Source organism: Pseudomonas sp. SBT1-2, from assembly GCF_028640875.1.
GTDB lineage: Bacteria > Pseudomonadota > Gammaproteobacteria > Pseudomonadales > Pseudomonadaceae > Aquipseudomonas > Aquipseudomonas chlororaphis_I.
Map to the genome: position 1 here is coordinate 1 of NZ_JAQZAA010000076.1, position 55,646 is coordinate 55,646.

Below are 55,646 nucleotides of genomic sequence, written 5' to 3' on the forward strand. Positions count from 1 at the left end.
GAGCTTGCCCGCGATAGCGGTGTATCAGGTTAGACCGCTATCGCGGGCAAGCCTCGCTCCTACAGAACAGGGTCAAACGCCGAATTGCGCGCGGTAGGCTTCCACCGCCGGCAGATGCTGCTTGAGTGCCGGATCGTCCGCCAGGAACTGCAGGACCTGGGTCAGGGAAACGATGCTCACCACCGGAATGCCGAAATCGCGCTCGACTTCCTGGATCGCCGACAACTCACCGTTGCCACGCTCCTGACGGTTCAGGGCAATCAACACACCCGCCGCCTTGGCGCCTTCCTGGGACTCGATGATCTGCATCACTTCGCGAATCGCGGTGCCCGCGGTGATCACGTCGTCGATGATCAACACGTCGCCAGTCAATGGCGCGCCGACCAGGCTGCCGCCTTCGCCGTGAGCCTTGGCTTCCTTGCGGTTGAAGCACCATGGCAGATCGCGCTGATGATGCTCGGCCAGGGCCACGGCCGTCGCTGCCGCTAAAGGAATACCTTTGTACGCAGGACCGAAAAGCACATCGAAAGAAATGCCGCTGTCGACGATCGCCGCGGCATAAAAACGCCCCAGCTGTGCCAGGGCCGAACCGCTGTTGAACAGGCCGGCATTGAAGAAGTAAGGACTGGTACGCCCGGACTTCAGGGTGAACTCACCGAAGCGCAAAACCCCGCGATCGATGGCAAAACGAATGAAATCGCGCTGATACGCCTGCATGAAAAAGCCCCAAATACCACGGATTTAGCTAATTAGGTAGACCTCGGGTATCATACACGCACGTGATTTTTGGGGCCATTTATGCGGATCATCAGTGTGAACGTCAATGGTATTCAGGCTGCAGTGGAGCGAGGTTTGCTCAGTTGGCTGCAAGCACAGAATGCCGACGTCATCTGCCTGCAGGACACCCGCGCCTCCGCCTTTGAACTGGACGATCCAGCCTTCCAACTGGATGGCTACTTCCTTTATGCCTGCGATGCCGAAGTTCCCGCCCAAGGCGGTGTGGCTTTGTACTCGCGGTTGCAACCGAAGGCTGTCATCAGCGGTCTCGGCTTCGAGACGGCCGACCGCTACGGGCGCTACCTGCAAGCCGATTTCGACAAGGTCAGCATCGCGACCTTGCTGCTTCCTTCCGGGCAGAACGGCGATGAAGACTTGAACCAGAAGTTCAAGCTTATGGACGACTTCGCCCGTTACCTGGATAAACAGCGGCGCAAACGTCGCGAGTACATTTATTGTGGCTCGCTGTACGTGGCGCAACAGAAGCTGGATATCAAGAACTGGCGTGACAGCCAGCAATCTCCGGGTTTCCTGGCGCCTGAGCGTGCCTGGATGGACGAGATTGTCGGCAACATGGGTTATGTCGACGCCCTGCGCGAAGTCAGCCGCGAAGGCGATCAATACAGCTGGTGGCCAGATAACGAACAGGCCGAGATGCTCAACCTGGGCTGGCGCTTCGACTATCAGCTGCTGACCCCAGGCCTGCGTCGCTTCGTGCGCAGCGCACGCCTGCCACGCCAGCCGCGCTTCTCGCAGCACGCGCCGCTGATCGTGGACTACGACTGGACGCTGACCATCTAAGCGTCTTTTCGCAGCCACAAAAAAGCCGACATCACTGTCGGCTTTTTTGTGGGCGCTCGGCCTATTTGATCAATCGCCAGGTGAACGGGTAACGGTACGCCATCCCTTCATTGGCCTTGACCCCGGCGATGATGGTCAGCACCAGGGCGCCGATCGCCAGCAGACCGAAGAGCAGGAAACCCACCAGCACCACCATCAGCAGGAAACAGACCAGCGAGGCAAGAGCCACGGTGATCTGAAAGTTCAGCGCTTCCTTGCCCTGGGCATCGATGAACGGGTCCGTCTCGCGCTTCATCTGCCAGAGCACCAGCGGGCCGATCAGGGTGCCGAACGGAATCCAGATGCCCAGCAACGCCGACAGGTGACAGAACATCGCCCACTGACGCACCTCATGGCTCGGGACAGGTTGCGGAAGCTGGTCGTCGTTCATGCTGCTCTCCTTGCTGAAAGCTACCGGGCAATCAGTCAGCCAGGGCTGCCTGTTGCAATTCAAAGATCTCGCTCATGCCTTTCTTGGCCAAAGCCAGCATGGCGTTCAGTTCTTCCGGCTGGAACGGCGCGCCTTCGGCAGTGCCCTGGACTTCGATGAAACCGCCGGTGCTGGTCATGACCACGTTGAGGTCGGTCTCGGCCGCCGAGTCTTCCAGGTAATCCAGATCCAGCACCGGCTCACCCTGGTACATGCCCACGGAAACCGCCGCGATCATTTGCTTGATCGGGTCGCCGCCCTTCAGGCCGCCACGCTTCTTGATCACTTTCAAAGCGTCCACCAGGGCCACCATGGCACCGGTGATCGACGCGGTACGGGTACCGCCATCGGCCTGGATCACATCGCAGTCGACATACAGGGTGACGTCGCCCAGCCTGGTCATGTCCAGCGCAGCGCGCAGGGAACGACCGATCAGACGCTGGATCTCCAGGGTACGGCCGCCTTGCTTGCCGCGACTGGCTTCACGCTGGTTACGCTCGCCGGTGGCGCGCGGGAGCATGCCGTATTCGGCGGTCAACCAACCCTGGCCCTGACCCTTGAGGAAGCGGGGCACGCCGTTCTCGACGCTGACCGTGCAGATCACTTTGGTATCACCAAACTCGACCAGTACAGATCCCTCGGCGTGTTTGGTGTAGTTGCGGGTGATGCGGATCGAGCGAAGCTGATCGGCAGCGCGACCACTTGGACGTTTCATAGGGAATACCTGTACGGGGACGGAAAACTGCCGATCATTATAGAGCCCACGGCCTTGCCTGGGCAGTTCTAAAAACCCCGGCCCGTCGGCGACACCTCTGGAACGGCCCTCCGGTCGCTTCGCAGCGCTTTGTCACACCCGCGGTTTGGGAGCATCCACCGCACTGCGCTACAATCCTGCGCCTTCGCAGCCTGTCGGCTTCAATTCATTCATATCGGGCCCGTACAACCCTTTGCGGTTGGTGGCGGACCTGTATCGGAGGTACCTCCATGGTGCACAGCATGACCGCCTTCGCCCGGGTAGAACGGGCCGGCACTCAGGGCACCCTGAGCTGGGAACTGCGCTCGGTCAACAGCCGTTACCTGGAACCGCACCTGCGCTTGCCGGAATCCTTTCGCGATCTGGAAGGCGCGGTCCGCGAGGCGCTGCGCCAGGGACTGTCGCGCGGCAAGCTCGAATGCACCTTGCGCTTCACCGAAGAAACCACCGGCAAACCACTGCAGGTCGACCGGGAGCGCGCCGCGCAACTGGTGGCGGCAGCCGAGTCCGTTGCCAGCCTGATCAAGCAGCCGGCGGCGCTGAACCCACTGGAAGTGCTGGCCTGGCCCGGCGTCCTGGTGGCCGATGCCAGCGACCCGCAGGCGCTGAACAACGAAGCCCTGAGCCTGTTCAACCAGGGGCTGAAAGAGCTGAAGAGCGGCCGCGAGCGCGAAGGCGCGGAGCTGGCCCGGCTGATCAACGAACGCCTGACCTCCATCGAGGAAGATGTCGTGACCCTGCGCGAACTGGTCCCGCAGATGCTCGCGACCCAGCGCCAGAAGGTTCTCGATCGCTTCGCCGACATGCAGGCCGAACTGGACCCTACCCGCCTGGAACAGGAAATGGTGCTGCTCGCCCAGAAGAGCGACGTCGCCGAAGAACTGGACCGCCTGAGCACCCACATCATCGAAGTGCGCCGCGTACTCAAGTCCGGCGGCGCCGCTGGCCGGCGCCTGGACTTCCTGATGCAGGAACTCAACCGCGAAGCCAACACACTGGGTTCCAAGGCCTTCGACCCGCGCAGTACCCAGGCTGCGGTCAACCTCAAGGTGTTGATCGAGCAGATGCGCGAACAAGTACAGAATATTGAGTAAGGCTACCCAGACATGAACCACAGCACCGGCACCCTCTACATCATTTCCGCCCCCTCGGGCGCGGGCAAGACCAGCCTGGTCAAGGCCCTGATCGACGCCGACCCGTCGATCCGTGTTTCCGTTTCCCACACCACTCGCGCCATGCGCCCGGGCGAAGTGGACGGCGTGAACTACCACTTCGTCTCCCGCGAAGCGTTCGTGAAGATGGGCGAACACGGCGACTTCCTCGAGCGCGCCGAAGTCTTCGGCAATCTCTATGGCACCTCCCAAAGCCACTTGCAGCAGACCCTGGACGAAGGTCACGACCTGATCCTGGAGATCGACTGGCAAGGTGCCGAGCAAGTGCGCAAGCTGATGCCCCAGGCGCGTTCGATCTTCATCCTGCCGCCGTCCCAACAGGCCTTGCGCCAGCGCCTGACCAACCGCGGCCAGGACAGCGACGAGATCATCGAAGGCCGGATGCGCGAAGCCGTCAGCGAAATGAGCCACTACGTCGATTACGACTACCTGATCATCAACGACGATTTTGCCCATGCGCTGGACGACCTGAAGGCGATTTTCCGCACCAACCAGCTGCACCAAAAGCACCAGCAACAGCGTTTCGGCAAATTGCTCGCCGAATTGCTGGGCTGAATAGCACTTCCCAAAACCGCTGCAAGGGCTTTACATTGGCGCTTGTAGCGCGTCGGAAAGCTTGGTTAAAAAATCAGCGCTTCCCTAATCGCTGGTGATTTTTTAAACTGTTGAGTCCGCTCGCCCATCCGGGCAGCGCGCATATTGCATTTGCTACGAGGAAGACCATGGCCCGCGTAACCGTTGAAGACTGTCTAGAACACGTGGATAACCGCTTTGAGCTGGTCATGCTCTCTACCAAGCGTGCCCGTCAACTGGCAACCGGCGGCAAAGAGCCGAAAGTAGCATGGGAAAACGACAAGCCTACCGTCGTCGCCCTGCGTGAAATCGCTGAAGGCCTGATCGACTACGCAGCTATCGCCGAAGCCGAAATCGTTGAAGATGAACCGCTTTTTGCTGCTTTCGAGGACGAGTCCAACGAGGCCGTCTAAGCCTATGCCTGGTCGACGTAGCACGGCGCGGGATCACAGCCTACGGCAGGAGTCATCATGCCGAGCATAGACGCCCTCGCCGATCGCTTATCGACCTATCTCGGCACGGACCAGGTCAATCTGGTCCGCCGAGCGTATTTCTACGCCGAACAAGCCCATGACGGTCAGCGCCGTCGCAGCGGCGAGGCGTACGTCACGCACCCATTAGCGGTCGCAAACATTCTCGCCGACATGCATATGGACCATCAGAGCCTGATGGCGGCCATGCTGCATGACGTGATCGAAGACACCGGTATCGCCAAAGAAGCGCTGCAAGCGCAGTTCGGTGAAACCGTGGCCGAACTGGTCGACGGGGTCAGCAAACTGACCCAGATGAACTTCGAGACCAAGGCCGAAGCCCAAGCGGAAAACTTCCAGAAGATGGCCATGGCCATGGCGCGCGACATTCGCGTGATCCTGGTCAAGCTGGCCGACCGCCTGCACAACATGCGCACCCTGGAAGTGCTGTCCGGTGAAAAACGCCGGCGGATCGCCAAGGAAACCCTGGAGATCTATGCGCCCATCGCCAACCGCCTGGGCATGCACAGCATCCGCATCGAATTCGAAGACCTCGGGTTCAAGGCCATGCACCCGATGCGTTCCGCGCGGATCTACCAGGCGGTCAAGCGCGCCCGGGGCAACCGCAAGGAAATCGTCAACAAGATCGAAGAATCCCTGAGCCACTGCCTGGCCATCGACGGCATCCAGGGCGAGGTCAGCGGCCGCCAGAAGCACTTGTATGGCATCTATAAAAAGATGCGCGGCAAACGCCGGGCCTTCAACGAGATCATGGACGTCTACGCGTTCCGGATCATCGTCGACAAGGTCGACACCTGCTACCGCGTGCTCGGCGCCGTACACAACCTGTACAAGCCACTGCCGGGTCGCTTCAAGGATTACATCGCGATTCCCAAGGCCAACGGCTATCAGTCGCTGCACACCACGCTGTTCGGCATGCACGGCGTTCCGATCGAGATCCAGATCCGCACCCGCGAAATGGAAGAGATGGCCAACAACGGCATCGCCGCCCACTGGCTGTACAAATCCAGCGGCGACGAGCAGCCAAAGGGCACCCATGCCCGGGCTCGTCAGTGGGTCAAGGGCGTGCTGGAGATGCAGCAACGCGCCGGCAACTCCCTGGAATTCATCGAGAGCGTGAAGATCGACCTGTTCCCGGACGAGGTCTACGTGTTCACGCCGAAGGGCCGGATCATGGAGCTGCCCAAAGGCTCCACCGCAGTGGACTTCGCCTACGCGGTGCACACCGACGTCGGCAACAGCTGCATCGCCTGTCGTATCAATCGCCGCCTGGCGCCGCTGTCCGAACCGCTGCAAAGCGGCTCCACCGTGGAAATCGTCAGCGCCCCGGGCGCGCGCCCCAACCCGGCCTGGCTCAACTTCGTAGTCACCGGCAAGGCTCGCACCCACATTCGCCACGCCCTGAAACTGCAACGCCGCTCCGAGTCCATCAGCCTGGGCGAACGCCTGCTGAACAAGGTGCTCAACGGTTTCGACAGCGCGCTGGAAAAGATCCCCGCCGAACGCGTGCAAGCGATGCTCACCGAGTATCGCCTGGAACTGATCGAAGACCTGCTGGAAGACATCGGCCTGGGCAACCGCATGGCCTATGTGGTCGCCCGCCGCCTGCTCGGCGAAGGCGAACAGCTGCCAAGCCCGGAAGGTCCGCTGGCCATTCGCGGTACCGAAGGCCTGGTCCTGAGCTACGCCAAGTGCTGCACGCCGATCCCGGGCGACCCGATTGTCGGCCACCTGTCCGCGGGCAAGGGGATGGTGGTGCACCTGGACAACTGCCGCAATATCAGCGAAATCCGCCACAACCCGGAAAAATGCATCCAGCTTTCGTGGGCCAAGGATGTCACCGGCGAATTCAACGTCGAGCTGCGCGTCGAGCTGGAACACCAGCGCGGCCTGATCGCCCTGCTGGCCAGCAGCGTCAACGCGGCCGACGGCAATATCGAGAAAATCAGCATGGACGAACGGGATGGTCGCATCAGCGTGGTCCAACTGGTGGTCAGTGTGCACGACCGTGTGCACCTGGCCCGCGTGATCAAGAAACTGCGCGCCCTGACCGGGGTCATTCGCATCACTCGCATGCGTGCATAGCTCGCTATACAGCCCGCCCATTACAAGGAGTCATTCATGACCAAGACCGTTATCACCAGCGACAAGGCACCCGCCGCGATCGGCACCTATTCCCAGGCGATCAAGGCAGGCAACACCGTCTACATGTCCGGCCAGATCCCGCTCGATCCAAAGACCATGGAACTGGTGGAAGGCTTCGAAGCCCAGACCGTCCAGGTATTCGAGAACCTCAAGTCCGTGGCCGAGGCCGCCGGTGGTTCGTTCAAGGACATCGTCAAGCTCAACATCTTCCTCACCGACCTGAGCCACTTCGCCAAGGTCAACGAGATCATGGGCAAGTACTTCCAGCAGCCTTACCCTGCCCGCGCCGCCATCGGCGTTGCCGCCCTGCCAAAAGGCGCGCAGGTTGAAATGGATGCCATCCTGGTCATCGAGTAACACGTCCGGCGCGGCTACCCAGGCCGCGCCGTCTTCGTTCTGAAAGGATTTCCTCATGCGCAAAGCGCTAGCCCTCTCGTTGTGCGCCCTGTTCCTCGGCGGCTGTGCCAGCGATCCCGCCGACCGTGACATCAGTGGCACCTGGATCAATCAGGTCGCCATCGACGCCGCCGCCAAAGGCGGACCGCTGCGCGAAGCCCTGCAAGGCTACGGCCCGAACCTGGAATGGGACGTCAACACCAAGGCCAGCCAGGCGCGCTACACCAACGGCTTCGAAAATGTCGAAGGCAAGGTGCTGGCTGAAGAGTCCGGCTCCTGGAAAATCGATTTCTACGGCAGCTCTGCCAGCGAATTGAAACGCGACGGCAAACAATTGCTGCAAGAAGCCAACGACAACGAGCCGGAACAGGTCTTCGATCGTCCCAAGGACCCGGCCCCGGAAGGCGCGCCACTGGGCGCCAACTTCGAGCGCGCGCTGTACTCGGCCTACCTGGGCGGCGAATGGAAAATCGTCAACGGCCCGGGCCAAGGCGGCACCGTGCTGTTCCAGTCCAACGGCCAGGTCATGGGCCTGCCGGGCGCCGATCGCTACGCACTCTGCCTCGCCGGCGACTGCGCGTCGATGAGCGGCGGCTACGACAACCTCTGGCTGCAGCTCAACGGCCAGGGCAACCCGTGGATCTTCGCGCGTAACGGCGAGCAACTGGAGATCTTCCAGACCATCAACACCGCCCAGGCGGACGAGGTACCTTCCCTCACCCCGGGTACGCGCCAGTGGCTACTGGAAAAACAGTGATCCCCGCCTCCCTGTAGGAGCGAGCTTGCTCGCGATCAGCGGTGTCTCAGGTTAGACCGCTATCGCGAGCAAGCTCGCTCCTACAGTTTCAGCCTTCGATAATCTCCGCATACCCCTCGCGAAAACTCGGATAACGCGGCTCCCAGCCCAGGGCCCTGGCGCGGGCATTGCTGCAGCGCTTGCTGCCAGAACGCCGCACACTCGAATTATCCGCCCACTCGGTCACACCCAGGTACTCGCGCAGCCAGCCCACCACCTCCGCCAATGGCACCGGCGCGTCGTCGACCCCGATGTAGCAGTCCTCAAGCCGCACGCCACGCCGATCGGCCTGCAGCAGGAAGGCCAGCAACCCCGCGGCGTCGTCGGCATGGATGCGGTTGCCATACAACGGCGGATCGATGGCCACGCGATACCCCTGGCGCACTTGGTTCAACAGCCATTCCCGCCCCGGGCCGTAGATCCCGGTCAAGCGCACCAGGCTGGCTGGAATGCCACTCTGCAACGCCACTTGCTCGGCCTCGAGCATCAGCCGGCCGGAATAGCCACCGGCCTGCGCAGGAGAAGTCTCGTCGATCCACTCGCCGTCTTTCTGCCCATAGACGCTGCTGCTGGAAACGAACAACAGGCGCTTCGGCGACTGCCCGTTCTGCTTGAGCCAGCCCAGCACATGGGTCAGCCCCTCGACATAGGCCGCGCGATAGCCCGCCTCGTCATGCTCGGTAGCGGCCGCGCTATACACCAGGTAATCCAGCGGTGTGGTGGGCCAGGCTGCCGGGCACTGCTCGCTGAAAAGATCGCCCGCCACGCCGATCACCCCTTCCGGCAATTGCGAAACCGTGCGCCGCAGGCCGTAGACCTGCCAGTTTTCAGCCAGCAGTTGCTTCGCCAGACGGCTGCCGACATCACCACAGCCAGCGATCAGAACAGAAGGGGCGGACATCAGAAAACTCCTATCAGAAAGGCACAGACTAGCGTCGGCAATGGACGAGCGGCTAGCAATCAAAGAAAAAAAGATACTCTATTACTTCTGTTAACAAGAATTAGTTGCAATAATGACGGCCCATTTGTTCTCGGCCCTGCGAGGCCTAGAAGGACACTTACCCTTTTCCCTCTCAGGTCCGGCCAGCATGACACGCAATCCATTCTCCGCTTCGCCAACCCAACGCCCAAGCCCGCTGCGCGCCATGAGTGCGGCCGCGGCGTTGCTGTTCAGCCTGCTGCTGGCACCGACCGCGGCCTTCGCCGATGAGCAGGCCCCGACTGGCACCTCGACACCTGCGGCAGCCCACGCGCCGGCCGATGCCACGGCGCCGGTAGCCACCCCGGTCGCCGCAGCGCCGGCACCTGCCGAAGGCGAGCCGGCCGACGACGCACCTGAAGTCCTCGAAGCGGACAACAGCCTGGGCATGGCGCACGACCTGTCTCCTTGGGGCATGTACCAGAACGCCGACATCATCGTGAAGCTGGTGATGATCGGCCTGGCTATCGCCTCGATCATCACCTGGACCATCTGGATCGCCAAAGGCTTCGAGCTGATGGGCGCCAAGCGTCGCCTGCGCGGTGAGATCCTCGCCCTGAAAAAGGCCACCACCCTCAAGGAAGCCAGCGTCACCGCTGCCAAAGAAGGCACCCTGGCCAATCTGCTGGTCCACGATGCGCTGGAAGAAATGCGCCTGTCGGCCAACAGCCGCGAGAAAGAAGGCATCAAGGAACGCGTCAGCTTCCGCCTCGAGCGCCTGGTAGCCGCCTGCGGCCGCAACATGAGCAGCGGCACCGGCGTGCTCGCCACCATCGGTTCCACCGCGCCCTTCGTCGGCCTGTTCGGTACCGTATGGGGCATCATGAACAGCTTCATCGGCATCGCCAAAACCCAGACCACCAACCTCGCCGTCGTCGCCCCCGGCATCGCCGAAGCCCTGCTGGCAACCGCCCTGGGTCTGGTCGCGGCCATTCCGGCTGTAGTCATCTACAACGTCTTCGCCCGCTCCATCGCCGGCTACAAGGCCCAGGTCTCCGACGCCTCCGCAGAAGTCCTGCTGCTGGTCAGCCGTGATCTCGATCACCTGCCGACCGCCGAGCGCTCTGCGCAACCTCATGTGGCCAAAGTAGGGTAATCCGCCATGGGCCTGCATTTGAAAGAAGGCGCAGAAGACGATCTCGCCGAAAACCACGAAATCAACGTCACGCCGTTCATCGACGTGATGCTGGTGCTGCTGATCATCTTCATGGTCGCGGCGCCGCTGGCTACCGTGGACATCAAGGTCGACCTCCCGGCCTCGACGGCCAAACCGGCGCCACGCCCCGAGAAACCGGTGTTTCTCAGCGTCAAGGCCGACCAACGCCTGTACCTCGGCGACGACGAAGTGAAGGCCGAAGCCCTCGGCGCCACCCTCGACGCCAAGACCCAGGGCAAAAAAGACACGACGATCTTCTTCCAGGCCGACAAAGGCGTGGATTACGGCGACCTGATGAGCGTGATGGATGCCCTGCGGGCCGCCGGATACCTGAAGGTCGGCCTGGTCGGACTTGAGACGGCTACCAAGAAATGATCACGACGCGCCAAAAACTGACGCGTTACAGCGGTAGCCTGGCCATCGTACTGGGGGTCCATGCGGTCGCGATCCTGCTCGCGCTCAACTGGAGTTCCCCCACGCCGGTCGAGCTGCCACCCCAGGCGATGATGGTCGAGTTGGCGCCGCTTCCGGCACCGCCTCCTCCCGCACCGCCCAAGGTCGTGACGCCACCGCAGCCGCCGGCTCCGGTCGAAGAGTTGCCGCTGCCCAAACTCGCGGAAGCGCCGAAGCCGACGATTTCCGTGCCCAAGCCGGTCAAACCCAAGCCCAAGCCACAACCGCCCAAGCCGGTGGAGAAAAAACCGGAACCGCCGAAGGAAAAGCCCAGCGAAGAGAAGCCCAGCGACGCTCCGCCGACTCCTACCGCGGCACCGTCCTCGGCACCTGCTCCGGGTCCGTCGCCGGCCCAGATCGCCGCCAAGGAAAGCTGGCAAGGCACGCTGCTGGCGCACCTGGCCAAGTACAAGAAGTACCCGCCGGGCGCTCAGGCACGCGGCAAGGAAGGCCTGAACCGACTGCGCTTCGTGGTCGACGCCCAAGGCAACGTGCTGTCCTATGAGCTGGTGGGACGCTCGGGCAATGCCGATCTGGACCGGGCCACCCTGGAAATGATCCGCCGCGCCCAACCGCTGCCCAAGCCACCGGCGGACATGCTCAACAACGGCTCGATCGAGATCGTCGCGCCCTTCGTTTACTCCCTGGAGAAACGTCGCCGCTGAGCATGACGCACAGGCGATCCCCAGCAGAAAGGCACCCTAAAGGTGCCTTTTTGCTTTTCCAGGCATGACCCGCATGCATTGCCCGGTGTCACAGCGAGCATTGAGTCTGATAACGTGCGTCTATCGATTGCAGCCGGTATGCTTGGCCCGCAACCTCATGGACGTCCGCTATGACTCTTACTGAATTACGCTACATCGTTACCCTCGCCCAAGAGCAGCACTTCGGCCACGCGGCCGAGCGTTGCCATGTCAGCCAGCCGACCCTGTCGGTGGGCGTGAAGAAGCTTGAAGACGAACTCGGTGTGCTGATTTTCGAGCGCAGCAAGAGTGCGGTACGTCTGACGCCGGTCGGCGAAGGCATTGTCGCCCAGGCGCAAAAGGTCCTCGAACAGGCCCAGGGCATTCGCGAGCTGGCCCAGGCCGGCAAGAACCAGCTGACCGCCCCGCTGAAAGTCGGCGCGATCTACACCGTCGGCCCCTACCTGTTCCCACACCTGATCCCGCAACTGCACCGGGTCGCTCCGCAGATGCCGTTGTACATCGAAGAGAACTTCACCCACGTACTGCGCGACAAGCTGCGCAACGGCGAACTGGACGCGATCATCATCGCCCTGCCGTTCAACGAAGCCGACGTGCTGACCCTGCCGCTGTACGACGAACCCTTCTACGTGCTGATGCCAAGCACCCACCCCTGGACCCAGAAAGAGAGCATCGACGCCAACCTGCTCAACGACAAGAGCCTGTTGCTGCTGGGCGAAGGCCACTGTTTCCGCGACCAGGTACTCGAGGCTTGCCCGACCCTGGCCAAAGGCAACGACGGCGCCAAGCACACCACGGTGGAATCCAGCTCCCTGGAAACCATCCGCCACATGGTCGCTTCCGGCCTTGGCGTCTCGATCCTGCCGCTCTCGGCGGTGGACAGCCATCACTACGCCCCCGGCGTGATCGAAGTACGGCCGCTGAGCGCGCCCGTGCCGTTCCGCACCGTGGCGATTGCCTGGCGCGCCAGCTTCCCCCGGCCGAAAGCCATCGAGATCCTCGCCGACTCGATCCGCCTGTGTTCGGTGGCCAAGCCGCCTGCCGCGAGTTAAACCGTCGCGATGACTGAGCTGTCGAATGTGCCGGTCACGGCACTCAAGGGCGTCGGCGAAGCCATGGCCGAAAAGCTGGCCAAGGTCGGCCTGGAAAACCTGCAGGACGTGCTGTTCCACCTGCCCCTGCGTTATCAGGACCGTACCCGCGTGGTGCCGATCGGCGCGCTGCGCCCCGGCCAGGACGCGGTGATCGAAGGCACCGTCAGCGGCGCCGACGTGGTGATGGGCAAGCGCCGCAGCCTGCTGGTGCGCCTGCAGGACGGCACCGGCGGGCTCAGCCTGCGCTTCTACCATTTCAGCAACGCGCAGAAGGAAGGCCTCAAGCGCGGCACCCGCGTGCGCTGCTATGGCGAAGCCCGTCCCGGTGCCTCGGGGCTGGAAATCTACCACCCGGAATACCGCGCCATCAGCGGCGATGAACCGCCGCCCGTGGACCAGACCCTGACCCCTATCTACCCGCTCACCGAAGGCCTGACCCAGCAGCGCCTGCGCATGCTGTGCCAGCAGAGCCTGGCCCTGCTCGGCCCGCGCAGCCTGCCGGACTGGCTGCCGCAAGAGCTGGCGCGGGATTACCAGCTGGCGCCGCTGGACGATGCGATTCGCTACCTGCACCACCCGCCGGCCGACGCCGATGTCGACGAGCTGGCCCTGGGTCACCATTGGGCACAGCATCGCCTGGCGTTCGAGGAACTGCTGACCCATCAGCTGTCCCAGCAGCGCCTGCGCGAAAGCCTGCGCTCGCAACTCGCCCCGGCGCTGCCCAAGGCTACCCGGCTGCCGGCGCAGTACCTGAAGAACCTCGGCTTTCCGCCCACCGGCGCGCAGCAGCGGGTCGGCAACGAGATCGCCTACGACCTCAGCCAGCCCGAACCGATGCTGCGGTTGATCCAGGGCGACGTGGGCGCCGGCAAGACCGTGGTCGCCGCCCTCGCCGCCCTGCAGGCGCTGGAGGCTGGCTACCAGGTGGCGCTGATGGCGCCGACCGAGATCCTCGCCGAGCAGCACTTCATCACCTTCAAGCGCTGGCTTGAGCCGCTGGGACTGGAAGTCGCCTGGCTGGCCGGCAAGCTCAAGGGCAAGAACCGCACGGCGGCCCTGGAACAGATCGCCGCCGGCGCGCCGATGGTGGTCGGCACCCACGCGCTGTTCCAGGACGAAGTGCAGTTCAAGAACCTGGCGCTGGTGATCATCGACGAACAACACCGCTTCGGCGTGCAGCAGCGCCTGGCCCTGCGCCAGAAAGGCGTGGGCGGGCGCCTGTGCCCGCACCAGCTGATCATGACCGCCACGCCGATTCCACGGACCCTGGCCATGAGCGCCTATGCCGACCTGGACACCTCGATCCTCGACGAACTGCCCCCAGGCCGCACGCCGGTGAACACCGTGCTGGTGACCGACTCGCGCCGCGTCGAGGTCATCGAGCGGGTGCGCGCCGCCTGCGCCGAAGGGCGCCAGGCCTATTGGGTGTGCACGCTGATCGAGGAATCCGAAGAGCTGACCTGCCAGGCCGCGGAAACCACTTACGAAGACCTGAGCAGCGCCCTAGGCGAACTGCGGGTCGGCCTGATCCACGGGCGCATGAAGCCGGCGGAAAAGGCCGAGGTCATGGGCCAGTTCAAGGCCGGTGAGTTGCAACTGCTGGTAGCCACCACGGTGATCGAAGTCGGCGTCGATGTGCCCAACGCCAGCCTGATGATCATCGAGAACCCCGAGCGCCTGGGCCTGGCCCAGCTGCACCAGCTGCGCGGTCGCGTTGGTCGGGGCAGCGCCGCCAGCCATTGCGTCATGCTCTACCATCCTCCCTTGTCGCAGATCGGCCGCCAGCGCCTGGGCATCATGCGCGAAACCAACGACGGTTTTGTCATCGCCGAAAAGGACCTGGAACTGCGCGGCCCCGGCGAGATGCTCGGCACCCGCCAGACCGGCCTGCTGCAATTCAAGGTCGCCGACCTGATGCGCGATGCCGACCTGCTGCCGGCCGTGCGCGATGCCGCCCAGGCCTTGCTGGAGCGCTGGCCGCATCACGTCAGCCCGCTGCTGGAACGCTGGCTGCGCCACGGGCAGCAATACGGCCAAGTGTGAGCAGCGTCTCAGTTAAGGGGCGAATGCCCCGATCAAGCTGGTTATACTCCTGAAATTGTTTGAAAACGGATACAGACCATGACAGAAGTTGCCCTCGCCACCGCAGCCCCGCACGCTCCGTCTGTAATCCGGCTGCTGCTCGGCAAACTGGACATCGGCTTCACGGAAGTCCTCGACCACCCGGGCCTGCCAGCCGCGCGCAAGGTTCAGGCGGTCCTGCTGGATGATGCCGTCGGCGCGCTGATGGTGCTGTTCCCGCAGAGCCAGTTGCTGGACCTCAATCGCCTCGCCGAACTGACCGGCCGCCGCCTGACCGCTGTCTCCACGGAACGCCTGGAGCGCATGCTCGGCAAACACAACCTGAGCCTGCTGCCCGGCCTGCCGGCGCTCACCAGCTCGCCCTGCCTGTATGAAGAAAGCCTGCTGCGCGAGCCGAACCTGCTGATCAACTCCGGCGAGCCGGGCCTGCTGCTGGAAATCACCAGCGACGCCTTCAAGAGCATGCTGAGCAAGGCCAGCGCCGGCAACTTCGGCGAAGCCCTGAGCAGCATCCGCCCGAACCTCGACCGCCCGGACGACGACCGCGAGGAAATCACCCAGGCCATGCAGGCCTTCACCGCCCGGCGCATCCAGCAACGCCTGGAAGCGACCATCGAGATTCCGCCGCTCGCCGAAACCGCGCAGAAGATCATCAAGCTGCGGGTCGACCCCAACGCCACCATCGACGACATCACCGGCGTGGTGGAAACCGACCCGGCCCTGGCCGCGCAAGTGGTGAGCTGGGCGGCTTCGCCCTACTACGCCTCGCCGGGCAAGATCCGCTCGGTGGAAGACGCCATCGTCCGCGTGCTGGGCTTCGACCTGGTGATCAACCTGGCGCTGGGCCTGGCCCTGGGCAAGACCCTGAGCCTGCCCAAGGACCATCCGCAACACAGCACGCCGTACTGGCAGCAGTCGATCTACACCGCCGCCGTCATCGAAGGCCTGACCCGCGCCATGCCCCGCGCCCAGCGCCCGGAATCCGGCCTGACCTACCTCGCCGGCCTGCTGCACAACTTCGGCTACCTGCTGCTGGCCCACGTCTTCCCGCCGCACTTCTCGCTGATCTGCCGCCACCTGGAGGTCAACCCGCACCTGTGCCACAGCTACGTCGAACAGCACCTGCTGGGCATCAGCCGCGAGCAGATCGGCGCCTGGCTGATGCGCTACTGGGATATGCCGGACGAGTTGTCCACCGCCCTGCGCTTCCAGCACGACCCGAGCTATGACGGCGCCTACGCCGAATACCCGAACCTGGTATGCCTGGCCGTGCGCCTGCTGCGCAGCCGCGGCATCGGCTCCGGCCCCGTCGAAGACATCCCTGACGCCCTGCTCGAACGCCTCGGCCTGTCCCGCGATAAAGCCGAAGACGTGGTCAGCAAAGTCCTGGAAGCCGAAGTGCTGCTGCGCGAACTGGCCTCGCAGTTCAGCCAGCACTGACACCCAGAAAAAAGCCCCGCTCCCGTAGGAGCGAGGCTTGCCCGCGATCATCTTCCGGCTGGTATACAGCTCGCCCTCAAGCCTTCGGCTTGGCCTTCTTCGGCTTCAGGTACTTGGTCAGCCCCTGGAACCAGATCACCAGCGCCGGGTTGCCCTTGATCTGGATCGACTTGTCCTGGATCCCGGTCATAAAGGCCAATTGTTTGTTCTTCGCCTGCATCGTGGCAAAACCATAGGCCGCGTCTTTAAAGGCAATGGCGAACGCCGGCTCGGGATAGACACCGGACTTGCTAGTAATCCGCTGATCCTTCACCCGGAAATGCCGCGCCACCTTGCCATCCAGCGTCTGCAGCTGGAACACCAGTTCCTTGTCACCCAACTGCTGCTGGAACGCAGGATTGGTCCGGCTGGCCTTGCCCATCAACAGCCCCATCATCCACAGCAGAAAACGAAATTTCATGCGCAAAGCCCCAAAGAAAAAATGAACGGCTGGCGCAGTGTAGCGGCTTCGGAAGGGAACGCCACCGTTATGCAGCGTTAGAGAAAGATGAATGTCTTTTTAGCGAAAATGACCACCAAGTCACGCACTCTGTAGCCGCTGCCGAAGGCTGCGATCGAGTGCGCAGCACTCGCCAGCGGACCACATAACCAACACTATCGCTGCTCCAGGCACTTGCTGTACGCCCGCGCAAAACGCTGGTCATAACTCAGCACCACCGGCTCCTCAGGATCCACCGAGAGATCCAGCAACGACCCGTCGTTCACCCCATACTTCACCCACCCCAGCGTCCCCGTCCCATCCGTATCGAAAAACACCTTGGCCTGAACCGTCTCGCCGTCATCCTCGTCGATCAGCAGATTGGCCTTCTCTTTGGCCACCTCCCGAAAGGGAAAGTTACTGCTCCTGACCAGCTCAGTGAGGTAACCGTAACAACCCTCTCCCGATTCCTGGCCTTGCGCTGAGCAGGTCATGATCGGCAGCAGCGCGCCGAGCAAGACACCAGCGCCGAGTCGGCTCATACGCTTTACAGAGAACAGGCCTTCAAATGCGTTAAAGGAAGGGTGCTGAATGACAAACCTCATGGATTTTTCCACCTTAAACAAGAGGACCTTCGACTAGTAAATTTCCCACTTACCTACCATGTGGTTTTGTGACGCATAATTTTGGCACATTGCTTTCATAATACGTACTACTCAGAACCTTCTTCAGGCTATTCAACTTCAGATTTAAAAACTCATCGCCACAGGCTGGAACCAACTCTTTAAAGGACTCATCGGCTGATTGATAAATAAAAACCCTATGTATCGTATAGGTGCCCATTCCATCATCGACATACCAAATAGAAAAATCTTTGAGCCCATCAAAATTGAAGTCATTTATTTCGACATTGAATGTTTTTTCAGTCTCGAATGAGATCGTTTCGGTTATCGATCGACTCTTGCCCTCCGAGGTCACAGTTAGGTTTGCTCCATCCTGGACAAGAGTTACATTGACTTCTTTATCTGGGCTAAACGTCGTTGGCTGAGCGAGCGCCAACGCACTCCAGAGTAGCAAGGCCACTGCGACGAAATAATCTTTAACTCTCATTTCTCTCTCCCATCAGAAAAGCCATGAGCTACTTCCACTCCACACTCAAGGCCTTTCATACTTGACCTTCTGTGCAAAAGCACTCTCATCTACCAGATCCCGCTTACTGACACCGAATTTTTCTATCAGCTCATCGCGAGAACCGAACGATCCAAAGGAACGAAAGGAATTACTATAGACATAGTTAACCAACTTACCATCCATGGAGTAGTAGCCATGCCATTCCGGGCACGCCCCACAACCGCTGTAGCCGCCGATGGAAACCAGACTGCCCTTGCTACCGTTAATGCAAGCCATCGAGACTACAACATTAGATAACATAGCTATGTGTTTACCGCTTTTGGTGAGCTGCGATACTTTCTGCATTTCTCGCTGGGTCTCTTTACCGCCAATTTTAATCACCTGACCAGTACAAACAGGTAACCCGGCCTGAGCTTGATCACTTTCAACGGCTTCATTTTCACAGTTCGATACAAGCTCGACTTTCACACCGGAACACTCCAAAGAGTCGTGCTGAATGTATCCACTTCCTGATGGTGAGGCAGCCATAACCGGGAGACAAAAAATTAACGCTATCAAAGAAGTTAAGATTCTTCTGACAAGAAACACCACACGCCACATCACAGAGCCAAAAACGACATCCACATTCTTTGGAATATAACTTTTACCCAAAAAGCTCTGGCTCACCATACTTTCACACCTAAGAACACCGAACAAAAGAAGCACACCCAATACTATATTCCGCACCCAAACCCATACATTTTTAGAACTTCAGATTTTCCACGGTAAGAAAACTCAACCTCGACATCCCTATCGTCTGACTCCTGATACTCTGAAACATTGTATTTTCTAAGCACCTTGTACGAGAACTTTACTCCTTCACTTTCTGAGCCATAATTTCCAAAGTCCTCTCCTCGCCCACGGCTCATCAGCTCAATGATACTGCCACTCAATTTCAAATAGAGAAAATCCTCTATTTCAACAGCAGCTAAAGGCGCGTCTTCACTCATACCAACCAGACTATATTGGCACCTGTAATTTTCGTCCTCGTGCGCCTCATTAAATTTCTGCAGTGCTTCTTCATAAGTAATAGCTTTGAAACTGTCACCCACTGCATTTTCCTTAGTGCATGATACCTCACTTAAAACAAGCACAACCAAAAACAAGCTTCTCATTAGTGCTTTTGAAAACACCCACTCAGATAACATACCGCCCCGACCTTCACTCAAACAAAAAGACTCTTAAAAACAAAGAACTTTCTAGAAAAACAGTGAACCACCTGATAACCACTCAGAAAATTGGCATCTGGAAACGCATCCTGGATAAGCACCTGTCACTGACTTCACCATAAATTTTCTGTGCCATTGCGCAGTTGCGTTGAGAGTAGTCAGACCAGCTCGGGCCAAAATCCACATCCCCCTCCATATGCTTAACAGCCTTGGCATAATCCATGGCTTGTTTATTCACAATAGATACCGCCTTATAGAATCCATCACCAACAATACCAGTCCGAAGATATATAATTTCACCTACACGAAAGCCTTTCAATCGGCCCCTCTTGACCGGAAGACTCTTCATCTACATCAGCACATTGTTCGTCTCTCAAACGGATCCAGTTCTTTTGCGTGGAAACCAAGTCAGCCCTAAGATCAGGGCTCAACTCAGCAGAAAGAGCTTTGTACTGCTCATTCAGAACCTTATCGATTTTCGAGAAAGAAGCTTGAGAGCAAAGTTCTATATCTGAGTTCGATGTAGTACTAGCGTCACAATGGGCGCCTGCCACTGCAATGCTTGCGAATATTATCAGGCATCCCAGAAGCGCCATACGGCCATCTATTCTTATCGATTGCATTTCGCTCCCTCCCTGTCAAAACACGATCTATGGCCAGCTAAGGAGTGCCGTGGGCACTTCTCAAGTACTTCCAAATCGCCCAACTGAAAATAGCTCAATAAACATCAGGCAAGATTTTGTCCAGATAAACCGAACGCTCCAAGCTCATCCTTGCAATACAGTTACTTATAGTTGTCTCATAAGCAGGCTTGCCAACCTCTATCTCAAATGCTTCAAGCGGACAGTCAGTATCCCGTAACTTTATCCAGAATCTCTGAGACTCTTTCAGTTTCGCGATAAATTTTTCACCCTGTGCGGGATCCATTTGGTATTGAGATTTAACCCTAGCCATCAGCTTTTTGTAACTAATATTCAATTGAGAGTCCGCCGACTCCATTGCAGCCTTCGCGCACATATCAATCTGCTGACTTGCCACTATATTTTTACAGTCCAACGGATCGGCAGACACTGAAGTGCTCAACAGCAAAGCACTTAATAAAATAATTTTATACATATCCTCCTTACTACTCCTTTTTAACAACGCTGGTGCATACTTCTAATCTTATCTACTACGCCCAGAGGATTCTGCTTGATACGGCGATGGAGGAGCATGGAGAACGCTATCGGCTATTACGCTTTCACAAAAGCCAAAGCCCTCCCCTCCAATCATATCGTCTCAATAAGAGTCGTTGCGCACGGAAACCAATAAGCTAATTTAGGCGTTCCTCAACTCGCTTAGGAATTTCACTTACCCCGCCCTTCTTCAACATTAACGCCCGATAGGCAACATAATACGGCTTCGCTTCATCATGCTTACCCAACACCCAAAGAGAGTCCGCAACATTAAGCTTCAATGACACTCGATCAGGAGCCAAGCTTAATAACCGATTGTAAATCTGCATCGCCAGCAAATGCTCGCCGCCCTGCGCAAAATAAAATCCTATGTCGTTATATTCAGAGATACTTTTTTCTGGTGGATAGCACGCCATATAAGAAGATACCCCCATAAAAAGCGAATCTCTCAACGAATCCGAGCGAGACTCATTTGAAGGCACATCAACTACTTCAGATAGTAAATATTGCGGAGACATGCCTTCTTTAGAAAAGTAAAAAATCTCCCCGGTAGTAATTTTCCATTTCTGCCCCTGCCATGCTCCATCACATTGAAGTGCTGAACCAACATTCTTGACACAGCCAGTTTCCAACGATACTGCGTCACAGTATGACTGCGAAGAAATTATTTTATTACCTTCCTCGTCGGTTACCTCTCCGGCATTTGTTCGTTGAACCATCACATATCTTTTGTCGGGGGAAACCATATCTATGTTTGAACTAACTACGATACCCTCTTCTGAAACTGCCATCTTGCTAGGAACCATATATATATTAAATTCACCTGCGGCACCTTTATATTTTATGTCACTCCAACCTCCATATTTCTCATCAAAATTTCTGAACTGCAGCATACCATCGTTGCCCCCGTTGATTTCCAACGGCTCCGTATCTGCATGACTCAAGCGGGCGAACAGTAGAATCAGCAGCGCAACTATATAATATTTATTAAACATTCAATACCGCCTCTATCTTGTTATATCTATCCGCTAGCTCCGTCATTTCAGGATGACCAGGCCCAATTATGTCCGTAGGATCATGAAAAGTTGCCTAGCGATACAAACGAAATATTTGTGAAACGCTACCAAGTTGATCACTGGATGAATGTAGGAAGACGCCAATTTAGCGGCGCGATGATTCCTATTTGGTTCGCGACGAATAAAAGCTTTTCCTGAAGACGCCATCAAAATCCACTGAGCCCCAAAAAACACATCGTCATAAAATGCGGTAATCCTGTCGTTGCAGCTGCCCAGCCTCCCCGCTATCCTTCCGCCGTCGCTGCAAAATCAGCGACCGGGCCTGGAAACCCGATGAGTAAACGGCGCAGCAGCGCCAACTATCACGATTGCTGGCGTTTTTTTGTGCCTGGCTTTCTCGTGCTATGGCGGCTGTGCGCGGGAGACCTTCGGGTCTGCCGGGTTCCGTTTACTCCGGTTTTCCAGCCCGCGCATAGCTGCCACCCTTTCGACTGTAAACGAAACGGCAGCTCAATTCAGTAAACGGAGTTACTGCCATGTACATCACCCGTCAGTCCAAGATCCACCCTCTGCAAGCAGTAGGAGGTGAGCAATGACCACCTCTATCAAAACCATCGGCATCGTTACCTTCGCCGACTGCGGCGAAAAAGAACAAAGCCTGTTCCGGGTTAATCCGGATATTCCCGTTCAAGAAGCCTTGGAGCATGCTTCCAACCTGTTCTACTACGCCAAAAAACTCATGCTCGATGCGGCAATGGAGGAACAAGGAGAGCGCTACGCTTGGCCGGCTTATTATCTGTGCGAAATGGGCAAAGCGGTGGTGGATGACCTTTCTACTGCAATGCTCTCTGACGTAACCACCACTCAAGAGCACGCCTAAATCAGCAAGCAAAGGGCGACTCAACGAGTGCCGCCCTTTACTTCCTTGCCGCTACACCTTCTTCTCGGACGACTTCATATTGCCGACCTGATTCGCCAGCATGTCTTTCCAACTTCCGGGCTTGTCCTCGTCGTTGGCAGCTTTCGCCAGCATTCCAGCCAATGATCCCGCATCCTTGTTGCGTGCCGCCTCCACAGCCTCCAGAGCCTGGTGCGCCACCAGGATTTTCTGCAACGCAGGTGTGTTGGCAGTTGCTTCGCTCAATGGCAACAGTGGCGGTAATGCCGCGACCTTGGCCGTGACGTCTCCCGGTGTTTTAGTAAAAGCTCGTAGCGAATCCAAGTTGTTCATCATCGGTAGGGCTATGCCAGTGACAGGGTCGAAAGCACTGATTTCCGGCAGACTGACTTTACCTGTGAGAATTGGGCTGACCGCAGTCATCAAAGGTAATGCCAGTAGCATTCGAGGGTCACGCTTCTTGATGCTCAAGCCAATACTGGCCACGGCAATACCCAAGCCTATTACACGTCCTGCTGTCACTATTGGTGAAAGTTGCTTATTGGATTCGTTATCAAAATGTACCAGTCGAATACGGAAATAGTCAGTGAACGGCTCACGGGGACCAAGCCCCGATGTATTCATAAACCATGCGCGAGAGTCATGCACTTGGTCATCGAACAATGCCACTAAGTCTTCCTGCCCCTTACGAGGCTTATCTGGAGCACTGAATATCTCTTGATAACGTTTAGTACCGTTGTCATGCAGGTAATTGTATTCCTCGGCCTCATCTTCTTCGTTAATTGCATAGACCGTCCCCCCCACCAACATATCGACAATTAAGCTTCCGTACTTCCAATCATCGACAATTCCCCACTCCTTAAAATAGTCACGGCGAAACTCTGCGGCTGCACCGAGTAGCTGAGCCTGATCCAGCGGAGGATCGAACGCCTTTTCCGTACTAATGCTATCCACTTTGTCTTGGCCTACAAGTTGGACATTCGCCTGATATTCCTTTTCCTCCTTCTCTGTATATGTTGGCAGCGGTTTCCCTTGAGCAGCAGCGGCATCCTTGGCTGAATGACGCTTGTAGATTGCCTCCCAGGCTTCCTGTTCGGCCTTAGGCATGTCCTTTTCCACATTTGCGAAGAAACCGCGTTGAGCCAGACCGCCTGCATAGCGATCAATACGCCAAGCGGTAATCAACGCATGCTCGCGCCTCATCATCTCGTCCATCGTGCCGGCTCTAGCTTGGGACTGCCAAGCATTGAAACGTGTTACTAATGTCGAGCTAAAGTCGAATTCGTTTTGCGTGATGTCATCCATCCCGCGGTAGGCTTCATGAATATCTGTAATAAGAATACTTTTTGGAACTTGCAATGGTGCTCCAGCCTTGAATGCCTCCGCATACAAATGATGTAAAGCAATCTGCGAAAGTAACTCTGCCGAACCTCCCATAGCCTTCCCTTGATTCCCTGGCGAATAACCTCCTCCGACATCAGAGTGCACACCAGGGTACAGATACTCTTCAGTACCATCACGATAACCAGATGCCTGTTTAGAGTCGCGTTTACCTTGAGCATTTTTCGGTCTACGCCGAATAGAATCTAAAGGAAAGCTTGCACGTTGCTCGTGTGCTGAAACCAAATGCACACACCGCTTCAAATAGTGACAATCATTTGGAAGTGCTGTGTCCATGCACTGTGCTAACACTTCATCAGGCAGACGCATTGTGTCGTCTGCCCACCCCATATGACCAGCAGCGAACGGCATACTGTCAGCCATGCCTACAGCAGCCACTGTGTCGCAAATACCAAGAAACTCTATAGAAATTGGAAGACCGGCGAAACGGTATTCTGTTTTACCAGAATCTCCTTGCACACGAGTCAGTACTTGTAACCAGTTCGCAAATGTACGCGCTTGTGCTGCACCACGAGAAAAGCCATAGACATATAATTTTATTGCTAAAATATGTGGCTTTTCTTCTGACTCAACACGTTTATCCAGAATTTTTTCTAATTTGGATATTTCATCTCCCATAGTTGCAGCGCGTTTCTTCTCACCATTCTGAAGCAATCCACCACTCAGAAAAGTAATTGTACCAGTCGCCATAGACTCCACGAGTTCTTGCGTCTTGGGTAGATCGAGCCTAGTACCTTCCAATGTCTGTTTCAATGCATCGATTAATCGAGTGAGCCCCCAGTTGATGCGACTCTCACCACCACTAGCAAACATCAGCCCACTATCACTGGGGGCGTACTCACCAACATCTGGGAATACGGTTCCTACACCAGGACTGTAATAACGGAAAAAACCCTGCTCTTCAGCTGCAACTCCACCAATACTGGCATGAAAGATTCTTGCAATATTACTACAGGACGACGGAATCGAAGCTCTGTCAGCCTTATCGTTATTATTAGTTCCATCAAATGCGATAGTAATGTGCAGAGTCTTACAGCAAGGCATCCCGCTATAGGCTTCTCCTTTAGCCTGTAGCTTTTTACGAAGTTTATTTCCGAAAGCAACCTCACCACGCCTCTGTATGGCAATATTCTCTGAAAGAGCCTTAGCATCGCTGGGAAGCCGGCCATCTTGAGGAAATTTGGGTGCAATCAACGCCGCACTAGGAGACGGAGAAACGTCTTTTCTTAATGACTCGGACATACCGCCGGCTCCTTAATTTTGAAATATTCTTTGTCAGGATAGTTAGGATTGGACGGCGTAAAGCATGTTGTAGATACCTTAACCTGATCGCAAGGAAGGAAATGAACCTGCAGCGCGCAAACTTTTTCCCCATACTGGGGGATATCTACGACTACTTGATGGCGAGTAAATTTAGCAGCGTGCTTTCGATATGCCTCTCGATAAGCATCTGTTCCAAGCGGAGGCCAATTTACTGACGCGCCAGCATTAGGATCCTTTTCCCACTTCACGATTGCCTTTAATCCCGGGTTCCATTTACGAGGAATTACACTGCAGCAAACCTCACCACCGCCCCCCAGATTCGGCCCCAAGTTTGGTCCACCTGCTCCGTTAATGGTGAACTGATTGATAGCAGCAGAGGTATGGTTATAACCAGTTACTGGAGCAGATAACATTTTTGATTCAGCTTGACAGGCACTTACTGTCACTACCCCCAAAACCAACAACGAACAACGAACTAAATCAAAAATATAAAATCGACCTTGGACATGCACATATGCCCCCGATAAAAAGCCATTTTTTCTGAGCAAGAAAAAGTACGCCATAATCTTATTTATAATTAAAGTACACATACCTTCGGCCCCTCCATGTTCATCGGGTAGTTATAGGGATAACCCGGAGAGCCGGGTTTAATATTGTCAGCAGAAACACGTACTTGGTCGCACGGAAGAAAATGCACTTTCAAACTCCCTGCTACAGCGTACCGGGGGATTTCAACCGTAACCTTGTGACGTGAGTAGTTGGCGGCGTGCCGTTTGTAGTCCTCAGTATCAAGCTGGCCATATTGGTCTCGCTTGATGTAGCCGCCAGGATCAGGATCCTTCTCCCATTCAACAATCGCCCTAAGCCCCGGCACCCACTCCCGAGGAACAAGACCGCAGCAAACTTCGCTCCCTCCTCCTTGATGAGGCCCCAAATTCGGCCCTCCAGCACCATTGACCATAAAACGGTTGATCGCCGCAGAAGTATGGTTATAGCCAGTCACCGGCGCGCCCAACATCTTGGAAGGGCTCTGGCAGGCGGTGATCATCAATACGCTGCTTACGCCCAACAACAGCCGTAACACCAGGCTGCAGGCATTCCCCTTTAAAGACCGGTTCATATCAACGGCCTCGGCGGCTCGTCGATGACGAAAGGCGAATTATCCAGCAGCCACTCCTGGATAAAGGGCTGCCGTTCTTCCGGTTCCTTGAGGCCTTTTTTATTGGCGGCCAGTTGGCTGTGGAACAGGTGGCGAATCAAGCCTTCCTTACGGCTCATGCCGTAGTCCTGCGGAGTGGCGCAGCGTTCGATGCGGTAGTTGTCGGCCTCGGTCCAGGCCAGCAGGTTGGCCACTTGCGGGTGGTCGAACATGAAGGGTTCGATAACCGGTGGCGGGGCGTGGCGCACGTAGTTGCCGGGCAGGCTTTGGGTTTGCTGGTCGCGGTCGAGCCAGTGCCAGACGATGACCGGGGTGTGGAAGGCCTGGCCTTGAGCCGGGGTCAGGGTCTCGCACACTGGCACGAACATGCGCGGGTCGTAGTAGCGCAACACGCCTTCGGAGCGGCCCTGGTTCCAGCGCGCCTGGGTGCAGCTGCGCAGGTGCCCGGCCAGGGCTTCGAAGCTCCAGGGGCTGAACAGCGCCAGCACATGCTGATTGCAGTCGACGGCACTGATGAAGGTTTTCAACCAGGGTTTCTGCGCCTTGTTCACCCGCAGCAGCAGCGGGCCGAAGTCGGCGATCGCCACTTCCGGGGTGTTGTCGAACAGCTTGGCCAATGCCGGTGCGTCCGGCTGGTTCGCCAGCTCTGCCAGCAACGGGTAGTCGAGGCTGGTGGCGTCGATCAGCAGGTCGATATGCTCCTGGCCCAGTCGTTGGGCTTCGTCCCATAACAGCTCGTGCCACTGCGGATTGCTTGCGTACATGTCAGGGTCCTTTAGCGTGCCGCCAGGGCTTGGCTGTTACGTTTGGCCCGGGCCAGGCATTCCTTGCACACCGGTGGCGGTGGCATCGGTATGTTGCTCGGCGCAACCACCGGCAGATCACCGGCCACATCCTTATCCGCCGCCCCCGGCAACGTCGGCGGCTTAATGCCGATCCCGGTACCACTCCCCGGCGAGCCCCCGGCATTGATCTTCACCACCGGCCCCACCACCGTGACGCCGCCGGCATCAAGCTTGATAAAACTCCCCCCGGCCTTGATCGTCAGTTCGCTGCCGGCTTCGATCACCATCTTGGCCCCAGCCTTGAGGTGGATTTCCTGGCCGGCTTTGGTCAGTTGCGCGGTGCCGAGTTTGATGTGCTGGTTTTCGCCCACGGTCAGGTGGTCGTCGACGCGGGTTTCGGTCTTGCGGTCGGCGTGGGTGATGCGGTGTTCTTCGGCCTTGAGTTCGGTGTAGGTGTTCTTCACCACGGTGTCGTGGCGTTCATGGCCGATGCGGATTTTCTGGTCGTGCTCGATGTTTTCATCCCAGTCGCGCTGGGCGTGGATGAAGATCTGTTCGGCGCCTTTTTTGTCTTCGATGCGCAGTTCGTTGTAGCCGGCGCCGCCCGGCGAGCTCATGGACTTGAACACCGTGCGGGTCTTGTTCGCCGGCAGGGCGTAAGGCACCGGGTGTTCCTTGTGGTACAGGCAACCGGTGATCAGCGGCTGGTCGGGATCGCCTTCGAGGAAGGTCACCAGCACTTCCATGCCGATGCGCGGGATGACGATGGCGCCGTAGCGATCGCCGGCCCAGCTGGAGGACACGCGCAGCCAGCAGCTGGTCTTGTCGTCGGCCTTGCCTTCGCGGTCCCAGTGGAACTGCACCTTGACCCGGCCGTACTGGTCGCAGTGGATTTCCTCGCCCTTGGGCCCGGTGACCACCGCGGTCTGGCTGCCCAGCACCCGCGGTTTCGGGTGGTTCAGGGCCGGGCGGTAGAACACCTGCCAGGGCGTGGCGAGGAAGCGGTTGCGATAGCCCTGGTGGAAGTCATCCTTGTTGTCGGTGGTGTCGCTGGTCACCGACTCTTCCAGCACCTGTGGCTGCTTGCCTTCGTGGACGATATGGGTCAGCAGCCACAGGTCGTTCCACTCGCTGCGCGGGTGCTCGGACAATTCCAGGAAGTGGCCGCTGACCAGCCGTGTCTGGTCGCCCCAGCCTTCGGCCTGCTGGTAGTCGGCGCGGTGGCGTTCGAGGGCGCGCTGGCTGAGGAACTTGCCGCGCGCACGGTCGGTGAAACGGCCCGGGTAGTCGTAGTCTTCCAGGTCCGGTTCTTCGCTTTCAGCCTCGGGTTTATAGGCCGCTTCCAGTTGCAGGCGCGGTTTCTCGAAGTCGTAGTCGCGGCGGGTGGTGCGGCTGGTGCGGGTTTCCAGGCGCAGGTTGAAGCCCTTGATCACCGGCTCGTCGGCGACCATGCCGCTGCCCTGGATATAGGCGGTGGGCTGGCCAAGCTTGGGGAACACCGTCTGGTCGTCGCCGAACACCAGCAGGTGGCCTTGCGGGCTGTGCTGGAAGTGGTAATGCAGGCCTTCCTCTTCGCACAGGCGCTGGATGAAGTGCAGGTCGGTTTCGTCGTACTGCACGCAGTAGTCGCGGTCCGGGCACGGGGTGCCGAGCTGGAACCGGTAGGCGTTGCCCTGGATGCCGTGCTCTTCGAGGATCAGCGCGATGATCTTCGGCGCCGACATTTGCTGGTAGATGCGCTGGTTGGTGCGGTGTTCGAGGTAGGCCAGTTGCGGCACCAGCGACACCTTGTAGCGGGTCAGGCGCTTGCCGGCATCGCCCTGGGCCACGCGGTAGATCTGCCCGTGGATGCCACTACCTTGCGGATCAAACGCTAGAAAAGCCTGCTTGTGCAGCAGCGTCTCCAGGTCCAGGTCGGGGTTCTCGCTGACCAGCTCCAGATCGAAACGGAACGGCTGGCTGATGCCTTCGATCCCTTCGAAAGACAGCACCTGCAAGTCACCCTGGAAGTCGTCGACCGTCAGGCTGAAGTGGGTTTCATTGGAAGGATTGAACATATCTTGCTCCCTGTTCGGTGGTCATCCGTTACGCCGATGGAACCAGCGTTGCAGCCAGGACGAATCCGCGCGCATGGCGTCGCGCAATGCTTGGGCGCAGATGGTGCGTTGCGCCGCGTCGAAGGCCAGCGCCGCGCGCAGGGCTGGCCAACAATGTCTGGGAAGGTTCTTGGGTGCCTGCAGCGTGCGGTCCAGGCGTTCGTCGCGGGCCTGGGTCGACGGCAACCGGCGATACGGGTGCTTGCCACAGGCCAGCTCAAAGATCACACAGGCCACTGCGTACAGATCGGCGCTGGCCGACAAGGCCCCGCCCTCCAGCAATTCGGGGGCGGCATAGCCGGGCGTCCAGGCGTTGAAGCGGCTACGGCTCAGCTGCGGTAGGCCAGGCAGCACGCCCTCCTCGGCCTGGCTCAGGCCGAAGTCGAACAGCCGCACGCCGTCTTCGCAGAGCATCACGTTGCTCGGCTTCAGGTCGCCGTGCAGCACACCGCGCGCGTGGCTGTACGCCAGGGCATCGAGCAGTGGCCGCACCACATCGCGCAGCTCTTTCCATGGCAGGCCCAACGGCCGCTCGCAGAGCAGTTTGTCCAGGGTCAGGCCGCGCATCAGCTCCATGGTGATGAAGGCGCGCTGGCACTGGGTGTCCACCTCGAAGCTGTGCAAGCGCACGATGTTCGGGTGGCGCAGGCGTCGGGTCAGGGCGAACTCGCTGTAGAGCAAGGCGCTGGCATCCGGCGTCTCGGAGAATTCTTCGCTCATGACTTTGAGCGCTATGTAAGGGTCGGGATCGCCGAACTGCTCATGCAGCAGGTCCCGCGCGCGGTAGACCGCGCCCATGCCACCGGCCCCGAGCAGGCGCTCGAGGCGGTAACGTCCGGCCAGTACGTCCGGCAGCCCACCCACAGGCGCCACGGCCTTGGCCTTGGAACGGGAGCGGTTCCTGAAGCGATTGCGGCCCTTGCCCTTGGCCTTGGGTGCCACGGGACGCGGCGCCTCATTGGCCTTGGCGAAGGCGAAATAGGTCAGGTTGCTGGCCTCTTCCTCGCTCATCAGGATGTTATCCAGACCGGATTTGAGATCACTCATTGGCGGATCACCACGGCTGTCAGGTTGTCCCGGGCCGAGCCGCGCAGGGCGCCGTCGAACAGGCGCTCCAGCGCCACCTGCGGCGAAGCCAGGCTCAAGGCGTTGCCCAGCGCGTCGCTGGTCAGCCCCTGGTACAGGCCGTCGCTGCACAGCAGGAAGGCATCGCCGGGGTAGACCTGCAGCTCCAGCACATCCAGGGTCAGCTGCTCGCTGGCGCCCACCGCCCGGGTCAGAGCATTGGCCGCCGGATGAGCCCGCGCCTGCTCGACGCTCATCTGCTGCTCGTCGATCAGTTGTTGCTGCAGCGAATGGTCCTTGGACAGCTGGTACAGACGCTGCCCGCGCCACAGGTAACAGCGGCTGTCGCCGGCCCAGATGCACGCCGCGCGGTCGCCTTCCAGCAACAGCGCGACCACGGTGCTGCCCATGATGCTGTCGTGGCGCTCGGCGGTGACGGTCAACTCCTGGCCCAGGCGCCGGTTGAGCCAGTGCAGGCACTGGCGCAAGCCCTTGAGCCGCTCGTCGAAACTGTCCTGCGCCGGCAACTCGGCCAGGCTGGCGACGATCAACTGGCTGGCGATGTCGCCACCCTGATGCCCGCCCATGCCGTCCGCGACCACCCAGAGCCCCTGCTCCGGACAGTCGAGGAAGGCATCTTCGTTGCGCGCCCGAACCTTGCCCGGGTCGGTGCGCGCAGCGCTGCGCCAGGTACTGGCAACCAGCATCAGAGCTGCACCGGCATGCGGAAGGTGCGCAGCACGCCCATGTCGAACGGGTTCGGCGTGCGTTGGCTCATCAGCAGGTAGTTGGCGCGCAGGCCGCCCAGGTCGGCCTTGAGCACCAGCACGTCACGGCCGGTCAGGTACTCGGTCTGCATCAGGTCGAACAGGCGGAACAGCGACCAGGGGCCGGTGTTCTTTTCAATGCCCACCGGGCGCCCGGCCATCTTGTCCAGCACCAGGCTGGTGCGGCCGTCTTCGGCGTCGGTCGGCCACTTGAAGGACACCGGCACGATCGGGCCGTGGCGGTATTCCATGGTCTTGTCGCCGAAACGGAACTCGGAGCGGCTCACCGCCGGGTCCAGGGTGTAGGGCTCCAGCTTGAACTGCACCTGCGGCTCCGCCGGGTTCTCCGAGAAGAAGCTCTGGCGGATCACCTGGGCCGCGGCCATCTGGTCGAGGTAGACCTTGGACATCGGCAGGCTGTGGCCGTCGATGCTGCGCAGGCGGTAGTTGCCCGGATCGCCGCTGACGAAAGGCCGCATGTAGGTTTCGAAGAAGCGATCGGCGATGCCTTGCGCCTTGAAGAACTCGCGGAAGTCGCTGATGGCGACATCGCTGGTGCTGTGGGCGCTGAACGGATAACGCTTGCTGATGGCCTTGCCGTAGAAGCTGTACAGCTCGCTCTGGTAACGCTGGTTGAGGTACTGGTAGGAGTCGTTGAGCACCAGGCGCCAGGTGTCTTCCGCCAGCACGTTGAACCACACGCTCACCGGACGCGGCAGGCGCACCGAGGCGTTGCGCAGGCTGCTCAGGGCATCGCGCTGACCGCTCATGCGGGTCTTGGCCATCTCGAACGCCGCCTGCTCGGGCGCGCTGGCACGGGCCAGGCCGGCCAGTTGCAGTTGCAGGTCGTTCAGCGCTTGCAGCGCCGGCGTCAGGTCAGCGGCCGGGCCGTTGTTGTCGTCCAGCAGGCGGTGCAGCGGTTCGAAGCGACGTTGCAGCGACTTCTTCGCGGTGTCCGGCAGGTTCTTGGCCAGGGCTTCCTGGGCCTTGCCCGCGGCAGCCGCCGCGACCTTGCCCAGCGCCCCGCCCTTCTCCGCGGCCTTGTCCGCCGCGGCGGTCACGTCTTCGGCGCTTTCGGCGATGGCCTGGAAGCGGGTGTTCTCGCGCACCTCCACCAGCAGTTGCAGCACCGGCGAGTTGGCCGAGGTCAGGCCGGCGACCTGATCGGCGCCTTCGCCAGCGTCGTTGAACGGTTGCAGGCCGACCTGGCCGACCGCTTCGCTCCAGAAGTTGGCGTAGTCACGGAAGTACAGCTGTTCCAGCTCCACCATCAGGCGGCGCAGGTCCATGCCGCTGATGCCGCTGCCTTCGCCCAGCACCCAGTTGTCACGCAGGATATCGGTGACCAGCGCCGTGCCCTGGACCGAGAAATACTGCTGGTAACCCTGTTGGGTGTAGAAGCCCGGGATCGCGTAGTCGGTGCCGACGAACAGGCTGCCTTGCGGCCCCAGATGCTGGCTCAGGCGGTACTCCGGCAGGCTCCGCGCCTGTTCGCGCAGCACGCGATAGACCACGTTGGCCAACGACTCGCTGCGCAGCACCTGGCGCGCCTGGGCCACCAGCGTGTCGTTGAGCGGGTAGCTGAACGGCAGCTTGAGCAGGCGTTCGAAGTGCGCGTTCAGGCCGTTCTGCACCGCGGTGTTGCCGGCGTAGCGTGTCGACCAGTCGCTGGCTACCCAGTCCTTGAGCCAGGACGGATCGCGACGGTCCTGCATGTTCAGCATCAGGTACGCCCGCAGGCTGTTGAGCAGGCGGTCGCGGTCGCGCATGTTGCTGCGGATCTGCCCTTCCAGCATCTGCGCCACCCGTGGCAGCAGCTGCGCTTGCAGCTCACGCTCGTAGGCGCTGAGCACCACCGGGTTGCTTTCCTCGCCCTGGTACAGGCCGACCCGCTCGTGCAGCGAAACGTCGCCCTTGGCCGGGAATACCTTGGTGGCTTCGAAGCTGGTGTCGAGGGGCTTGAGCGCCGCCATCGCGTCGTCGCGGGCGGTCAGCGCGGTGCGCTGCTGGTTCCAGTTCTGCGCCAGGGAGCGCAGGTTTTCCAGGCGCTCGTAGTTGGCGGAAAAACCACCGGCCCAGAGCAGGCCGAACAAGGCCAGGGCCACCAGCGCGCCAACGTACAGCGCACGCTGGCCCCAATGGATGCGATTGCGCTCGCGCTTGTCCAGGCCAGCCAGGTCGGCCTCGGGGAAAATCACCCGGCTCAGCAGGTGGTGAATGAAGCGCGAACGACCGCTGCGCAGGGTCGGCAGCACACCGGCCGCCATGCCCAGGCTGGCGCCGATGCTGGCGGTGTCGGGGTCGAGTTTTTCCGTCAGGTGCGGCGCGCTGGTCAGGTAGAAACCGCGCAGCTGGCTGGCCCGCTGGTAGCGGTTGCCGGTGAACGCCATGTCGACGAACAGGCACAGGCGCTCGCCGATCTGCCCCAGCTGGTGCGGGAAGTCGAGGATGCGGCCACGGCGCTGGGTGTCGCGCTCCTGGTGCATGCGCATGATCACCTGGCTGTTCAGGCGGCGCAGCAGCTCTTCGAACTCCTGGCGCAGCACGGCGACGTCGGTGCCGTTCTGTTCTTTGCGGAAGCTGGTGCCGAGCACCTGATCGCTTTCCTCGCGGCTCAGCTGGTCGAAGAACTCGTCGAAGCCGAGCAGTTGGTCGGCCTTGCTCAGCACCAGGTACACCGGCACGTCGACGTGCAGCTTCTGGTGCACGTCCTGCAGGCGCGCGCGGACCTGGCGCGCCAGGGTGTCGAGATCCGGCTCGTTGCCGCTCAGCAGCAGTTCCACCGGAATGGTCACCAACACACCGTTGAGCGGACGCCCGCGACGGCGCTTGCGCAGCAGGTTGAGCAAGGTGCTCCAGGCGCTGCCGTCGACTTCCGCGTCGGGCTGGGTCAGGTAGCGGCCGGCGGTGTCGATCAGCACGCCGTGGTCGGCGAAGTACCAGTCGCAATGCCGGGTGCCGATGGTGTCGCGGGTCAGCTTGCGGTCGATCTTGTTGATCGGGAACTCAAGGCCCGAGAAGTCCAGCAGGCTGGTCTTGCCGCTGCTCTGCGGACCGATCAGCAGGTACCAGGGCAGGTCGTTGCGCCAGCGCTCGCTGCGCCCGCGGTACAGGCTGGAGGTCTTGAGGGTGCGCATGGCTTCCTTGAAGCGGCTGCGCAGCTCTTTCTGTTCCTCGTCGATCAGCTCTTCACGGCGCAGGCGTTCCTGGCCGTCTTCGCTGTCTTCCATTTCTTTCTTGCGGATCCCGGCGCGCCAGCTGACGAAGACCATGGTCAGGCCCCAGATCAGGAACAGCACGCTGATGGTCAGCAGGCGCGAGGTCGCGCTTTCCCAGAACTTGTAGTCGTTGACCGCCAGCAGCGGCCCGACGAACCACACCAGCAGCGCCACGAACAGCACCAGCAACAGCGTCCAGACCCACGTCTTGCGCAGGAAGGCGCCGACTTTCTTGAAGAAGTTTTTCATCACACGTCCCTGTATTACGGCTGGGGCTGGACCACGGCCGGGTCAAGCTGCTGATAAGGTTGCAGAACGGTCTCGCGCTGCTCGCCCAGAACCCAGGCGAACCCCGAATACATCACCACCAGGCAGACCACCGTGAACAGCGCGACCATCCACCACGGCACGATGCGCACCAGGCTGCGGCGCTTGTCGTGCAGGCCTTCCCAATGCGGCGACAGCTCGCGCGGCACGTCGCCACGCAGCTGGCGGATCTGCCGGTACAGCGCATCGCGGATGCCTTCGAGTTCGAGCATGCCGCGGGCCATGACCCGGTACTTGCCCTCGAAGCCCAGCGACAGGCACAGGTACATCAGCTCCAGCATCGGCAGGTGCTTGACCGGGTTCTTCGACAACCGGTCCAGCAGCTGGAAGAACTTCTCGCCACCAAAGGTCTCGTTGTGGAAGCTGCTGAGCAGGCTCATCTGCGACCACTCGCTTTCATTGCCCCACGGAGTGGTGACCACCGCCTCGTCGACCACGGTGCACAGCACGTAGCGGGCGGCCATGACCTGGCTGCTTTCGGCGCCGTTGTGCAGGGCGCGCACCTCGAACAGTTTCAGGGCCGAGGTCAGCCGCTCGTTGAGCGCGTACAGGTCTTCGCGGGTGTCGCTGTGCTTGAGGCGCACCACTTCCGACAACAGATCGGAGGCCGCCGCCACCAGCGCGTTCAGGCTGATGTTGAAGGCCTCGGCCGGGCGCAGGCGCGCGGCGTAGATCATCCGTTCTTCCAGTTGCTCGAAGCGTGGCGGCGCGGCGAAATCGGTCAGCGGACTCTGCGCCGGGCCATGGCCCTGGCGATCGAGCAGGACGGTCTTGTCGTCCTGGTTGTGTTCCATGTCCTTGATCATGTCGGTCAGTTCCTGATGGCCCAGAATTTCAGTTCAAGCTCGGCGAATTCGCCGGACACGTGGAAGGCGAAACCACCGGAACGCTCCAGTTGCGCCAGGTCTTCGGAACTGAGTTCGAGGATGAAATAGGTTTTGTTGGAGTGGAACGCGATCTGCCGTGGCGCCACCGGCAAGGGTTTGACCTTGATCCCCGGCAGGTGCAGGTTGACCAGCTGGCGAATGCGCTCCACCGGGCCGACCTTGAGGTGCGCCGGCAAGCGGTGGCGCAGTTCTTCGGAGTCGCAGTTGGCACTGGCGGCCAGGACGAACGAGGCCGAACCCAGCAGCTTGTGGTCGTGCAACGGCGACACGATGATCCCGTACTGGCGCGCCTGCAGCACCAGCTCGATGGCATGCTGTTCGAGCACCATCGACAGCACCTGGCGGATCGCGTCCATCAACTTGCGAAAGCTCGCGCCCTGGTCGCTGTGCTGGTAGCGGCTGTCCAGGCGCGGCCGCTTGCTGTCGCTGGCGAAGGTCGCCAGATCGCCAAGCATGGTCAGCAGCGTGCGGTACAGCTCTTCCGGGTGCACCTGCTCCAGGCCCAGGTAGTGGCGCAGCAGCAGTTCGGTGCGGTTGATCAGTTGCAGCATCATGAAGTCGCCGACTTCGGCACCGCCGACCTTGCCGTTGGAACGAATCCGGTCGGCAATGGTATCGCCGCGGTGGCTGAGCATGCTGATCACTTCCTTCAGGCACGACAGCAGGTAGCTCGAGGCATGGGCGTGGATGAAGGTCGGCACGAAGTCCGGGTCGAGGCTGATCACCCCGTCGGGCGTGGTGTCGAGGACTTCGCAGAGCTTGAGCTTCACATAGGCCTGGTCGCTCTGTTGCTCGCCGAGCAGCAGGCGGAAGTCCGGCCGGGCGCAGCTGACCTGGCTGCTGGAATCGTCGCCGGCGTTGGAGTCGGCCACTTCCGCCTCGTAGGCGGTGTAGCGCGCCAGCACATCGGACTGCTCCGGACGGCGCGACTCGATGTGGTTGCCGGTCACCAGCGGCAAGGCCAGGTAGACCGGGGTGTTGCCGGTGTTCGGCGGTACGTCGAGGGCCAGCGGCTCGGTGTTGCCACCCAGCTCGAACAGGCTGCCGTCGGGCAGGATGCCGGAGGCCTGGCTGATCACCAGCTTGCCCATGTTGAGGAACTGCAGGTCGATCTCCAGGCTCAGGAAACCCCAGGAATAACTGCCCAGCAACTGGGTGCGGGTTTTCATCTGGTAGTCGTAGTAGCGATCGTTGTGCTGGAAGTGCTGCGGGCGTAGCAACATGCCTTCCTGCCAAATGACTTTATGCACGTTCATGATTACTTGTCCGCCTTGGCGAGCGTTGCATTGCTGGTGCGGATACCGGCCTGGTCGAGGGTCAGGTCGGCTTCGGTCAGTTCCACCGGAGTGAGCTGCACCACATAGCGCCACTGGGTTTCCGACAGGTCGCGGTAGGCCGCCAGCACGCCGACGTAGCGGCTGCCTTCTTCGACGCTGAGCTTGAGTTCCACGGTTTCACCCGGGCGCAGTTCCAGTTCTTCGCTGGCCACCATGTCCGGGGCCAGGGACTCCTTGGCGCGCTCGTAGAGGCTGAAGAAATCAGCGTTCTCGAAGGCCACCGGATGCTTGAGCTCGATCAGCCGCACCACGATCGGCGACGGACGACCGTTGAGGTCCGGGTTGAGCTGGTCGCTGGCGGTCAGCTTGAGGTTGAGCTTGGTCATGGTCGAGTACGGCGACAGCGACGAGCAGCCAGCGAGCAACGCCAGGGCGGTCAGCGCAGCCAGCGTCTTGAGTAACAGGGTCGAGCAGCGAGACATGCGCATCATCCTTGGTGTTCGGTGTGAAGGGTGGAGATCAGGCGGATCTGTTCTTCGTAGGCCTGGGCGAAGTCGCGGGCCAGCAGGCGTTCGCTCCAGTCATCGTCCTGGCGTAGGGCCTGGTGGTAGCGGTTGTAGGCTCTCCAGCGGCTGCCGGAGGTGGCCAGCAACGGCTTGTTGTCGCGCTCGAAACGCAGGGTCAGTTGCTGCGGCGAAAAATGCTCGAGGGTGCCGCGTACAGCTGCGCGGCTGGCGGTCAGCAGCGCCACCTGGTGCGCCTGCAGATCGCGGAACGCGCGGGAGATCGCCTGCTCGGCCGGCAACTGGCCGGGCTTGTTGCCCTGCAGCAGGATGCCCAGCGCTTCGCTGGCGTCCACGGCAAACTTGAGCGGGTTCTTGCTGCCGCCCTGGGCCGTGGTCAGGGCCAGGCGCAGTTCGTTTTTCAGCTCGCTGCGGGTGCGCAGGCTCTGCTGCAGGCCGCCGATGCTTTGCTTGAGCAGGCGCGCGGCATCGATCGCCAGGGCTTCGCGGGCGTCGTGATCGAGGCCTTTGAGGTCCACCCCCAGCGCCGCGCCGAAATGCTCCCAGAAGCCTTCGCTCTGGCGCTCCACCGGGGCCGGCTCGACGGCGACCGGCGCCTCGGGCTGGGCCACCAGTTCCGGCACCAGCAGGCTTTCCATGTCGATCCGCGCATAGTCCGCGCGCTGCCGTGGTTCCTGGCGCGGCGTGTTGAGTGCGGTCAGCTCGTCGATTTCCGAATACACCCGCTCCTGCTGGTCCAGCGCGTTGAGCGGGTCGAGGTCGAGGAATGCGTCATCGGGAATGATGCTGCCAGCGGCTTGCGGACGGCCGACTTCGGCGTCGAAGGTCGCCGGATCGCGCACCAGGCGCGCGCGGATCTCGAAGTCCCCCAGCACATACACGCTGCCGTGCTCGATGCGCTGCGGCTCGCCCTTGCGCAGGCGCGCGCCGCTGTCACTGGCCTGGATACCGTTGCTGCTGGTATCGGTGAGGAAAAACATTCCGTCGCGGTAGCTGACGATCGCGTGGTGATTGGACAGATGACGCTTGCGGTCCGGAATGATCCAGTCGCAATCCTCGCCCCGCCCGATCACCCCACCGGCCTGCTTGAAGGTTTTGCTGCTCAACTCCGTGGGCACGAACTGCTTGGTGTTCAGCATTTCGAAAACCAGTTCCATGATGATGCTCCTTGCGGTCACTTGCCGCGATTGACCGCCTGCGGATCACCCAATGGGCGATAGGTGTTGTCGTTGAATTTGTAATTACCGCTACAGCCGCCGAGGCCGCTGAGAACGATCAGAGCCAGCAGGGCGGCTTGCCAGTGACGAACAGACATCAGAGGGTCTCCATGGGTAGACAATGCACAAAGCGCCGACCCTGGCGGGCGACGCTTGGCGAAACGAAAAAGGCGCTGGGGAAAGTCATGTCGCGCTAACCCTCGAAGTCGCCAAGATTGATGTTCAACCGCCCGAGGCGGTACAGCAGCGTGCGCCTGGGCAGCCCCAGCTCGCGGGCCGCCAGGGTCTGGTTGCCGTCGTTCTTGCGCAGGCAATCGAGCAGCAGGTGGCGCTCGACCTTCTCCAGGCGTTCGCGCAGGTTCAGGCCGGGTTCTTCCGGCAGCGCTTCGCTGCTCAGGGAGAAATGCTCGGCCAACAGCTCACCGCCTTCGCACAGCAGCACCGCCCGTTCCACCAGGCCCTTGAGCTCGCGTACGTTGCCCGGGAAGGTGTAGCCCGACAGGTGATTGAGGGCGGTTTCCGACCAGCTCACCGGGTCGCGCTGCAAGAAAGCGCAGGCCTTGTCGGCGAAGTGCCGGGCCAGGTCGAGGATGTCGCCTTCGCGCTGACGCAGGGCCGGCAACTCGATCGGGAACTGCGCCAGACGGTAGTACAGGTCCTCGCGGAACTTGCCCTCGCTGACCAGCACCGCCAGGTCGCGGTGGGTCGCGGCGATGATGCGCACGTCGATCTTGTGGGTGTCGTTGGAACCCAGCGGACGGATCTCGCCCTCCTGCAACACGCGCAGCAGCTTGGCTTGCAGGGACAGCGGCATGTCGCCGATCTCGTCCAGCAACAGGGTGCCGCCATTGGCCGCGTCGAACAGCCCCGGACGGTCGCGATCGGCGCCAGTGAAGGCACCCTTGCGGTAGCCGAACAGCTCGCTCTCCAGCAGGTTCTCCGGGAAGGCCGCGCAGTTCTGCACGATGAACGCCTGGGAGCGCCGCGGGCCGTAGTCGTGGATGGCCCGCGCCACCACTTCCTTGCCGGTGCCGGTCTCGCCGCGCAGCAACACGGTGTAGGGGCTGTGCAGCACCTTGCTGATCAACTGGTAGGTCTGGCGCATGGCCGTGCTGTTGCCGATCAGCCCGTAGCCGCTGGCGCTGACCGGGGTGCTGGCCACGGGCGCGGTGTCGCCCACCGGACGGCGCAGGCGTTGCAGCAGGTGCAATTGCCCGAGCACGAACGAGCCCAGCTGGCCCATGGAATCGGCGAAACCCTGCAGGTCGATATGCTCGCGACTGGCGCACAGCAGCAGGCCTTCGACGGCCTTTTGCGTGTTCACCAGCGGCACGCACAGCAGCGACTGCCAGGGCGTGTCCCGGGCCGGCAGGAAGCTGGTTTCGTGCAGGCTGCCGCTCAGGCCCACCAGGCTCACCACTCGGTTCTGGCACAGGGCGAACTGCAGCAACTGCTCACCGTTGTAGTCCGCCGGCAGGCTCGCCGCTTCCCGCGGCTGCAGGATGCCGCCCAGGCATTCGGCGCTCAGGCCCAGCCGGGTATGAGTCGCGTCCAGCAGGTACAACTGGCTCAGCTCGCAACCGCTGAGCCCGGCCACGCCGCGCACGAAATCGCCCAGCAGCGCGCCACCGTCGGCCGCCCGCGACAGGCTGGCGAACTGCGCCAGCAGCGCCTCGGCGTAGATCAGCGGTTGCGGTACACGAGTGAACATCACACCCACCTCAGGCGAACTCGCAGGTCACGCCGCCGCTGCTGTCGAGCGTCGCGTGTACGCGCTTGAGGTTCTCGCCGGTGGCCATGGCGTCCAGCAGGCGGTCGGCCACCAGCGGCAGTACGTGCAGGTCGAGCAGATGATCGATCAGGCGCGCGCCGCTTTCGCTCTGGGTGCAGCGCTCGGCCAGGTGGTCGACCAGGTTCTGGCAGTAAGTGAAATCCAGCTGGCGACGACTCAGGCGCTCGCCCAGACGGCCCAGCTTGATTTCGATCAGCTCGCGCAGCACCGGGCCGCCCACCGGGTAGTACGGCACCACGCGCATGCGCGCCAGCAGCGCCGGCTTGAAGTGCTTGCTGAGCACCGGGCGGATGGTCTCTTCCAGGATCTCGGCGCTCGGTCGCTCACCGTTCTCGCACAGCGCGCTGATGCGGTCGCTGGCCAGATTCGAGGTCATCAGGATCAGCGTGTTGCGGAAGTCGATCTCGCGCCCTTCGCCGTCGTTGGCCACGCCCTTGTCGAAGATCTGATAGAACAGGTTGAGCACGTCCGGGTCGGCTTTCTCGACCTCGTCGAGCAGCACCACCGAATACGGCTTCTGCCGCACCGCCTCGGTGAGCATGCCGCCTTCGCCGTAGCCAACGTAGCCTGGCGGCGCGCCGATCAGGCGCGACACGGTGTGCTTCTCCTGGAACTCGGACATGTTGATGGTGGTGATGAAGCGATCGCCGCCGTACAGCAGGTCGGCCAGGGCCAGGGCGGTTTCGGTCTTGCCGACGCCGCTCGGGCCCACCAACAGAAACACACCGACCGGGGCATCCGGCTTGTTCAGGCCAGCGGCGGTGGCGCGCATCGAGCGATCCAGCGCATGCACCGCCTGCTCCTGGCCACGAATGCGGGCGCGCAGGTCGGTGGCGAAGCTCGCCACCTTGGCGTTGTGTTCACGGGCCAGTTGCGTCAGTGGCACACCGGTCCAGGCGCTGATCACTTCGGCCACCAGGCGCGGGCAGACTTCGAAGCTGACCAGGCGTTCCTGGCTCTGGGCATCGCTCAGGGCGCGATGGGTTTCGTTGAGGGCAGCCTCCAGCGCCTCGACGCTCTGCCCTTCTTCCACTTCGGCGGCGAGGGTTTCGATCACCGTGCCTTCGGCGTCTTCTTCCACCGATACCCGCGGTGGCTGGTTGGCCGCGTCGCGAGCCTTGGCCAGTTGCTGGCGCAGTTCGAGCAGACGCTCGGCCAGGGTGCGCTGTTCGCTCCACAGGGTTTCCAGGGCTTGTTGCTCGGCCTCGGCGTCGGCCAGACGGGCTTCCAACGCGTCCAGCGCTTCCTGGTCGATCACCAGGCCGGCCTCGGCATCGCGGCGCAGTGCCTGGCGCTGACGGCCGCCTTCGGCCAGCTCGCCACGCAGGCGTTCCAGGCTCTCCGGCGCCGCCGCCAGGCTGATGCGCACCCGGGCACAGGCGGTATCGAGCACGTCCACCGCCTTGTCCGGCAGCTGGCGGCCAGCCAGGTAGCGGGCCGACAGTTCGGCCGCGGCCACCACCGCGTCGTCGCGCAGGTAGATGCCGTGACTCTTTTCGTAGACCTGGGCCAGGCCACGCAGGATGGTCACCGCCTCGCTGACGGTCGGTTCGTGCAGCTGCACCGGCTGGAAGCGACGGGCCAGTGCCGGGTCTTTCTCGAAGTACTTCTTGTACTCGGCCCAGGTGGTGGCGGCGATGGTCCGCAGCTCGCCACGAGCCAGCGCCGGCTTGAGCAGGTTGGCCGCATCGGAACCGCCCGCGTTGCCGCCGGCGCCGATCAGGGTGTGGGCTTCGTCGATAAACAGAATGATCGGCTTAGGCGAAGCCTTGACCTCGTCGATCACGCCCTTGAGGCGGCGCTCGAACTCGCCCTTCACGCTGGCGCCGGCCTGCAGCAGGCCCATGTCCAGCGACAGCAGCTCGACGCCCTTGAGCACCTGTGGCACTTCACCGGCGGCGATGCGCGAGGCCAGGCCTTCGACCACCGCGGTTTTACCGACGCCGGCTTCGCCGACCACGATCGGGTTGTTCTTGCGGCGCCGGGCGAGGATGTCGACCATCTGGCGGATCGCGCCATCGCGGCACAGCACCGGGTCGAGCTTGCCCTCGCGCGCCTGCTGGGTCAGGTTGTGGGTGAAGCGCTGCAACAGCGATTCGCCCGGCGCCGCCGGCTTGCCGCTGGCCGGTTCTTCCTTCTGCGACAGGGCGAAATCCTTCAGCCGTTCGATGTTCAGCTTGGCCAGCAGCGGCTGGTAGCGGCTACCGGCGTAGCGCATCGGGTTGCGCAGCAGGGCGAGGATCAGCGCCGCCTGCTCGACCTGGCTCTGGCCCAGTTCGAGGTTGGCCACCAGCAAGGCATCCTGCAGCCACTGCACCAGCTCCGGGGCGAACACCGGGTTGCGCGAGGCACTGTGCTCGACCCGCGATTGCAGGGCCGCGCTCAGCTCGCCGGCATCCACTTCGGCGTCCTGCAACGCGCGGGCGAGCAGGCCTTGCGGACGCTCCAGCAGGCCCAGCAACAGGTCTTCGACCAGGATCTTGCTGCCGCCACGGGCGACGCAGCGTTCGGCGGAGCTTTCCAGGTCGCGGCGGGTTTCGGCGTCCAGCGCCTGGATCAGTTGCTGCAGGTCTACGTTGATCATGTCATCTGTCCTTAATGAATTTTGCTGCCCAGGGTCACCACGCCGTCCGCGCGTTCGCGGCCGAGCCAACTGGTCCACCCCAGGCGACAGGCGTTCTGCTCACCGATGCGCAGTTCGCGGATTTCTTCCTGGCGCAGGACCAGGCGAATGTCGTAGTCCAGCGGGTCACGCAGGGTGAACCGCACCAGCGCGCACAACGGCTGGTAGCCGAAACCGATCGGCAGGAATTCGTGGAAGCGCTGCCAGTCGAGCTGGCGGATATGGATGCGGAACTTGCCGCTGCGGTCGCGCACCCGCTCGCCCAGCACCAGGTCTTCGCCGAGCTGGCTGTTGGCGCGACCCAGGCGGTTGCGTTGCTCCTCAAGAATCTCCACCCGACGCTCGATGCACTGCTCGATTACCAGGTCCGCATGCTTGAAGTAGTAGCGCAGCACGGCCTCGATCAGCGCCGCCGAGTGGGCCCGCAGGCTGAGCAGGCCGAGGTACGGCAGCAGGCGCTTCCAGTTCAGTTCCTTGGCCTTGCGGATGTCTTCGCCGCCGAGGCCGATCAGGGCGAACAGCTGGGCGGAAAACGGGTCGAGCGCGCCGCTCTTGAAGCTGGCGCGGTAGCGATACTTGCGCCAGATCGGCAGCATCAGCCGCTGCAGGCGATGGTGGAACAGGTCGAGGAAATTGCGGGTCGGGTTGCCGTCCTCGCTGTCGCCCAGGGCCTGCTCACCGTAGAACGCCGGCAGCGGCGAGCCGGAGCCGAACAGCCCGATCAGGTTGAACCGCAGGCGCGCGCGCATCTGCCCGTGCTCTTCGAAAAACTCCACGCGATCGACGTCGCTGCCAGGGAAACCCAGGCTCGGATTGGCCTGGAATTCCAGCTGGTCGTAGAGATCCTCTTCGCTCAGGCCCGGATGGGAATCGCGCAGCCGGTCCACTACCAGCAGCACGGCCTGGAACAGCGAGTACTCGCGGATGACCCGGGTCAGCCCGCTTAAAGCAGGGGCTGTAGACCCATACGTGGTGTCCATTGGTACACCTCTCCCTGTGTACTTTTTACCCGCAGCTCGTGGTACGAGTTGAGACTGGCGTAAAGAGCGAAAAACTCGTTGAGAACCGAAGCGAAGACGAACATGTCGCCTTCACCGATATAACCTTCCGGATCGATGGTCAGCTCGGTGCGCAGACCGCGCAGCGGCAGGCCCCGGTGCAGCCGGTCGACATGCTCGTGGCGGATCGACTTGAGCCCGCCCAGCAGGCGCTTGCTGACCTTTTCCAGGTGCTGGTCGTAGTAGCGCGGCAAGTCGTAGGTTTCGAGAATCACCTTGAGCGCGTCGACGTTGGCCAGCGACAGGTAGTTGAGCGACATGTTGCTGATCAGCTTCCACAGGAAGTCACGATTCAGCGGTGGCGCGTAGCTCGAAGTGGCCGGGGTGATGTTGCGGAAACTGAGGAATTCCGGGGTTTCCTCGCACGCCTGGTTGATCTCGCCGAGCTTGAGCCGGCGCGGCAGGTTCTGGTTGGTGCAGGTCAGCTCGATGGACAGGGTTTCGTGGGCCTCGGTGTGGCGGATGCCGAAGCTCAGGTAGGTGTCCAGGCCGTCGTGCAGCAACGAGGAGCGCTGGCGGATGCTGTAGTGCGGGCGGCTTTGCGGGACGTCGAAACTCGGGTCGTGCTCGAAGGATTCGAACGGCACATATTCCTGGTAACCCAGGCCGCCGGGCTTCCAGCCGGTCACGGTTTCCACCGAGAACACGCCGCAGTTTTCCAGGTCGTACTCGGCCGGCAACAGCAGGTACTCGTCCTGCTTGCCATCGAGACGGATCGGCAGCGCGTCGTGCTTGAACAGGTTGGCGATCGGCGTGCAATACAGCTTCACGTTGTCCAGGGTCGGCCGCAGGCGCTGGATGCCGCTCTTGCGAATGTCGAAGCGCACCTCAAGGCCGTGCAACTGCTTGAGGGTGTCCTCCGGCAGCGACTTGAGCAGGTCCAGGCCGTTCAGGTCGACGAACAGGAACTTGTCCTGGAAGGCGAAATACTCCTGCAGGTAGCGATAACCGCGGAAGGTGTTGAGCGGGTACGGGATCAACGCCTCTTCTTCGGCAAAGCCCACCGGCTGCACGCGGTTGCCGGGCATCTTGAACGACATGGCATTGCCACTGACACCCGGGAACGGCTTGCCATCCATGCCCAGCGGCACCAGCTCGATGCCTTCGAGGTTGCGCAGCAGGCTCAGGTAGAGCATCTGGCTGATGTAGCGCTCGCCCGCCAGGTGCAGGCGCAGGCGGCTCAGGTTCAGCTCGCCGAGATGGCCGTCGCAGCTCATCTCCAGGCGCAGGCTGAGCAGCGCGCCGTCGCCTTTCACCGAGTAGTTCAGCGCCGTCAGGTCCAACGGCAGGACCTCGGTCGGGTAGCAGGTACGGAAGCGGCAGCGCACATCATCGATGGGCTTGCTCTCCACCGGCGTATCACGCTCCACACGCAGGGCCGGCCCGGACTGCTTCAGCGGGTCGAACTGCAAAATGCTGAACGCCGGCAACGGCCGCATGTAGTTCGGCCACAGCAGGTGCATCAGCGAGTGGCTCAACTCCGGCAGCTCGTCATCGAGCTTCTGCCGCAGGCGACCGGTGAGGAACGCGAAACCTTCGAGCAGGCGCTCCACATCCGGGTCCCGCCCGGCCTGCCCGAGAAACGGCGCCAGGGCCGGACTACGCTCGGCGAAACGGCGACCCAACTGGCGCAGCGCGGTGAGTTCGCTTTGGTAGTAGTGGTTAAAGGACACGGGTTACCTGCTTGGTGTTGAATTCGGGTGAACTCGGTATGTGCGTCGACGTAGTCTTCATATTCATTCGGGCAGTTGATTCAGGAAGTTCATTCAGCCCAACCCAAAACCGGCATTCAGGCTGGAGGCAAATTAGCGAAGTAGCTACCAACTGCCTCAAGCAACGGAACAGACATCAGACATAGAAAGACCAGAGCCCTATGCCCCTTGGAATTCCTGATACCGGCAAACAGGCCACCAATCGCCACAAAAAAACAGACGATTGCCAAAACGCCAAACAGGTCGCTATCCGCCAATACCGCCAAATAACCTTTAAGATCCATCACTTATTGAACCCCGGTTCGCGACAGACAAATGGTTTGTTGTAGACCTGTTGCGCCGCGTCTCAAGGTCACAGGAAACAGGAGGAAGCCGGCGAACTTAGTCATTGAGTTCACCCTTTGCCCCTTGCTTTGCGATTCGCTGCGATAAATATTTATTCACTTTATTCGCAACAAGTATCGCCACTGCAGTCAAGCTGCCGCTCAACGCACTGTATGCAAATGCTCGAACAGGGTATTCAGGAAGCAGGTAAATCGATATCAGGGCGACCATAACCATTAGCGCCCCCCATTTAACTGCGAACTTTGGAACTAGAGAAACAACAAGGTTCACCGCAACAAAAAGATAAAAAACCATGTACATGGCGATCCCGATGGATGCGCCTCGGGAAGTCAGCCCACCAAACAGGTGTTTATATAAAGAAACCCCGTAATAGTTGAGCACCACATATGCCACACAGGCACAGAAGTGGACAAACAAGCCTACAGCGATCCTCGCTATCACTTCTGCCAAACCCCGTACTTTTGTACCGAATCTTGTGTAATGGAGCTTCTCAGTTTCTGGTCCGATGCACCGCGGTACACAGTGCTGGTTACGATCTTTTCGCGATAGCCCATGCGACCGGCAAACACCCTTACCTTTTCCACACGTAGCTCAAAGTTTTCAGAAGCCCATAGCGCGCCACGTAAGACCATGTAGTTGTCATACTCATTGGAAAAGTCTTCCTTTGGAAATACAGGAAGACCGTCTCCATACTTCATGCCCGTCTCGACCGTCCTCAGGATAGAGGCTTCAAGTTGCTTGGTTTCTTCAAAATAAAGACGGTATGTATCAGTAGCGAATGGTATCTGCCCTACAGCATCGGACCAATAAGGCTTGCCCTCAATCATTACTATCAGAAACTTGGCTCCGCCTTCTGCGCTGTTTTTCCAGTCGCCAGGCATTTTTGGTGCAAAGCTGATCGACATACGATCCACGACTGCGAACTTGATGATTTGCGCCCATGTAAAGTGCTTGTACGCACTATAAGACTCCGAACCAGCTGTTTGAGACTCCGGATTAACCCATATCATTTTCCGGTAATTATCCGCCAACGGTTCAAACCACTGACGTTTTGCCTCGTACAGCTTCTCGGCCGTCAGAATTCGGAATTGAATGTCTGAGGCTGCTGGTTTTAGAGCAAAAAGCGGCACCCCATTATTCCTGGTTACCAACCAGACATTGGGCAATGGAAGCTGTTTCGGCTTCTTGTCCTCACTGGGCGTTGTTTCCGCCTTAATTTTCAGCTCCGTCTTTCTATCGGAAGTCTCGAAAACATGGGAAACGCCGTCGATAACAATTGTGGTTTCCACGCAGTTACTCCGACGACACGTAAATGGTGACCATTTCGCTTTGCTTACCGGTTGAAAAACATCCAGTTCCTCCAGCTGCCGATGAACATCCAGCTTTTTCTATTCCACTTTCAGAAACCATCCTGTAATTCAAGTTGGCGGCTGGCTGCCCATCTGCAGTCTGGAACGAAAAAATACGATTGAAGACTCCAGGAATGACTACAGGCTCCGGCGCCACAAACGGCGCCGCCGAGTGGGAATTCCCGATAATCACCGTCCCCGACCCACCGATAACGATATTTCCATGAGTCCCGACCGAATCAACCGTGGCCGCCGGCTTGCCATTGATCAGCACGGTGGTCGCCAGGGCGCCGGACATCGCGCCGCCACAGGCCGAGGCATCGCCCTGGCGGGCGGCGGGCAGGCCGTCAAAGAACACATCGCCGGAACCGGCGGCGATCGGGTTGGTTGCATGGCCGGGGAGCGGGCAGGCGGTGGGGTCGCTGACGCGTGCTGCGGGTTTACCTGACATCGTCGTTTCCTTGCTTAACTGACCTTGACCTGTCCGCTGCCATCCAGGCGCGCGGAAAAACTGACCTGGCGCTTGAACCCGTCCACCTCAAGCAGGCCTTCGATATTGAAAGCCAGCTTGAGCTGGTCGTGATCGCGCGGCAGGGAAACGACACGCACATTGCTCAGACGCGGTTCGTAGGCTTCGATGAAGCTTTCGATGGCCAGGCGAGCCTGGCTCAGGGCGTCGTGCAGGCTCAGGCGCATGTCGTTGAGATCGGGCAACCCGTAATCGGACAGCGTCTGCACGCTGCCCGCACGGGTGCTGAGCATCTTGCCCAGATGGGCAGCCACCGACGCCATGGCGGAAACCTCGCGGCTCCAGCCGACACGCTTGTCGGCCTCGCCACTCAGGCGTTCGAAAAGGCTGCCGTATCCGGTCATGACCTAGCTCCTGGTTACTCTTTGTCCAGCTTGCCAACCAGCGACAGGGTGAAATCGGCACCCATGTACTTGAAGTGCGGGCGCACGTTCAGGCTGACGCGGTACCAGCCCGGCTCACCTTCCACATCGCTGACGATGATCTGCGCGGCACGCAGCGGACGGCGGCCACGGACTTCGGCGCTCGGGTTTTCCTGGTCGGCGACGTACTGGCGGATCCACTTGTTGAGTTCCAGCTCGAGGTCGGTACGTTCTTTCCACGAACCGAGTTGCTCGCGCTGCAGCACTTTCAGGTAGTGAGCCAGGCGGTTGACGATCATCATGTACGGCAGCTGGGTGCCGAGCTTGTAGTTCAGCTCCGCAGCCTTGCCTTCGGCGCTGATGCCGAAGAACTTCGGCTTCTGCACCGAGCTGGCGGAGAAGAACGCCGCGTTATCGCTGCCTTTGCGCATGGTCAGGGAGATGAAGCCTTCCTCGGCCAGTTCGTATTCACGACGGTCGGAAACCAGGACCTCTGTAGGAATCTTGGTTTCGATTTCGCCCATGCTTTCGAAGTGGTGCAGCGGCAGGTCTTCTACCGCGCCACCGCTCTGCGGGCCGATGATGTTCGGGCACCAGCGGAACTTGGCGAAGCTGTCGGTCAGCTTGGTACCGAAGGCGTACGCGGTGTTGCCCCACAGGTAGTGCTCGTGGCTGTTGGCAACGGTTTCCTTGTAGACGAAGGATTTGACCGGGTTCTCTTCCGGATCGTACGGGTTGCGCAGCAGGAAGCGCGGTACGGTCAGGCCGATGTAGCGCGAGTCTTCCGACTGGCGGAAGCTCTGCCATTTGGCGAATTGCGGGCCTTCGAAGTGGTCTTTCAAATCCTTCAGGTCCGGCAGGCCGGTGAAGCTTTCCAGGCCGAAGAATTTCGGACCGGCCGCGGCGATGAACGGCGCGTGGGACATGCAGGCAACGCTGGACACGTACTGCATCAGCTTCACGTCTGGCGAGCTTGGCGACATGAAGTAGTTGGCGATGATCGCGCCCACCGGCTGGCCACCGAACTGGCCGTATTCAGCGGTGTAGATGTGCTTGTACAGGCCAGACTGCATCACTTCCGGCGAATCTTCGAAGTCGTCCAGCAGGTCCTGCTTGGAGACGTTGAGGATTTCGATCTTGATGTTTTCGCGGAAGTTGGTGCGGTCGACCAGCAACTGCAGGCCACGCCAGGCCGATTCCAGGGACTGGAAGTCTTCGTGGTGAAGGATTTCGTCCATCTGGCGGCTGAGCTTGGCATCGATCTCGGCGATCATGCGGTCAACCATGGCCTTCTTGACCGGCTCACCGTCGTTCTGAGGCTTGAGCAGCTCTTCGATGAAGGCCGACACGCCGCGCTTGGCGATGTCGTAGGCTTCGTCGTCCGGAGTCAGGCGGGTTTCGGCGATGATGCTGTCGAGAATGCTGTACTCGCCGTTCTCGTTGCTTTTCTGTTGTGCTGCACTAGTGCTCATAGTGTTTGGCTTCCTTGACTGATAGAGACTCAGGCTTCGGTGGCTGCGGCGTTCAGGCCCAGCTCACCGAGTACACGACCGCGCGATTCGTCGTCGGCGAGTACGCCTTCGATGGCTTTACGGAATGCAGGGGCGTTACCCAGCGGACCCTTGAGGGCCACCAGCGCGTCGCGCAGTTCCATCAGTTTTTTCAGCTCAGGCACTTGCTCGACCAGGCTGGCCGGGTTGAAGTCCTTCATCGAGTTGACGCGCAGCTTGACCGCCAGCTCTTCGGTGTCGCCCTCTTCCTGAAGACGGTTAGGCACGCTCAGCGTCAGGCTCAGCTCCTGCTTGGCCAGCACTTCGTCGAACGTCATTTTGTCGATGCTGATCGGCTTGCGGTCTTCCACTTTGCGCTCGTCCACGCGCTGGGTGTAATCACCGATTGCCAGTAGCTTCAACGGCAGTTCAATCTCTTCCTGAGCACCGCCGGTGGCGGGTTTGAAGGTGACGTTGATGCGTTCCTTGGGGGCTACCGAGCCTTCTTTGGCCATGGCTTTTCTCCTTGCGGTTGTTGGCCCTGGGGCCTATTCGAGTACCACTTCGAGGTCGAGGTGGCACAGCCTGCGATAAATCTCTTCCTTGCGTTCTCGCACTGCGTGGTTCTGCGGCAACAACTCACAGCAGCTATGCAGGAGGTGCAGCACTTCCAACGCAAGATCCGGCTCCCAGGCATGCAGGCCCGAGCTCAGTAATTCTTGATCGAGGGTTTCGAGTTGGGTCTTGGCCAGCTCGTATTTCTTGGCCATGAAGCACAGCCGCGCCAGGCTGAACTGCCAGAAGAACCGCACCCGTCCGCCGTGGGCGTTCTGCAGGCCTTGCTTGAGGACCTGCACGGCGGCCTTGAGGCCGTCCTTGCGCAGGATCGGCAAGACCTCTTCGAGGGCTTCTTCCCAGGCCGGCTGGCTGGTGGTCGCTTCGACCTTGCGCGGCGCGCTGGCGCTTTGCAGATGGGGCATGACGTGGGCGCTGATCCAGCTGCGGGTGGCCGGATCGGCAAAAGGCGCGCCGTCGTGGAAACGTAGTTCGACCACCCCCGGCAGACGCTGCAACAGGAGTGCGAAGTGAAACTCCACTTCGCGCATCGCCTGGTCGGCGTTCAGCCCCTGCAGGCATTCCCAGACCATGCGCTGGCCGTCGAACCAGAATGGCGCCCTGGCCAGGCTGGCTTCGAGCTCCACCAGCAGGTCGGCGTACTGCCCGTTGGTAAAACGTTCCTGATAGGTCTTCAGCTTGTCGGCCGGCAACCCGCGCAACGCGGTGATCTGCTCGGCATTGCGCTCCGGGACGGCATCGATGGGCAACCACAGCATGGTGCGGTTCAGGCGCAGGGCGCGCACATCGGTGGCCTTCTGCTTGAGCCACCAGGCGCTCAGCGGCCGGGCGTTTTCCTGCAACGCGCGCAGGGCCTTCTGCGCTTCCTTCTCGTTGTCGATCGGCGCGCCGGGCGTGAACAGCTGGGTCGCGGCCTGCTTGACCTGCGCCACCACCGCGCCCACGGCGCCGGGTTCCGGCTGGTTGTCGGCGGCGCGCTGGACCATGGTCGACAGCCGCCGGCAGATCGGCAGCAGCAAGGGCGCGTTGTCGCCCAGATGCTCGGTGAGCACGGTATCGAGCCCTTCCAGGTGTTCCACCAGGCGGCGGAACAGCGGCAGTTGCTCCTTGATCGCGATGTTTTCGCCCAGCACCTGCTCGAGACGCGGCACCAGCCAGCCGATGGCGGCAGCCCGGGTACGCAGTTTGGCGGGGTGGATCTGCGCCCAATGCTGTTCGCACAGGTGCTGCAGAAGACCAAGGCCGGCCAGCAGGCCGGGGAAGGATTCACGCTGATACAAGGCCCAGGTGAGCCAGGCGGCCACCCGCAGATCCTTGGACTGGGTACGCAGCAGCGCTTCACTGTTTTCGAGGATTTTCAGCCAGTCGATCTGGCCGCTTTCGTGCATGGATTGGGCTTTGCCCAGCTCACTTTCCAGTGCCTCGTATTCGCTGGAGAAGCGAACGTCCTCGCCCGCAAAACTCTCTTTGGAAACAGAGGCCTTGGCGAGGTCGAGGTAATGGGCAGAAAGTTTACTTGAGTAGGACATCCATGGCCTTTTTTGAGATTACGGTCTATACGCACGCGAGACTTTTTTCACGTGCTGGACAGTATCGAAGAGCGTACTCATCCAATTGAGCCTGCTCTTTCAAGAGCGCGCATCGTAATCAGTATGATGGCCACTAGCAAGCATCCCTTCAAACGACAAGACGAACTGTCATCGGCTGCTCGTAAGAGATTGCCTTATATATGACAGGGGTTCCCCTTAGGCAGTCAGTTGAATCCCTATTTCAACCAGAAACGCTGGGAGCCGCCGGCCAGAGCCTTGCGCGATATAAACCAGAGAACGATTCAATGATTAAGGGACAATGCCAGACAGAGTCGAAAAGTGCCGGATACGGGAACAATCTTAATTTTGAACTTTTATAAAAAAGTGCAGTCCGCGTACAACACCTAACTTTGAAAAGTGCCACCAATATGATGGCACTCGAGACGGTAGTTTGCTATCGCAACAATCTGTATGTTTTTTGAACAGTACAGATGGAGTTCTAACAAAACTTGCTTCATGCATTCCTGTTCTTTATATACGGAACAGCCACCCATAAAAAATGGGCATCCGAAGTATCGGCTTGCCCATTTTTCAATACGGTTCTCCCTGCTATCGAGGGAGTTCGCAACAGTTATGGATTGACGCTGTCTTTCAGCGATTTGCCTGGCTTGAAGGCTACGGTGTTGCTGGCCTTGATCTTCACCGGCTCACCGGTTTGCGGGTTCTTGCCGGTACGGGCGCCACGGTGACGCTGCAGGAAGGTTCCGAAACCTACCAGGGTGACGCTGTCTTTACGATGCAGGGCGCCGGTGATTTCTTCGAGAACGGCGTTGAGAACGCGGTTGGCTTGTTCTTTGGTCAGATCCGCTTTTTCAGCAATTGCAGCGGCGAGTTCTGGTTTACGCATAGTGAAGCCTCTTTGACGGTTTTTTGTTGTTATGTCCGTGCTGTTCTTCCGGAACAGCGCCCAAGGCGCCGCAGGCTCTACTCTGCGGCAGACGGGTGTGAGGATGGCACGCGGTTAGGAGTGGCGCCAGTCTCTGCGCGACCTTTGTAGCGGCAAACACATGATTATTCCGACAGAACGACCGGTATTTAGGCCAATAAGCCGGGAAGCTCCTTGTTCAGGGCCAATTTCTCCATGACCGCGGCCCCGGTCAGGGCATAACCCAGCAGCTTGCCGCTGGCATCGCGGCACAGCGCCTTGATGTCGGCGCCCTGCCCCTCGACCGCCCACACGCCTTCCAGGCCGCGTGGCGGTGGCGAAACCACCAATGGACAGACCGGGGTTTTCACGGTGATCGGCATCGGCCCGTAACTGACTGCCGTCGGGTTACCCGCCAGGGTTTGTGCCAGCGCTCGCGCACAACTCATGAGGGGCATGACGTACAGCAAATTCAGCCCATCGACCTCGGCGCAGTCGCCCAAGGCATAGATGTTGGCGTGGGACGTCTTGAGATGCCGGTCCACCACCACCCCGCGGTTGACCATCAACCCCGCGGCGGCGGCCAGGTCGATGCGTGGGCGCAGGCCGATCGCCGACACCACCAGATCGCAGGCGATCACCTCGCCGTCGGACAGATGCGCTTCGAGGCCATCCGCTGTGCGCTGCAAGCGATTGAGCACCGGCCCCAGGTGGAAGCGCGCGCCCAGGCTTTCCAGCCCGGCCTGTACCGCGGCAGCTGCCGCAGGATGCAACAGCGTCGGCATGACCTGCTCGCAAGGCGCTACCAGGTCCACTTCATAACCGCCGAGGATCAGGTCGTTGGCGAACTCGCAGCCGATCAGGCCGGCGCCCAGCAGCAACACCCGGCGCTTGCCGGCCGCGGCCGCGCGAAAGCGCGCGTAGTCTTCCAGGTCGTTGATCGGGAAGATCAGGTCGCCGGCATCGCCCTCCACCGGTACGCGCACGGTTTCCGCGCCCCAGGCGAGGATCAGGTCGCGGTAGTTCACCGCTTCTTCACCAATCCACAGGCGCTTGTGGCCAGGGTCGATGCCGCTGATGCGGGTATGGGTGCGCACCTCGGCCTTCAACTGCTCGGCCATGGCGCCGGGCTCGGCCATGCTCAGGCCGTCGGCTTCCTTGTTCTTGCCGAAGCCGGTGGAAAGCATCGGCTTGGAATAGGAACGTCCGTCATCGGCGGTAATCAGCAGCAGCGGCGTTTCGCTATCGAGCTTGCGAAACTCTCGGGCCAGGTTGTAGCCGGCCAGCCCGGTGCCCACGATGACGACAGGTGCGTTCATTCCTTACTCCTTCAGGTTCAGGGGATCATCAGGTTGTGATCAGCCGATCTCGATCATTTCGAAATCCATTTTGCCGACTCCGCAATCCGGGCAGAGCCAGTCTTCAGGCACGTCTTCCCAGCGGGTACCGGGCACGATTCCGTCGTCCGGCCAGCCGTCGGCTTCGTTGTAGATCAGGCCGCAGACCACACATTGCCACTTTTTCATTTACGCGTTTCCTCAGGTTCTCAGGCTGTTGCCGGCGGGATGGTCGATGAATCGACTCTGGATGACGCCAGGGGGCGCGTCCGGCCCAGCGCGTTTTGTACTGATGAGCACCGACGGATGCAAGCACGTTCGCTGCGGACGGCCGCTCCATTGCGGCAAAATCGCCTGTCGCCATGCTAAGCTCGCGGCCTCATTTGCTGCCAATAATGACCCACTGTGCCGCACTCAATCTCTCCATTTTCCACCCCGGACTGGCTCTCGCAAAGCCGGCTGACGCCCCTCCCCGACGCACAGACCCTCGATTGGCTGTTCGATGAAGGTTCGCTGACCCGGCGCCTGACCCGTCTCTCCAATGACGGTTTCAGCGTGACGCCGCTGGTCGAGGGCTGGCAGACCCTGCGTGTCGACGAATGCGCCGCGCTGGACCTGCCGCTAGGTAGCCAGGGCTGGGTACGCGAGGTGTATCTGCGCGGTCACGGCCAGGCCTGGGTATTCGCCCGCAGCGTGGCGGCCCGTAGCGCCCTGCAGGATGGCGGGCTGAACATGGACGAACTGGGCAGCCGCTCCCTGGGCGAACTGCTGTTCTGCGACCAGGCCTTTGCGCGCCGCCCCATCGAGGTCTGCCATTACCCACGCCCGTGGCTGCCCGACGAGGTGCAAGCCGATGACCTCTGGGCCCGCCGTTCACGCTTCGATCGCGCAACCCTGAGCGTGCTGGTCGCCGAAATCTTCCTGCCGTCCCTGTGGAGCGCCGTCGGCGCCCAGCCGGAGAACCGCTGATGTATCAGAGCCTGCTCAAATCCCTCAACCGCCTGAATCCGCGCGCCTGGGACTTTATCCAGCTGACCCGCATGGACAAGCCGATCGGCATCTACCTGCTGCTCTGGCCGACCCTCTGGGCCCTATGGATTGCCGGCGAAGGCTCGCCATCGCTGGCCAATATCGTGATTTTCGTCCTCGGCGTGACCCTCACCCGGGCCGGCGGTTGCGTGATCAACGACTGGGCCGACCGTAAGGTCGACGGCCACGTGAAGCGCACCGAACAGCGTCCGCTGGTCAGCGGCAAGATCAGTTCCAAGGAAGCCCTGGTGTTCTTCGCCGTGCTGATGTTCATCAGCTTCCTGCTGGTGCTGTGCACCAACGCGGCGACCATCTGGCTGTCGCTGGGCGGCCTGGCCCTGGCGGCCACCTACCCCTTCATGAAGCGCTACACCTATTACCCGCAAGTGGTGCTGGGCGCGGCGTTCTCCTGGGGCATCCCGATGGCCTTCACCGCCGAGACCGGCGAACTGCCGGCCACCGCCTGGCTGTTGTACATCGCCAACCTGCTGTGGACCGTGGGTTATGACACCTATTACGCGATGACCGACCGCGACGACGACCTGAAGATCGGGGTGAAATCCACCGCGATCCTGTTCGGCGAAGCCGACCGGGTGATCATCCTGACCCTGCAGGGCCTGGCGCTGGGGTGCCTGCTGCTGGCGGGCGCGCGTTTCGAGTTGGGTATCTGGTTCCACCTGGGTTTGCTGGTGGCGGCCGGGTGTTTTGCCTGGGAGTTCTGGTACACCCGCGATCGCGACCGGATGAAGTGCTTCAAGGCCTTCCTGCATAACCACTGGGCGGGGTTGGCAATTTTCCTGGGGATAGTCGTGGATT

Annotated in this window: 57 protein-coding genes (1 of these 57 running past the window's edge); 16 read left to right on the top strand and 41 right to left on the bottom strand. The window is 60.5% G+C overall.

The annotated features are described in order from the left end of the window. Nucleotides 1–72: 72 nt before the first annotated feature. Nucleotides 73–717, bottom strand: coding sequence for an orotate phosphoribosyltransferase (gene pyrE / locus PVZ78_RS12920; protein ID WP_007921122.1), 645 nt, complete (start codon nucleotides 715–717; stop codon nucleotides 73–75). 81 nt (nucleotides 718–798) lie between these two features. Here pyrE and PVZ78_RS12925 point away from each other — a divergent pair, with 81 nt between their 5' ends. Then, complete coding sequence (locus tag PVZ78_RS12925; RefSeq protein WP_003176915.1) at nucleotides 799–1,578, top strand: exodeoxyribonuclease III; 780 nt, start codon at nucleotides 799–801, stop codon at nucleotides 1,576–1,578. Nucleotides 1,579–1,639: 61 nt separating this feature from the next. On the opposite strand, the gene PVZ78_RS12930 is transcribed toward PVZ78_RS12925, so the two are convergent. Together PVZ78_RS12930 and rph are read right to left on the bottom strand one after the other, a co-directional pair. After that, on the bottom strand, nucleotides 1,640–2,008 hold the full coding sequence (locus PVZ78_RS12930; RefSeq protein ID WP_009051566.1) for a DUF4870 domain-containing protein: 369 nt from the start codon (nucleotides 2,006–2,008) through the stop codon (nucleotides 1,640–1,642). Nucleotides 2,009–2,039: 31 nt separating this feature from the next. Beyond that, nucleotides 2,040–2,762, bottom strand: a complete 723-nt coding sequence (rph, locus tag PVZ78_RS12935) for a ribonuclease PH (protein WP_273828770.1) — start codon at nucleotides 2,760–2,762, stop codon at nucleotides 2,040–2,042. 269 nt (nucleotides 2,763–3,031) lie between these two features. Between rph and PVZ78_RS12940 the strand changes: the two genes are divergently transcribed. From PVZ78_RS12940 to PVZ78_RS12965, 6 genes are all read left to right on the top strand, one after another. Beyond that, nucleotides 3,032–3,895: a YicC/YloC family endoribonuclease gene (locus PVZ78_RS12940; protein WP_007921125.1), complete on the top strand. Its 864-nt coding sequence runs from the start codon at nucleotides 3,032–3,034 to the stop codon at nucleotides 3,893–3,895. Nucleotides 3,896–3,907: 12 nt separating this feature from the next. Further along, a complete protein-coding gene (gmk, locus tag PVZ78_RS12945; protein WP_009051568.1) occupies nucleotides 3,908–4,528 on the top strand; it encodes a guanylate kinase in 621 nt (206 codons plus the stop codon). A 167-nt stretch (nucleotides 4,529–4,695) separates the two neighbouring features. Beyond that, complete coding sequence (gene rpoZ / locus PVZ78_RS12950; protein ID WP_007921129.1) at nucleotides 4,696–4,959, top strand: DNA-directed RNA polymerase subunit omega; 264 nt, start codon at nucleotides 4,696–4,698, stop codon at nucleotides 4,957–4,959. 57 nt (nucleotides 4,960–5,016) lie between these two features. Then, the gene (spoT, locus tag PVZ78_RS12955; RefSeq protein WP_007921131.1) at nucleotides 5,017–7,122 is read left to right on the top strand and encodes a bifunctional GTP diphosphokinase/guanosine-3',5'-bis pyrophosphate 3'-pyrophosphohydrolase; all 2,106 of its coding nucleotides are present in this window, start codon (nucleotides 5,017–5,019) and stop codon (nucleotides 7,120–7,122) included. 36 nt (nucleotides 7,123–7,158) lie between these two features. Then, nucleotides 7,159–7,539: a RidA family protein gene (locus PVZ78_RS12960; protein WP_007921133.1), complete on the top strand. Its 381-nt coding sequence runs from the start codon at nucleotides 7,159–7,161 to the stop codon at nucleotides 7,537–7,539. Between the two features lie 55 nt (nucleotides 7,540–7,594). Continuing rightward, nucleotides 7,595–8,335, top strand: a complete 741-nt coding sequence (locus PVZ78_RS12965; RefSeq protein WP_009051569.1) for a hypothetical protein — start codon at nucleotides 7,595–7,597, stop codon at nucleotides 8,333–8,335. An 88-nt stretch (nucleotides 8,336–8,423) separates the two neighbouring features. Here PVZ78_RS12965 and PVZ78_RS12970 read toward each other — a convergent pair whose 3' ends face one another. Next, entirely contained in the window at nucleotides 8,424–9,275 is an 852-nt protein-coding gene (locus PVZ78_RS12970; RefSeq protein WP_016703153.1) for an SDR family oxidoreductase, read from the bottom strand. A 187-nt stretch (nucleotides 9,276–9,462) separates the two neighbouring features. Here PVZ78_RS12970 and exbB point away from each other — a divergent pair, with 187 nt between their 5' ends. From exbB to PVZ78_RS13000, 6 genes are all read left to right on the top strand, one after another. After that, nucleotides 9,463–10,449 carry a tonB-system energizer ExbB gene (exbB, locus tag PVZ78_RS12975; RefSeq protein ID WP_273828771.1) on the top strand — a complete coding sequence of 329 codons (987 nt, stop codon included), beginning with the start codon at nucleotides 9,463–9,465 and terminating at the stop codon, nucleotides 10,447–10,449. A 6-nt stretch (nucleotides 10,450–10,455) separates the two neighbouring features. Beyond that, the gene (gene exbD / locus PVZ78_RS12980) at nucleotides 10,456–10,884 is read left to right on the top strand and encodes a TonB system transport protein ExbD (RefSeq protein ID WP_007921142.1); all 429 of its coding nucleotides are present in this window, start codon (nucleotides 10,456–10,458) and stop codon (nucleotides 10,882–10,884) included. Beyond that, nucleotides 10,881–11,627, top strand: coding sequence for an energy transducer TonB family protein (locus tag PVZ78_RS12985; RefSeq protein ID WP_009051572.1), 747 nt, complete (start codon nucleotides 10,881–10,883; stop codon nucleotides 11,625–11,627). The genes exbD and PVZ78_RS12985 overlap by 4 nt, the downstream gene beginning before the upstream one ends. 170 nt (nucleotides 11,628–11,797) lie before the next feature. Next, the gene (locus tag PVZ78_RS12990) at nucleotides 11,798–12,718 is read left to right on the top strand and encodes a hydrogen peroxide-inducible genes activator (protein ID WP_009051573.1); all 921 of its coding nucleotides are present in this window, start codon (nucleotides 11,798–11,800) and stop codon (nucleotides 12,716–12,718) included. A 9-nt stretch (nucleotides 12,719–12,727) separates the two neighbouring features. Beyond that, nucleotides 12,728–14,803, top strand: coding sequence for an ATP-dependent DNA helicase RecG (gene recG, locus PVZ78_RS12995; protein ID WP_025807008.1), 2,076 nt, complete (start codon nucleotides 12,728–12,730; stop codon nucleotides 14,801–14,803). A gap of 78 nt (nucleotides 14,804–14,881) precedes the next feature. Continuing rightward, nucleotides 14,882–16,282, top strand: a complete 1,401-nt coding sequence (locus tag PVZ78_RS13000) for an aminoacyl-tRNA deacylase and HDOD domain-containing protein (protein WP_063433402.1) — start codon at nucleotides 14,882–14,884, stop codon at nucleotides 16,280–16,282. Between the two features lie 76 nt (nucleotides 16,283–16,358). Here the strand turns inward: PVZ78_RS13000 and PVZ78_RS13005 are convergent, their stop codons facing one another. The 9 genes from PVZ78_RS13005 to PVZ78_RS13045 all read right to left on the bottom strand — a co-directional run bounded on the left by PVZ78_RS13005 (nucleotide 16,359) and on the right by PVZ78_RS13045 (nucleotide 21,269). Next, nucleotides 16,359–16,742 (bottom strand): hypothetical protein, encoded by a 384-nt coding sequence (locus tag PVZ78_RS13005; RefSeq protein WP_009051576.1) that lies wholly within the window; start codon nucleotides 16,740–16,742, stop codon nucleotides 16,359–16,361. Nucleotides 16,743–16,936: 194 nt separating this feature from the next. Continuing rightward, on the bottom strand, nucleotides 16,937–17,365 hold the full coding sequence (locus tag PVZ78_RS13010) for a hypothetical protein (protein WP_273828772.1): 429 nt from the start codon (nucleotides 17,363–17,365) through the stop codon (nucleotides 16,937–16,939). Between the two features lie 49 nt (nucleotides 17,366–17,414). Then, on the bottom strand, nucleotides 17,415–17,870 hold the full coding sequence (locus tag PVZ78_RS13015) for an XAC2610-related protein (protein ID WP_081359422.1): 456 nt from the start codon (nucleotides 17,868–17,870) through the stop codon (nucleotides 17,415–17,417). A gap of 45 nt (nucleotides 17,871–17,915) precedes the next feature. Beyond that, nucleotides 17,916–18,596, bottom strand: coding sequence for a hypothetical protein (locus PVZ78_RS13020; RefSeq protein ID WP_273828787.1), 681 nt, complete (start codon nucleotides 18,594–18,596; stop codon nucleotides 17,916–17,918). Nucleotides 18,597–18,604: 8 nt separating this feature from the next. Beyond that, on the bottom strand, nucleotides 18,605–19,078 hold the full coding sequence (locus PVZ78_RS13025; protein WP_146218504.1) for a hypothetical protein: 474 nt from the start codon (nucleotides 19,076–19,078) through the stop codon (nucleotides 18,605–18,607). 82 nt (nucleotides 19,079–19,160) lie between these two features. Next, nucleotides 19,161–19,418: a hypothetical protein gene (locus PVZ78_RS13030; RefSeq protein WP_273828790.1), complete on the bottom strand. Its 258-nt coding sequence runs from the start codon at nucleotides 19,416–19,418 to the stop codon at nucleotides 19,161–19,163. Beyond that, nucleotides 19,396–19,722, bottom strand: coding sequence for a lysozyme inhibitor LprI family protein (locus PVZ78_RS13035; RefSeq protein ID WP_337960403.1), 327 nt, complete (start codon nucleotides 19,720–19,722; stop codon nucleotides 19,396–19,398). Before PVZ78_RS13035 ends, PVZ78_RS13030 begins: the two co-directional genes overlap by 23 nt. A gap of 94 nt (nucleotides 19,723–19,816) precedes the next feature. Then, on the bottom strand, nucleotides 19,817–20,215 hold the full coding sequence (locus tag PVZ78_RS13040; RefSeq protein WP_273828773.1) for a lysozyme inhibitor LprI family protein: 399 nt from the start codon (nucleotides 20,213–20,215) through the stop codon (nucleotides 19,817–19,819). A 196-nt stretch (nucleotides 20,216–20,411) separates the two neighbouring features. Then, nucleotides 20,412–21,269 carry a tetratricopeptide repeat protein gene (locus tag PVZ78_RS13045; protein ID WP_273828774.1) on the bottom strand — a complete coding sequence of 286 codons (858 nt, stop codon included), beginning with the start codon at nucleotides 21,267–21,269 and terminating at the stop codon, nucleotides 20,412–20,414. A gap of 613 nt (nucleotides 21,270–21,882) precedes the next feature. Here PVZ78_RS13045 and PVZ78_RS13050 point away from each other — a divergent pair. Continuing rightward, entirely contained in the window at nucleotides 21,883–22,170 is a 288-nt protein-coding gene (locus PVZ78_RS13050; protein WP_273828775.1) for a DUF3077 domain-containing protein, read from the top strand. Between the two features lie 51 nt (nucleotides 22,171–22,221). On the opposite strand, the gene PVZ78_RS13055 is transcribed toward PVZ78_RS13050, so the two are convergent. From PVZ78_RS13055 to PVZ78_RS13190, 28 genes are all read right to left on the bottom strand, one after another. Next, nucleotides 22,222–24,831 (bottom strand): T6SS phospholipase effector Tle1-like catalytic domain-containing protein, encoded by a 2,610-nt coding sequence (locus PVZ78_RS13055; RefSeq protein WP_101283990.1) that lies wholly within the window; start codon nucleotides 24,829–24,831, stop codon nucleotides 22,222–22,224. After that, nucleotides 24,816–25,442: a DUF3304 domain-containing protein gene (locus PVZ78_RS13060; protein ID WP_226303220.1), complete on the bottom strand. Its 627-nt coding sequence runs from the start codon at nucleotides 25,440–25,442 to the stop codon at nucleotides 24,816–24,818. Before PVZ78_RS13060 ends, PVZ78_RS13055 begins: the two co-directional genes overlap by 16 nt. Next, nucleotides 25,430–25,972, bottom strand: a complete 543-nt coding sequence (locus PVZ78_RS13065) for a DUF3304 domain-containing protein (protein ID WP_273828776.1) — start codon at nucleotides 25,970–25,972, stop codon at nucleotides 25,430–25,432. The genes PVZ78_RS13060 and PVZ78_RS13065 overlap by 13 nt, the downstream gene beginning before the upstream one ends. Further along, complete coding sequence (locus PVZ78_RS13070; RefSeq protein ID WP_038574694.1) at nucleotides 25,969–26,775, bottom strand: DUF4123 domain-containing protein; 807 nt, start codon at nucleotides 26,773–26,775, stop codon at nucleotides 25,969–25,971. Before PVZ78_RS13070 ends, PVZ78_RS13065 begins: the two co-directional genes overlap by 4 nt. 11 nt (nucleotides 26,776–26,786) lie before the next feature. Beyond that, nucleotides 26,787–28,853: a type VI secretion system Vgr family protein gene (locus PVZ78_RS13075; RefSeq protein ID WP_273828777.1), complete on the bottom strand. Its 2,067-nt coding sequence runs from the start codon at nucleotides 28,851–28,853 to the stop codon at nucleotides 26,787–26,789. 21 nt (nucleotides 28,854–28,874) lie between these two features. Further along, entirely contained in the window at nucleotides 28,875–29,939 is a 1,065-nt protein-coding gene (locus PVZ78_RS13080; protein ID WP_063433405.1) for a serine/threonine-protein kinase, read from the bottom strand. Further along, a complete protein-coding gene (locus PVZ78_RS13085) occupies nucleotides 29,936–30,664 on the bottom strand; it encodes a PP2C family protein-serine/threonine phosphatase (protein WP_007930264.1) in 729 nt (242 codons plus the stop codon). Before PVZ78_RS13085 ends, PVZ78_RS13080 begins: the two co-directional genes overlap by 4 nt. Next, nucleotides 30,664–34,191 carry a type VI secretion system membrane subunit TssM gene (gene tssM / locus PVZ78_RS13090; protein WP_273828778.1) on the bottom strand — a complete coding sequence of 1,176 codons (3,528 nt, stop codon included), beginning with the start codon at nucleotides 34,189–34,191 and terminating at the stop codon, nucleotides 30,664–30,666. Before tssM ends, PVZ78_RS13085 begins: the two co-directional genes overlap by 1 nt. Before the next feature lie 14 nt (nucleotides 34,192–34,205). Next, nucleotides 34,206–35,075: a type IVB secretion system protein IcmH/DotU gene (icmH, locus tag PVZ78_RS13095; protein WP_007930266.1), complete on the bottom strand. Its 870-nt coding sequence runs from the start codon at nucleotides 35,073–35,075 to the stop codon at nucleotides 34,206–34,208. 5 nt (nucleotides 35,076–35,080) lie between these two features. Then, on the bottom strand, nucleotides 35,081–36,412 hold the full coding sequence (tssK, locus tag PVZ78_RS13100; RefSeq protein WP_007930267.1) for a type VI secretion system baseplate subunit TssK: 1,332 nt from the start codon (nucleotides 36,410–36,412) through the stop codon (nucleotides 35,081–35,083). A 2-nt stretch (nucleotides 36,413–36,414) separates the two neighbouring features. Then, nucleotides 36,415–36,915 carry a type VI secretion system lipoprotein TssJ gene (tssJ, locus tag PVZ78_RS13105; protein ID WP_009051585.1) on the bottom strand — a complete coding sequence of 167 codons (501 nt, stop codon included), beginning with the start codon at nucleotides 36,913–36,915 and terminating at the stop codon, nucleotides 36,415–36,417. A gap of 5 nt (nucleotides 36,916–36,920) precedes the next feature. Next, nucleotides 36,921–38,114 (bottom strand): type VI secretion system-associated FHA domain protein TagH, encoded by a 1,194-nt coding sequence (gene tagH / locus PVZ78_RS13110; protein ID WP_009041347.1) that lies wholly within the window; start codon nucleotides 38,112–38,114, stop codon nucleotides 36,921–36,923. Nucleotides 38,115–38,131: 17 nt separating this feature from the next. After that, complete coding sequence (locus PVZ78_RS13115) at nucleotides 38,132–38,272, bottom strand: hypothetical protein (RefSeq protein WP_007930271.1); 141 nt, start codon at nucleotides 38,270–38,272, stop codon at nucleotides 38,132–38,134. Between the two features lie 95 nt (nucleotides 38,273–38,367). Then, complete coding sequence (locus tag PVZ78_RS13120) at nucleotides 38,368–39,885, bottom strand: sigma-54 interaction domain-containing protein (protein WP_038574683.1); 1,518 nt, start codon at nucleotides 39,883–39,885, stop codon at nucleotides 38,368–38,370. A gap of 10 nt (nucleotides 39,886–39,895) precedes the next feature. Beyond that, nucleotides 39,896–42,550, bottom strand: coding sequence for a type VI secretion system ATPase TssH (gene tssH / locus PVZ78_RS13125; RefSeq protein WP_053270195.1), 2,655 nt, complete (start codon nucleotides 42,548–42,550; stop codon nucleotides 39,896–39,898). A gap of 11 nt (nucleotides 42,551–42,561) precedes the next feature. After that, nucleotides 42,562–43,569, bottom strand: coding sequence for a type VI secretion system baseplate subunit TssG (gene tssG / locus PVZ78_RS13130; protein ID WP_007930277.1), 1,008 nt, complete (start codon nucleotides 43,567–43,569; stop codon nucleotides 42,562–42,564). Then, a complete protein-coding gene (gene tssF, locus PVZ78_RS13135; protein ID WP_007930278.1) occupies nucleotides 43,533–45,320 on the bottom strand; it encodes a type VI secretion system baseplate subunit TssF in 1,788 nt (595 codons plus the stop codon). The genes tssG and tssF overlap by 37 nt, the downstream gene beginning before the upstream one ends. A gap of 116 nt (nucleotides 45,321–45,436) precedes the next feature. Then, nucleotides 45,437–45,643: a hypothetical protein gene (locus tag PVZ78_RS13140; RefSeq protein ID WP_023967800.1), complete on the bottom strand. Its 207-nt coding sequence runs from the start codon at nucleotides 45,641–45,643 to the stop codon at nucleotides 45,437–45,439. A 97-nt stretch (nucleotides 45,644–45,740) separates the two neighbouring features. After that, entirely contained in the window at nucleotides 45,741–46,145 is a 405-nt protein-coding gene (locus PVZ78_RS13145; RefSeq protein WP_273828789.1) for a hypothetical protein, read from the bottom strand. Beyond that, on the bottom strand, nucleotides 46,142–46,993 hold the full coding sequence (locus tag PVZ78_RS13150; protein WP_273828779.1) for a hypothetical protein: 852 nt from the start codon (nucleotides 46,991–46,993) through the stop codon (nucleotides 46,142–46,144). Before PVZ78_RS13150 ends, PVZ78_RS13145 begins: the two co-directional genes overlap by 4 nt. A 4-nt stretch (nucleotides 46,994–46,997) precedes the next feature. Then, nucleotides 46,998–47,504, bottom strand: coding sequence for a PAAR domain-containing protein (locus PVZ78_RS13155; protein WP_124302271.1), 507 nt, complete (start codon nucleotides 47,502–47,504; stop codon nucleotides 46,998–47,000). A gap of 14 nt (nucleotides 47,505–47,518) precedes the next feature. Beyond that, a complete protein-coding gene (tssE, locus tag PVZ78_RS13160) occupies nucleotides 47,519–47,926 on the bottom strand; it encodes a type VI secretion system baseplate subunit TssE (RefSeq protein ID WP_007930282.1) in 408 nt (135 codons plus the stop codon). Nucleotides 47,927–47,940: 14 nt separating this feature from the next. Further along, a complete protein-coding gene (gene tssC, locus PVZ78_RS13165) occupies nucleotides 47,941–49,416 on the bottom strand; it encodes a type VI secretion system contractile sheath large subunit (RefSeq protein WP_009051592.1) in 1,476 nt (491 codons plus the stop codon). A gap of 29 nt (nucleotides 49,417–49,445) precedes the next feature. Next, a complete protein-coding gene (tssB, locus tag PVZ78_RS13170) occupies nucleotides 49,446–49,949 on the bottom strand; it encodes a type VI secretion system contractile sheath small subunit (RefSeq protein WP_007930286.1) in 504 nt (167 codons plus the stop codon). 33 nt (nucleotides 49,950–49,982) lie between these two features. Then, entirely contained in the window at nucleotides 49,983–51,539 is a 1,557-nt protein-coding gene (tssA, locus tag PVZ78_RS13175) for a type VI secretion system protein TssA (RefSeq protein WP_135007059.1), read from the bottom strand. Between the two features lie 631 nt (nucleotides 51,540–52,170). Beyond that, entirely contained in the window at nucleotides 52,171–52,446 is a 276-nt protein-coding gene (locus PVZ78_RS13180) for an HU family DNA-binding protein (protein WP_003213368.1), read from the bottom strand. 188 nt (nucleotides 52,447–52,634) lie between these two features. Beyond that, nucleotides 52,635–53,783: an NAD(P)/FAD-dependent oxidoreductase gene (locus PVZ78_RS13185; RefSeq protein WP_009051594.1), complete on the bottom strand. Its 1,149-nt coding sequence runs from the start codon at nucleotides 53,781–53,783 to the stop codon at nucleotides 52,635–52,637. Nucleotides 53,784–53,822: 39 nt separating this feature from the next. Beyond that, a complete protein-coding gene (locus tag PVZ78_RS13190; RefSeq protein WP_009051595.1) occupies nucleotides 53,823–53,990 on the bottom strand; it encodes a rubredoxin in 168 nt (55 codons plus the stop codon). A gap of 216 nt (nucleotides 53,991–54,206) precedes the next feature. On the opposite strand from PVZ78_RS13190, the gene PVZ78_RS13195 reads away from it, so the two are divergent. Both PVZ78_RS13195 and ubiA read left to right on the top strand, forming a co-directional pair. Continuing rightward, nucleotides 54,207–54,770 carry a chorismate--pyruvate lyase family protein gene (locus PVZ78_RS13195; protein WP_273828780.1) on the top strand — a complete coding sequence of 188 codons (564 nt, stop codon included), beginning with the start codon at nucleotides 54,207–54,209 and terminating at the stop codon, nucleotides 54,768–54,770. After that, nucleotides 54,770–55,646: the 5' portion of a 4-hydroxybenzoate octaprenyltransferase gene (gene ubiA, locus PVZ78_RS13200; RefSeq protein ID WP_009051597.1), read on the top strand. The gene runs 14 nt beyond the window's last position; the window shows 877 of its 891 coding nt (coding positions 1–877); its start codon is at nucleotides 54,770–54,772; its stop codon lies off the right edge, out of view. Before PVZ78_RS13195 ends, ubiA begins: the two co-directional genes overlap by 1 nt.

Coding starts and splice junctions, on each gene's coding strand:
- pyrE (WP_007921122.1), bottom strand. CDS start 717: ATGCAGGCGTATCAGCGCGATTTCATTCGTTTTGCCATCGATCGCGGG.
- PVZ78_RS12925 (WP_003176915.1), top strand. CDS start 799: ATGCGGATCATCAGTGTGAACGTCAATGGTATTCAGGCTGCAGTGGAG.
- PVZ78_RS12930 (WP_009051566.1), bottom strand. CDS start 2,008: ATGAACGACGACCAGCTTCCGCAACCTGTCCCGAGCCATGAGGTGCGT.
- rph (WP_273828770.1), bottom strand. CDS start 2,762: ATGAAACGTCCAAGTGGTCGCGCTGCCGATCAGCTTCGCTCGATCCGC.
- PVZ78_RS12940 (WP_007921125.1), top strand. CDS start 3,032: ATGGTGCACAGCATGACCGCCTTCGCCCGGGTAGAACGGGCCGGCACT.
- gmk (WP_009051568.1), top strand. CDS start 3,908: ATGAACCACAGCACCGGCACCCTCTACATCATTTCCGCCCCCTCGGGC.
- rpoZ (WP_007921129.1), top strand. CDS start 4,696: ATGGCCCGCGTAACCGTTGAAGACTGTCTAGAACACGTGGATAACCGC.
- spoT (WP_007921131.1), top strand. CDS start 5,017: ATGCCGAGCATAGACGCCCTCGCCGATCGCTTATCGACCTATCTCGGC.
- PVZ78_RS12960 (WP_007921133.1), top strand. CDS start 7,159: ATGACCAAGACCGTTATCACCAGCGACAAGGCACCCGCCGCGATCGGC.
- PVZ78_RS12965 (WP_009051569.1), top strand. CDS start 7,595: ATGCGCAAAGCGCTAGCCCTCTCGTTGTGCGCCCTGTTCCTCGGCGGC.
- PVZ78_RS12970 (WP_016703153.1), bottom strand. CDS start 9,275: ATGTCCGCCCCTTCTGTTCTGATCGCTGGCTGTGGTGATGTCGGCAGC.
- exbB (WP_273828771.1), top strand. CDS start 9,463: ATGACACGCAATCCATTCTCCGCTTCGCCAACCCAACGCCCAAGCCCG.
- exbD (WP_007921142.1), top strand. CDS start 10,456: ATGGGCCTGCATTTGAAAGAAGGCGCAGAAGACGATCTCGCCGAAAAC.
- PVZ78_RS12985 (WP_009051572.1), top strand. CDS start 10,881: ATGATCACGACGCGCCAAAAACTGACGCGTTACAGCGGTAGCCTGGCC.
- PVZ78_RS12990 (WP_009051573.1), top strand. CDS start 11,798: ATGACTCTTACTGAATTACGCTACATCGTTACCCTCGCCCAAGAGCAG.
- recG (WP_025807008.1), top strand. CDS start 12,728: ATGACTGAGCTGTCGAATGTGCCGGTCACGGCACTCAAGGGCGTCGGC.
- PVZ78_RS13000 (WP_063433402.1), top strand. CDS start 14,882: ATGACAGAAGTTGCCCTCGCCACCGCAGCCCCGCACGCTCCGTCTGTA.
- PVZ78_RS13005 (WP_009051576.1), bottom strand. CDS start 16,742: ATGAAATTTCGTTTTCTGCTGTGGATGATGGGGCTGTTGATGGGCAAG.
- PVZ78_RS13010 (WP_273828772.1), bottom strand. CDS start 17,365: ATGAGGTTTGTCATTCAGCACCCTTCCTTTAACGCATTTGAAGGCCTG.
- PVZ78_RS13015 (WP_081359422.1), bottom strand. CDS start 17,870: ATGAGAGTTAAAGATTATTTCGTCGCAGTGGCCTTGCTACTCTGGAGT.
- PVZ78_RS13025 (WP_146218504.1), bottom strand. CDS start 19,078: ATGTTATCTGAGTGGGTGTTTTCAAAAGCACTAATGAGAAGCTTGTTT.
- PVZ78_RS13035 (WP_337960403.1), bottom strand. CDS start 19,722: ATGCAATCGATAAGAATAGATGGCCGTATGGCGCTTCTGGGATGCCTG.
- PVZ78_RS13040 (WP_273828773.1), bottom strand. CDS start 20,215: ATGTATAAAATTATTTTATTAAGTGCTTTGCTGTTGAGCACTTCAGTG.
- PVZ78_RS13045 (WP_273828774.1), bottom strand. CDS start 21,269: ATGTTTAATAAATATTATATAGTTGCGCTGCTGATTCTACTGTTCGCC.
- PVZ78_RS13050 (WP_273828775.1), top strand. CDS start 21,883: ATGACCACCTCTATCAAAACCATCGGCATCGTTACCTTCGCCGACTGC.
- PVZ78_RS13055 (WP_101283990.1), bottom strand. CDS start 24,831: ATGTCCGAGTCATTAAGAAAAGACGTTTCTCCGTCTCCTAGTGCGGCG.
- PVZ78_RS13060 (WP_226303220.1), bottom strand. CDS start 25,442: ATGTGTACTTTAATTATAAATAAGATTATGGCGTACTTTTTCTTGCTC.
- PVZ78_RS13065 (WP_273828776.1), bottom strand. CDS start 25,972: ATGAACCGGTCTTTAAAGGGGAATGCCTGCAGCCTGGTGTTACGGCTG.
- PVZ78_RS13070 (WP_038574694.1), bottom strand. CDS start 26,775: ATGTACGCAAGCAATCCGCAGTGGCACGAGCTGTTATGGGACGAAGCC.
- PVZ78_RS13075 (WP_273828777.1), bottom strand. CDS start 28,853: ATGTTCAATCCTTCCAATGAAACCCACTTCAGCCTGACGGTCGACGAC.
- PVZ78_RS13080 (WP_063433405.1), bottom strand. CDS start 29,939: ATGAGTGATCTCAAATCCGGTCTGGATAACATCCTGATGAGCGAGGAA.
- PVZ78_RS13085 (WP_007930264.1), bottom strand. CDS start 30,664: ATGCTGGTTGCCAGTACCTGGCGCAGCGCTGCGCGCACCGACCCGGGC.
- tssM (WP_273828778.1), bottom strand. CDS start 34,191: ATGAAAAACTTCTTCAAGAAAGTCGGCGCCTTCCTGCGCAAGACGTGG.
- icmH (WP_007930266.1), bottom strand. CDS start 35,075: ATGATCAAGGACATGGAACACAACCAGGACGACAAGACCGTCCTGCTC.
- tssK (WP_007930267.1), bottom strand. CDS start 36,412: ATGAACGTGCATAAAGTCATTTGGCAGGAAGGCATGTTGCTACGCCCG.
- tssJ (WP_009051585.1), bottom strand. CDS start 36,915: ATGTCTCGCTGCTCGACCCTGTTACTCAAGACGCTGGCTGCGCTGACC.
- tagH (WP_009041347.1), bottom strand. CDS start 38,114: ATGGAACTGGTTTTCGAAATGCTGAACACCAAGCAGTTCGTGCCCACG.
- PVZ78_RS13115 (WP_007930271.1), bottom strand. CDS start 38,272: ATGTCTGTTCGTCACTGGCAAGCCGCCCTGCTGGCTCTGATCGTTCTC.
- PVZ78_RS13120 (WP_038574683.1), bottom strand. CDS start 39,885: ATGTTCACTCGTGTACCGCAACCGCTGATCTACGCCGAGGCGCTGCTG.
- tssH (WP_053270195.1), bottom strand. CDS start 42,550: ATGATCAACGTAGACCTGCAGCAACTGATCCAGGCGCTGGACGCCGAA.
- tssG (WP_007930277.1), bottom strand. CDS start 43,569: ATGGACACCACGTATGGGTCTACAGCCCCTGCTTTAAGCGGGCTGACC.
- PVZ78_RS13140 (WP_023967800.1), bottom strand. CDS start 45,643: ATGGATCTTAAAGGTTATTTGGCGGTATTGGCGGATAGCGACCTGTTT.
- PVZ78_RS13155 (WP_124302271.1), bottom strand. CDS start 47,504: ATGTCAGGTAAACCCGCAGCACGCGTCAGCGACCCCACCGCCTGCCCG.
- tssE (WP_007930282.1), bottom strand. CDS start 47,926: ATGACCGGATACGGCAGCCTTTTCGAACGCCTGAGTGGCGAGGCCGAC.
- tssC (WP_009051592.1), bottom strand. CDS start 49,416: ATGAGCACTAGTGCAGCACAACAGAAAAGCAACGAGAACGGCGAGTAC.
- tssB (WP_007930286.1), bottom strand. CDS start 49,949: ATGGCCAAAGAAGGCTCGGTAGCCCCCAAGGAACGCATCAACGTCACC.
- tssA (WP_135007059.1), bottom strand. CDS start 51,539: ATGTCCTACTCAAGTAAACTTTCTGCCCATTACCTCGACCTCGCCAAG.
- PVZ78_RS13180 (WP_003213368.1), bottom strand. CDS start 52,446: ATGCGTAAACCAGAACTCGCCGCTGCAATTGCTGAAAAAGCGGATCTG.
- PVZ78_RS13185 (WP_009051594.1), bottom strand. CDS start 53,783: ATGAACGCACCTGTCGTCATCGTGGGCACCGGGCTGGCCGGCTACAAC.
- PVZ78_RS13190 (WP_009051595.1), bottom strand. CDS start 53,990: ATGAAAAAGTGGCAATGTGTGGTCTGCGGCCTGATCTACAACGAAGCC.